General features: G+C 70.6%; 61 protein-coding genes (2 of these 61 cut by a window edge). 25 read left to right on the forward strand and 36 right to left on the reverse strand.

The annotated features are described in order from the left end of the window. The 9 genes from ACTMTJ_RS21145 to ACTMTJ_RS21185 form a co-directional block, all read right to left on the reverse strand. A protein-coding gene (locus ACTMTJ_RS21145; protein ID WP_441219129.1) for a carbohydrate ABC transporter permease crosses the window boundary here: on the reverse strand, positions 1-435 show its beginning. 489 nt of this gene lie to the left of the window's left edge; only the first 435 of its 924 coding nucleotides appear in the window; it begins with the start codon at positions 433-435; its stop codon lies off the left edge, out of view. Positions 436-447: 12 nt separating this feature from the next. Then, on the reverse strand, positions 448-1,443 hold the full coding sequence (locus ACTMTJ_RS21150; RefSeq protein WP_441219130.1) for an ABC transporter permease: 996 nt from the start codon (positions 1,441-1,443) through the stop codon (positions 448-450). Between the two features lie 67 nt (positions 1,444-1,510). Then, on the reverse strand, positions 1,511-3,046 hold the full coding sequence (locus tag ACTMTJ_RS21155; RefSeq protein WP_441219132.1) for an extracellular solute-binding protein: 1,536 nt from the start codon (positions 3,044-3,046) through the stop codon (positions 1,511-1,513). Continuing rightward, entirely contained in the window at positions 3,043-3,702 is a 660-nt protein-coding gene (locus ACTMTJ_RS21160; RefSeq protein ID WP_441219134.1) for a YesL family protein, read from the reverse strand. Before ACTMTJ_RS21160 ends, ACTMTJ_RS21155 begins: the two co-directional genes overlap by 4 nt. Before the next feature lie 211 nt (positions 3,703-3,913). After that, positions 3,914-4,543, reverse strand: coding sequence for a DUF1961 family protein (locus tag ACTMTJ_RS21165; RefSeq protein WP_441219136.1), 630 nt, complete (start codon positions 4,541-4,543; stop codon positions 3,914-3,916). Between the two features lie 13 nt (positions 4,544-4,556). Beyond that, positions 4,557-5,597 carry a LacI family DNA-binding transcriptional regulator gene (locus tag ACTMTJ_RS21170; protein ID WP_441219138.1) on the reverse strand — a complete coding sequence of 347 codons (1,041 nt, stop codon included), beginning with the start codon at positions 5,595-5,597 and terminating at the stop codon, positions 4,557-4,559. A gap of 222 nt (positions 5,598-5,819) precedes the next feature. Beyond that, positions 5,820-7,046, reverse strand: coding sequence for an RNA polymerase sigma factor (locus tag ACTMTJ_RS21175; protein ID WP_441219140.1), 1,227 nt, complete (start codon positions 7,044-7,046; stop codon positions 5,820-5,822). A gap of 2 nt (positions 7,047-7,048) precedes the next feature. Then, entirely contained in the window at positions 7,049-7,402 is a 354-nt protein-coding gene (locus ACTMTJ_RS21180; RefSeq protein ID WP_441219142.1) for a YciI family protein, read from the reverse strand. A 40-nt stretch (positions 7,403-7,442) separates the two neighbouring features. Next, positions 7,443-8,057, reverse strand: a complete 615-nt coding sequence (locus ACTMTJ_RS21185) for a dihydrofolate reductase family protein (protein ID WP_441219144.1) — start codon at positions 8,055-8,057, stop codon at positions 7,443-7,445. A 141-nt stretch (positions 8,058-8,198) separates the two neighbouring features. On the opposite strand from ACTMTJ_RS21185, the gene ACTMTJ_RS21190 reads away from it, so the two are divergent. After that, the gene (locus ACTMTJ_RS21190; protein ID WP_441219146.1) at positions 8,199-9,026 is read left to right on the forward strand and encodes a VOC family protein; all 828 of its coding nucleotides are present in this window, start codon (positions 8,199-8,201) and stop codon (positions 9,024-9,026) included. Positions 9,027-9,134: 108 nt separating this feature from the next. Here ACTMTJ_RS21190 and ACTMTJ_RS21195 read toward each other — a convergent pair whose 3' ends face one another. Continuing rightward, complete coding sequence (locus ACTMTJ_RS21195) at positions 9,135-9,590, reverse strand: hypothetical protein (protein WP_441219148.1); 456 nt, start codon at positions 9,588-9,590, stop codon at positions 9,135-9,137. Positions 9,591-10,150: 560 nt separating this feature from the next. On the opposite strand from ACTMTJ_RS21195, the gene ACTMTJ_RS21200 reads away from it, so the two are divergent. Then, positions 10,151-10,531, forward strand: a complete 381-nt coding sequence (locus ACTMTJ_RS21200) for a hypothetical protein (RefSeq protein WP_441219149.1) — start codon at positions 10,151-10,153, stop codon at positions 10,529-10,531. On the opposite strand, the gene ACTMTJ_RS21205 is transcribed toward ACTMTJ_RS21200, so the two are convergent. Beyond that, positions 10,528-11,184 (reverse strand): GNAT family N-acetyltransferase, encoded by a 657-nt coding sequence (locus tag ACTMTJ_RS21205; protein ID WP_441219151.1) that lies wholly within the window; start codon positions 11,182-11,184, stop codon positions 10,528-10,530. The genes ACTMTJ_RS21200 and ACTMTJ_RS21205 overlap by 4 nt on opposite strands. 220 nt (positions 11,185-11,404) lie before the next feature. Here ACTMTJ_RS21205 and ACTMTJ_RS21210 point away from each other — a divergent pair, with 220 nt between their 5' ends. Next, positions 11,405-11,986: a DUF5317 family protein gene (locus ACTMTJ_RS21210; RefSeq protein ID WP_441219153.1), complete on the forward strand. Its 582-nt coding sequence runs from the start codon at positions 11,405-11,407 to the stop codon at positions 11,984-11,986. A 26-nt stretch (positions 11,987-12,012) separates the two neighbouring features. Beyond that, positions 12,013-12,135, forward strand: a complete 123-nt coding sequence (locus ACTMTJ_RS21215) for a hypothetical protein (RefSeq protein ID WP_441219155.1) — start codon at positions 12,013-12,015, stop codon at positions 12,133-12,135. Positions 12,136-12,192: 57 nt separating this feature from the next. On the opposite strand, the gene ACTMTJ_RS21220 is transcribed toward ACTMTJ_RS21215, so the two are convergent. From ACTMTJ_RS21220 to rarD, 3 genes are all read right to left on the reverse strand, one after another. Next, positions 12,193-12,633, reverse strand: a complete 441-nt coding sequence (locus ACTMTJ_RS21220) for a VOC family protein (protein WP_441219157.1) — start codon at positions 12,631-12,633, stop codon at positions 12,193-12,195. Positions 12,634-12,750: 117 nt separating this feature from the next. Then, complete coding sequence (locus ACTMTJ_RS21225; protein WP_441219159.1) at positions 12,751-13,359, reverse strand: dihydrofolate reductase family protein; 609 nt, start codon at positions 13,357-13,359, stop codon at positions 12,751-12,753. A 48-nt stretch (positions 13,360-13,407) separates the two neighbouring features. Further along, complete coding sequence (gene rarD / locus ACTMTJ_RS21230; protein WP_441219161.1) at positions 13,408-14,373, reverse strand: EamA family transporter RarD; 966 nt, start codon at positions 14,371-14,373, stop codon at positions 13,408-13,410. A 108-nt stretch (positions 14,374-14,481) separates the two neighbouring features. On the opposite strand from rarD, the gene ACTMTJ_RS21235 reads away from it, so the two are divergent. Together ACTMTJ_RS21235 and ACTMTJ_RS21240 are read left to right on the forward strand one after the other, a co-directional pair. Further along, on the forward strand, positions 14,482-15,363 hold the full coding sequence (locus ACTMTJ_RS21235) for a LysR family transcriptional regulator (RefSeq protein ID WP_441219163.1): 882 nt from the start codon (positions 14,482-14,484) through the stop codon (positions 15,361-15,363). Positions 15,364-15,401: 38 nt separating this feature from the next. Next, the gene (locus ACTMTJ_RS21240) at positions 15,402-16,064 is read left to right on the forward strand and encodes an MOSC domain-containing protein (protein WP_441219165.1); all 663 of its coding nucleotides are present in this window, start codon (positions 15,402-15,404) and stop codon (positions 16,062-16,064) included. An 18-nt stretch (positions 16,065-16,082) separates the two neighbouring features. Here ACTMTJ_RS21240 and ACTMTJ_RS21245 read toward each other — a convergent pair whose 3' ends face one another. The 5 genes from ACTMTJ_RS21245 to ACTMTJ_RS21265 form a co-directional block, all read right to left on the reverse strand. After that, positions 16,083-16,961, reverse strand: coding sequence for a helix-turn-helix transcriptional regulator (locus ACTMTJ_RS21245; protein ID WP_441219167.1), 879 nt, complete (start codon positions 16,959-16,961; stop codon positions 16,083-16,085). 39 nt (positions 16,962-17,000) lie between these two features. Continuing rightward, on the reverse strand, positions 17,001-18,023 hold the full coding sequence (locus ACTMTJ_RS21250) for a zinc-dependent alcohol dehydrogenase family protein (protein ID WP_441219169.1): 1,023 nt from the start codon (positions 18,021-18,023) through the stop codon (positions 17,001-17,003). A 104-nt stretch (positions 18,024-18,127) separates the two neighbouring features. Continuing rightward, positions 18,128-21,244, reverse strand: a complete 3,117-nt coding sequence (gene ileS, locus ACTMTJ_RS21255; RefSeq protein WP_441219171.1) for an isoleucine--tRNA ligase — start codon at positions 21,242-21,244, stop codon at positions 18,128-18,130. A gap of 345 nt (positions 21,245-21,589) precedes the next feature. Beyond that, positions 21,590-21,913, reverse strand: coding sequence for a hypothetical protein (locus tag ACTMTJ_RS21260; RefSeq protein WP_441219173.1), 324 nt, complete (start codon positions 21,911-21,913; stop codon positions 21,590-21,592). 415 nt (positions 21,914-22,328) lie between these two features. Beyond that, positions 22,329-23,159, reverse strand: a complete 831-nt coding sequence (locus ACTMTJ_RS21265; protein ID WP_441219175.1) for a hypothetical protein — start codon at positions 23,157-23,159, stop codon at positions 22,329-22,331. Positions 23,160-23,222: 63 nt separating this feature from the next. Between ACTMTJ_RS21265 and ACTMTJ_RS21270 the strand changes: the two genes are divergently transcribed. Then, complete coding sequence (locus ACTMTJ_RS21270) at positions 23,223-23,492, forward strand: hypothetical protein (RefSeq protein WP_441219176.1); 270 nt, start codon at positions 23,223-23,225, stop codon at positions 23,490-23,492. Between the two features lie 234 nt (positions 23,493-23,726). After that, positions 23,727-24,488, forward strand: coding sequence for a DUF5995 family protein (locus ACTMTJ_RS21275; RefSeq protein ID WP_441219178.1), 762 nt, complete (start codon positions 23,727-23,729; stop codon positions 24,486-24,488). Positions 24,489-24,865: 377 nt separating this feature from the next. Here the strand turns inward: ACTMTJ_RS21275 and ACTMTJ_RS21280 are convergent, their stop codons facing one another. The 3 genes from ACTMTJ_RS21280 to ACTMTJ_RS21290 form a co-directional block, all read right to left on the reverse strand. Continuing rightward, the gene (locus tag ACTMTJ_RS21280) at positions 24,866-25,603 is read right to left on the reverse strand and encodes an aminoglycoside N(3)-acetyltransferase (protein ID WP_441219180.1); all 738 of its coding nucleotides are present in this window, start codon (positions 25,601-25,603) and stop codon (positions 24,866-24,868) included. A 101-nt stretch (positions 25,604-25,704) separates the two neighbouring features. After that, the gene (locus tag ACTMTJ_RS21285; protein WP_441219182.1) at positions 25,705-25,992 is read right to left on the reverse strand and encodes a hypothetical protein; all 288 of its coding nucleotides are present in this window, start codon (positions 25,990-25,992) and stop codon (positions 25,705-25,707) included. 81 nt (positions 25,993-26,073) lie between these two features. After that, the gene (locus ACTMTJ_RS21290) at positions 26,074-26,502 is read right to left on the reverse strand and encodes an MmcQ/YjbR family DNA-binding protein (RefSeq protein ID WP_441219184.1); all 429 of its coding nucleotides are present in this window, start codon (positions 26,500-26,502) and stop codon (positions 26,074-26,076) included. A 144-nt stretch (positions 26,503-26,646) separates the two neighbouring features. Here ACTMTJ_RS21290 and ACTMTJ_RS21295 point away from each other — a divergent pair, with 144 nt between their 5' ends. Both ACTMTJ_RS21295 and ACTMTJ_RS21300 read left to right on the forward strand, forming a co-directional pair. Next, on the forward strand, positions 26,647-27,897 hold the full coding sequence (locus tag ACTMTJ_RS21295) for a prolyl oligopeptidase family serine peptidase (RefSeq protein ID WP_441219186.1): 1,251 nt from the start codon (positions 26,647-26,649) through the stop codon (positions 27,895-27,897). Between the two features lie 361 nt (positions 27,898-28,258). After that, entirely contained in the window at positions 28,259-29,470 is a 1,212-nt protein-coding gene (locus tag ACTMTJ_RS21300) for an RCC1 domain-containing protein (RefSeq protein ID WP_441219188.1), read from the forward strand. A gap of 58 nt (positions 29,471-29,528) precedes the next feature. Here the strand turns inward: ACTMTJ_RS21300 and ACTMTJ_RS21305 are convergent, their stop codons facing one another. Beyond that, complete coding sequence (locus ACTMTJ_RS21305; RefSeq protein WP_441219190.1) at positions 29,529-29,963, reverse strand: methyltransferase domain-containing protein; 435 nt, start codon at positions 29,961-29,963, stop codon at positions 29,529-29,531. Positions 29,964-30,054: 91 nt separating this feature from the next. Here ACTMTJ_RS21305 and ACTMTJ_RS21310 point away from each other — a divergent pair, with 91 nt between their 5' ends. Continuing rightward, on the forward strand, positions 30,055-31,152 hold the full coding sequence (locus ACTMTJ_RS21310) for a hypothetical protein (RefSeq protein WP_441219192.1): 1,098 nt from the start codon (positions 30,055-30,057) through the stop codon (positions 31,150-31,152). A gap of 7 nt (positions 31,153-31,159) precedes the next feature. Here the strand turns inward: ACTMTJ_RS21310 and ACTMTJ_RS21315 are convergent, their stop codons facing one another. The 9 genes from ACTMTJ_RS21315 to ACTMTJ_RS21355 are packed head-to-tail and all read right to left on the reverse strand — an operon-like array spanning position 31,160 to position 36,789. After that, entirely contained in the window at positions 31,160-31,819 is a 660-nt protein-coding gene (locus ACTMTJ_RS21315; protein WP_441219194.1) for an MSMEG_1061 family FMN-dependent PPOX-type flavoprotein, read from the reverse strand. Positions 31,820-31,841: 22 nt separating this feature from the next. Then, positions 31,842-32,186: a hypothetical protein gene (locus ACTMTJ_RS21320; RefSeq protein ID WP_441219196.1), complete on the reverse strand. Its 345-nt coding sequence runs from the start codon at positions 32,184-32,186 to the stop codon at positions 31,842-31,844. After that, entirely contained in the window at positions 32,170-33,099 is a 930-nt protein-coding gene (locus ACTMTJ_RS21325) for an alpha/beta hydrolase family protein (protein WP_441219198.1), read from the reverse strand. Before ACTMTJ_RS21325 ends, ACTMTJ_RS21320 begins: the two co-directional genes overlap by 17 nt. 16 nt (positions 33,100-33,115) lie before the next feature. Continuing rightward, the gene (locus ACTMTJ_RS21330) at positions 33,116-34,060 is read right to left on the reverse strand and encodes a phosphotransferase enzyme family protein (RefSeq protein WP_441219200.1); all 945 of its coding nucleotides are present in this window, start codon (positions 34,058-34,060) and stop codon (positions 33,116-33,118) included. A 35-nt stretch (positions 34,061-34,095) separates the two neighbouring features. Then, positions 34,096-34,566, reverse strand: a complete 471-nt coding sequence (locus tag ACTMTJ_RS21335) for a heme-degrading domain-containing protein (RefSeq protein ID WP_441219201.1) — start codon at positions 34,564-34,566, stop codon at positions 34,096-34,098. 55 nt (positions 34,567-34,621) lie between these two features. Continuing rightward, positions 34,622-34,771, reverse strand: a complete 150-nt coding sequence (locus ACTMTJ_RS21340) for a hypothetical protein (protein ID WP_441219203.1) — start codon at positions 34,769-34,771, stop codon at positions 34,622-34,624. Positions 34,772-34,784: 13 nt separating this feature from the next. Further along, the gene (locus ACTMTJ_RS21345) at positions 34,785-35,177 is read right to left on the reverse strand and encodes a VOC family protein (protein ID WP_441219205.1); all 393 of its coding nucleotides are present in this window, start codon (positions 35,175-35,177) and stop codon (positions 34,785-34,787) included. Then, positions 35,162-35,341: a hypothetical protein gene (locus ACTMTJ_RS21350; protein WP_441219207.1), complete on the reverse strand. Its 180-nt coding sequence runs from the start codon at positions 35,339-35,341 to the stop codon at positions 35,162-35,164. Before ACTMTJ_RS21350 ends, ACTMTJ_RS21345 begins: the two co-directional genes overlap by 16 nt. Before the next feature lie 59 nt (positions 35,342-35,400). Beyond that, entirely contained in the window at positions 35,401-36,789 is a 1,389-nt protein-coding gene (locus tag ACTMTJ_RS21355; protein ID WP_441219209.1) for an FAD-binding oxidoreductase, read from the reverse strand. A 223-nt stretch (positions 36,790-37,012) separates the two neighbouring features. Here ACTMTJ_RS21355 and ACTMTJ_RS21360 point away from each other — a divergent pair, with 223 nt between their 5' ends. Then, the gene (locus ACTMTJ_RS21360; protein ID WP_441219211.1) at positions 37,013-37,420 is read left to right on the forward strand and encodes a hypothetical protein; all 408 of its coding nucleotides are present in this window, start codon (positions 37,013-37,015) and stop codon (positions 37,418-37,420) included. Next, the gene (locus ACTMTJ_RS21365) at positions 37,417-37,644 is read left to right on the forward strand and encodes a helix-turn-helix transcriptional regulator (RefSeq protein ID WP_441219212.1); all 228 of its coding nucleotides are present in this window, start codon (positions 37,417-37,419) and stop codon (positions 37,642-37,644) included. The genes ACTMTJ_RS21360 and ACTMTJ_RS21365 overlap by 4 nt, the downstream gene beginning before the upstream one ends. Before the next feature lie 67 nt (positions 37,645-37,711). Here ACTMTJ_RS21365 and ACTMTJ_RS21370 read toward each other — a convergent pair whose 3' ends face one another. Further along, positions 37,712-37,891, reverse strand: a complete 180-nt coding sequence (locus tag ACTMTJ_RS21370; RefSeq protein ID WP_441219214.1) for a hypothetical protein — start codon at positions 37,889-37,891, stop codon at positions 37,712-37,714. Positions 37,892-37,994: 103 nt separating this feature from the next. Here ACTMTJ_RS21370 and ACTMTJ_RS21375 point away from each other — a divergent pair, with 103 nt between their 5' ends. Further along, entirely contained in the window at positions 37,995-38,432 is a 438-nt protein-coding gene (locus tag ACTMTJ_RS21375; RefSeq protein WP_441219216.1) for a CBS domain-containing protein, read from the forward strand. 47 nt (positions 38,433-38,479) lie between these two features. On the opposite strand, the gene ACTMTJ_RS21380 is transcribed toward ACTMTJ_RS21375, so the two are convergent. Next, a complete protein-coding gene (locus ACTMTJ_RS21380; RefSeq protein WP_441219218.1) occupies positions 38,480-39,316 on the reverse strand; it encodes a DUF4097 family beta strand repeat-containing protein in 837 nt (278 codons plus the stop codon). Between the two features lie 155 nt (positions 39,317-39,471). Here ACTMTJ_RS21380 and ACTMTJ_RS21385 point away from each other — a divergent pair, with 155 nt between their 5' ends. Both ACTMTJ_RS21385 and ACTMTJ_RS21390 read left to right on the forward strand, forming a co-directional pair. Beyond that, positions 39,472-40,413 (forward strand): ATP-binding cassette domain-containing protein, encoded by a 942-nt coding sequence (locus ACTMTJ_RS21385; RefSeq protein WP_441219220.1) that lies wholly within the window; start codon positions 39,472-39,474, stop codon positions 40,411-40,413. Further along, entirely contained in the window at positions 40,410-41,153 is a 744-nt protein-coding gene (locus ACTMTJ_RS21390; RefSeq protein WP_441219222.1) for an ABC transporter permease, read from the forward strand. The genes ACTMTJ_RS21385 and ACTMTJ_RS21390 overlap by 4 nt, the downstream gene beginning before the upstream one ends. Here the strand turns inward: ACTMTJ_RS21390 and ACTMTJ_RS21395 are convergent. Further along, positions 41,137-44,277 carry a BTAD domain-containing putative transcriptional regulator gene (locus ACTMTJ_RS21395; RefSeq protein ID WP_441219223.1) on the reverse strand — a complete coding sequence of 1,047 codons (3,141 nt, stop codon included), beginning with the start codon at positions 44,275-44,277 and terminating at the stop codon, positions 41,137-41,139. The two genes, ACTMTJ_RS21390 and ACTMTJ_RS21395, sit on opposite strands and share 17 nt — an antisense overlap. A 221-nt stretch (positions 44,278-44,498) precedes the next feature. Here ACTMTJ_RS21395 and ACTMTJ_RS21400 point away from each other — a divergent pair, with 221 nt between their 5' ends. From ACTMTJ_RS21400 to ACTMTJ_RS21420, 5 genes are read left to right on the forward strand one after another with little or no spacing between them, the layout of a single operon-like run. Further along, positions 44,499-45,740: an ABC transporter substrate-binding protein gene (locus ACTMTJ_RS21400; protein ID WP_441219225.1), complete on the forward strand. Its 1,242-nt coding sequence runs from the start codon at positions 44,499-44,501 to the stop codon at positions 45,738-45,740. Positions 45,741-45,792: 52 nt separating this feature from the next. Further along, positions 45,793-46,668: a branched-chain amino acid ABC transporter permease gene (locus tag ACTMTJ_RS21405; RefSeq protein ID WP_441219227.1), complete on the forward strand. Its 876-nt coding sequence runs from the start codon at positions 45,793-45,795 to the stop codon at positions 46,666-46,668. After that, complete coding sequence (locus ACTMTJ_RS21410) at positions 46,665-47,639, forward strand: ABC transporter permease subunit (protein ID WP_441219229.1); 975 nt, start codon at positions 46,665-46,667, stop codon at positions 47,637-47,639. Before ACTMTJ_RS21405 ends, ACTMTJ_RS21410 begins: the two co-directional genes overlap by 4 nt. Then, positions 47,632-48,465 carry an ABC transporter ATP-binding protein gene (locus tag ACTMTJ_RS21415; protein ID WP_441219231.1) on the forward strand — a complete coding sequence of 278 codons (834 nt, stop codon included), beginning with the start codon at positions 47,632-47,634 and terminating at the stop codon, positions 48,463-48,465. Before ACTMTJ_RS21410 ends, ACTMTJ_RS21415 begins: the two co-directional genes overlap by 8 nt. Next, entirely contained in the window at positions 48,452-49,180 is a 729-nt protein-coding gene (locus ACTMTJ_RS21420) for an ABC transporter ATP-binding protein (protein ID WP_441219233.1), read from the forward strand. Before ACTMTJ_RS21415 ends, ACTMTJ_RS21420 begins: the two co-directional genes overlap by 14 nt. On the opposite strand, the gene ACTMTJ_RS21425 is transcribed toward ACTMTJ_RS21420, so the two are convergent. Further along, the gene (locus tag ACTMTJ_RS21425) at positions 49,168-49,962 is read right to left on the reverse strand and encodes an SDR family NAD(P)-dependent oxidoreductase (RefSeq protein WP_441219235.1); all 795 of its coding nucleotides are present in this window, start codon (positions 49,960-49,962) and stop codon (positions 49,168-49,170) included. The genes ACTMTJ_RS21420 and ACTMTJ_RS21425 overlap by 13 nt on opposite strands. A gap of 42 nt (positions 49,963-50,004) precedes the next feature. On the opposite strand from ACTMTJ_RS21425, the gene ACTMTJ_RS21430 reads away from it, so the two are divergent. The 4 genes in view from ACTMTJ_RS21430 to ACTMTJ_RS21445 are tightly spaced (each overlapping or abutting the next) and all read left to right on the forward strand, a layout consistent with a single transcriptional unit that may run on beyond the window. Continuing rightward, positions 50,005-50,859 (forward strand): LLM class F420-dependent oxidoreductase, encoded by an 855-nt coding sequence (locus tag ACTMTJ_RS21430; RefSeq protein ID WP_441219236.1) that lies wholly within the window; start codon positions 50,005-50,007, stop codon positions 50,857-50,859. Next, complete coding sequence (locus tag ACTMTJ_RS21435) at positions 50,856-51,737, forward strand: SDR family oxidoreductase (protein ID WP_441219238.1); 882 nt, start codon at positions 50,856-50,858, stop codon at positions 51,735-51,737. Before ACTMTJ_RS21430 ends, ACTMTJ_RS21435 begins: the two co-directional genes overlap by 4 nt. Continuing rightward, positions 51,737-52,843: an acyl-CoA dehydrogenase family protein gene (locus ACTMTJ_RS21440; RefSeq protein WP_441219239.1), complete on the forward strand. Its 1,107-nt coding sequence runs from the start codon at positions 51,737-51,739 to the stop codon at positions 52,841-52,843. Before ACTMTJ_RS21435 ends, ACTMTJ_RS21440 begins: the two co-directional genes overlap by 1 nt. Continuing rightward, a protein-coding gene (locus ACTMTJ_RS21445) for an acyl-CoA dehydrogenase family protein (RefSeq protein ID WP_441219241.1) crosses the window boundary here: on the forward strand, positions 52,843-53,635 show its 5' portion. 251 nt of this gene lie beyond the right edge of the window; only the first 793 of its 1,044 coding nucleotides appear in the window; its start codon is at positions 52,843-52,845; its stop codon lies beyond the right edge, outside the window. Before ACTMTJ_RS21440 ends, ACTMTJ_RS21445 begins: the two co-directional genes overlap by 1 nt.

The following is a 53,635-nucleotide window of genomic DNA, read 5'->3' on the forward strand; positions in this document are numbered from 1 at the left end:
GTAGGTCGGGATCATGCCGCCGGTGAAGATCAGCGTAAAGAGGACCAGGTTGATGAAGAAGGTGCGGCCCGGCAGGTTCCGCTTCGACAGCGGGTACGCCATCGTGAGCGTGAGCGCCACCTGGACCACCGTGCCGACGGCGGTCACGCCGATGGTGGTGAGCAGCGCGCGGATGAACACGTCGCCCGAGAACATGAATTCGTACGCGTCGGTGACGAACTTCTCCGGCCACAGGAAGAACGGCCGGGCGTCGATCTCGGATTCGGAGGCGAACGAGCCCGCGAAGACGTAGAGCAGCGGCAGCACGGTGATGGCCGCGAGCGACAGCAGGACGAGGACGTTCAGGACGTCGAAGACCCGGCTGCCGAGCGAGTCGTAGTGCCGCACCGATGAGCGCTTGCCGGTTGCCTTGCGGGCGACCTTGTCGAGTGCCATGTCAGTCGCCTCTCAGTACAGTCCGCGCTCGCCGAGGCGCTTGGCCAGCCAGTTCGAGCCGACGATCAGGAACACACCGACCACGCCCTTGAAGAGGCCGACCGCGGTGGAGTAGCTGAAGGCACCCTGCGTGATGCCGACGTAGTACACGAACGTGTCGAAGACGTCCGCGGTCGAGCGGTTGAGCGAGGTCGTCATCAGCCAGATCTGTTCGAACCCGCTGTCCAGCAGGTTGCCCGAGGTCAGGATGGCCATCACCACGATCGCCGGCCGGATCGCGGGCAGCGTGATGTGCCAGAGCTGGCGCCAGCGTCCGGCGCCGTCGACCCGGGCCGCCTCGTACAGTTGTGTGTCTACACTGGCCAGTGCGGCCAGGTAGATGATCGTCCCCCAGCCGGTCTGCTTCCACAGCAGCTGGAGCACGATGATCGGCCGAAACCAGTCGGCCTGGGCCACGTAGTCCGCCTTCTGGCCGCCGATGATGTCGTGGATGAGGTTGGCGAGCACACCGAAGTCGGCCGAGAACAGCAGGTAGGTCAGCGACGCCACGATCGTCCACGACAGGAAGTGCGGGATGTAGATCAGCGACTGGACCGAGCGCTTTACGATCCGGACGCGCAGCTCGTTCAGCATGAGCGCCACCACGATCGGCGCGGGGAAGACGAAGACCACGGTGAGCAGCGCCAGGATCAGCGTGTTGGCCATCAGGCGGCCGAAGTCCGGGCCGCCGAAGAACGACTCGAAGTGCTTCAGGCCGACCCACGGGCTGTCCGCGTACCCGAGAAACGGCACGTAGTCCTTGAAGGCGATGTGCAGCCCGTACATCGGCCAGTACTTGAAGATCAGGAAGTACACCACGCCGGGCAGCAGCATCAGGTACAGCCACCGGTTGCGCGCGACAAGCGCGAGGCGGCGGCCCGGCGACCTCCGGACCCGTACGCGCGGGGCTCGTGGCCGCGTGGTCTTCGGCGTTTCCGGCGCCACGCCGGGGACCAGATCGGTGGCCACAGCGGCCACCTCCTATCGAAGGCGGGAAGGGGGCCCGGTCTGGTGACCGGGCCCCTTTCGAAAACCGTTACTTGGGAAGCTTGGACACCAGATCGTTGACCTCCTGCGCGACCTGGGTGCCGCCGCTGTCGTACCAGCGCTTGACCTCGGCCCGCAGCTGCTCCTCGGTGATCTCGCCGGACAGGTACTTGATCCGCGCGTCCGGGACGATCAGGTCGAGCGTCTGGCCCTTCTCGATCTGCGTCGGTGCGAGGACGGGCAGCGCCGGGTTGTGCACCGCCGTCTTGAGGTCCTCCTGCATCAGCGTGTCCCGCAGCTCGAACAGCTTCGTCTCCTGCTCGGTGGGGAACTTGGTCGGGAAGAGGCTGCCCCCGACGCTGTACCGGGTGCCGAGCTGGATGAAGGCCTTGTCCACGTCGTTCTGGAGCGTCTTGACCTGGGGGTCGTCCTGGTTGATCAACACGGCCTTGCCGTCTTCGAGGTTGTAGTTACGGCCCTGGATGCCGTGGGTCAGCAGCGCGCCGCCCGTCTTGTCCTGGAGCTTGTCCAGCGCCTTCAGGACGTCATCCAGCTGCTCCTCGGTCCGGATCCGCTGCTTGCTGATGGCGAGGACGTCGAGGTACCCGGTGAACGCGAGGGAGAACTTCTGGCCGTCGGACCGCTTCATGTTGCCCACCATGGCGACCTTGTCCATGTCCTTCGGGTCGGCCTGCCGGAACCGGCCGGCCAGGTCGGTGCCGCGGACGTTGACGTCGATGATGATGCCGCCCTTGCCCTGGATGAACGGGTCGTTCCAGCTGCCCGCGTCCAGCGTGGCGAAGTCCTTGTTGACCAGGCCCTCGTCGACCCACTTCTTCATGAACCGGTTGGCCTGGTAGAACTCCTCGGTGTCGAAGCCGGGCACGAGCTTGCCGCCCCGCTCACCCCAGCCGTTGGGCGCGCCGAACCAGGTCTCCATCGTGTCGTACGGGCTGTTGCTGGCGTAGAAGCCGGGCCACTTCGGGATGATCAGGCCGTACGTGTCCTTCTTGCCGTTGCCGTCCGGGTCCCGCTCGGTGAACGCCTTGGCCATCTGGTACAGGTCGTCGACCGTCTGCGGCTCCGATAGACCAAGTTTCGCCGCCCAGTCCTTGCGGTACACGACGGCCGACCGCAGCAGCGGCCGGGTCCGGTAGATGCCGTAGATCTTGCCGTTGACCGAGGAGTTGAGCGCCCGCCGCTCGTCGGCCGGCTTGAGGTTGGGGTACTTGTCGAGCTTGTCGGTCAGGTCCCAGAAGGCACCGGCCTGGGCGGCCCGGACGAACGTCGGGCTCTTCTCGTTCACCCCCATCACATCGGGGAGGCTGTTGGACGCGAGCGTGACGTTGAGCTTTTCGTTGTAGTCCGCGTTGGGCACCCAGGTGATGTTGAGCTTCTTGCCGATGTGCTGCTCGACGGCCTTTTGCAGCTCGCCGCCCGGATCGGGTGCCGTGCCGAACAGCTTGGTCATCACGTTGATCGTGTCGAGTGAGGAGGCCTTCTCCTCCTCGCCACCGCAGGCGGTGCCGGCCATGGCGGTGCTCAGCGCGAGCGCGGTGGCAACGATCCGGGTCTTTATCGTCATGAGAGTCCTTTCGCTTGTAGACGCGCCTCGTTTTCGGCGAAGAAGCGCAGGCATAGCCAGGTGTCCAGCTGGATCCACCCGCCGATGGCGATCACCAGCACCAGGAACGGGAACGTCGCGGACGCGTACACGACCGCGGTGAAGATGAACAGCAACAGGACGGTCGCGGCCGGACGGGTGAGGGCGAACAGCGAGGCCTTGGGGAAGTAGCCGAGTGTCCGCAGGTCGAAGTGCACGGCCATGGGCAGCAGGTACGCCGCGACCACGACCACGGCGACGATCGCCGCGAAGGTGGCCAGCCGGAACCCCGTGCCCGCCGATCCGAGCGAGGCGAAGTAGAAGTAGTTGACGACCAGAAGGACGGTCGTCCCGGCCAGGGGCAGGACGATCAGAGACCCGCGCCCGAACTCGCGACGGTAGGCGGCGGCGAACGCCGGCCAGGACTGAAATGTTTCACCTCGTGCGCGCCGCCGGGCGAGCGTGTAGGCCGCCAGCGTGGCCGGCCCGATCCCCAGGACCACCCCGCCCGCCAGCGTGAACACCAGCCAGAGCAGGTTGAGCTTGGCCGCCCAGACGACCTCGTCCGTGGCCTCGTAGAGTCTTGTCGCCCAACCGGTCGCGCTCGCCGCGCGTGGTGGGTCGGATGGCGAAAACATGGAAGACGGAGCTCGACGCTGCACGCTGGCCTGCCTTGGGGCGAGCGGGGGTTACGGATCCAAATGTGTGAGCGACCGTAGCCCTGAATCGTCTCAATGTCAACGCCAGGAAAGGCCTTGCCTCAAGGGCTTCAGGGGACTACCTTCCGTTGTAGCCGGGCTTCGTCGCGGTGCGCTGACGCGCGGCGTCGGGCGTTTCGCGGCCAGCCGGTCAGTGCTCGGTCACGCGAAGGTTGGCGTATTCGCCGATCATCGGCGCCATCTGCCGAAAGCCGAGCTTGCCGCCGGAGAGCGGCTGGTCGTCCTGCCATCGAAACGACACGAGATCCGCCACCTCGAAGGTGATCACGCCACTGTGGACGGTGAGGCGCAACGGGTACGGTCCCTGCGCGTCCAGCACCGCGGGCAGCGGGTCGGGCCCCTGCGCGACAAGGTGGAAGCCGTAGCTCTTGCGCAGGTTGCAGGTGTGCAGCCGGCGTTCCGACGGCCACATCCGGCGAAAGTACGACACGTGGTAGGCGTCCAGGTCGCCGTGGTGGTACTGCTCGTACCGCCCGGTGCGCGGCGCCAGATCGAAAAGATCCTCGCCCTGCCGCCCGCGCGCGTGGAAGAAAACGATGCACAGGCCGGGCTCCCGGATCGGCCAGAAGTCCCACTCCACCGTGACGTCGGCGCCGAAGTCCCGCGGACACCACAGCACCACGTTGGCGTCCTGGCCGTCCCCCGGCGGGCGCAGGCTCTCCAGCCTCAGCCGTCCGCGCGGGAACGACACGGCGCCGTCACCCTCCAGCCGGAACGCCGCCAGGTCGTCCGGAGAGCTCAACGGGTTGACGTAGGGCATCGGCGTCGACTCCTCACCGTTGTCGCGTGGTCCCGCGCGCGACGAGCTCGGGCTTGAACAGCATCTGTCGATGTACGTGATCCGGGTTGGTCGCCTCGTCGATGAGCAGCTCGGCCGCGGTGCGCCCGAGCTCCCGCCGAGGCTGGCGCACCGACGTGAGGGGGACCGTCGCGGCGGCCGCGAAATCGATGTCGTCGTAGCCGACGATGGCGAGGTCGTCGGGCACGCGGATCCCGAGCGTGGCGCACGCCTGGAGCAGGCCCAGCGCCAGCAGGTCGTTGGCGCACACCACCGCGGTGGGGCGCACCTTGCGGGACATGCCGGCGATCCGGGCACCCGCACCGCGGCCCTCCGCGACGGACAGCGCGTCGGTCCGTACCACCACGAGGTCCTCGCCCGTGTACCCGGCGGCGGTCAGCGCCCGCCACGCGCCCTCCCGCCGGTCCCGAACCTGTCCGATCCGCTCCGGACCGCCGACGAACGCGATCCGGTCGTGGCCGAGGTCGAGCAGGTGGTCGACCGCGAGATGCCCGCCGAGGACGTTGTCGACCGCCACCGAGCAGTGCATGTCGCCGGCGCGGGTGCGGTCGACGATGACCACGGGTGTGCCGCGCCGGGCGAGGTCGTCCAGCAGGGGATCCTCGGGATCCACGGGCGTCACGAGTACGCCCTGCACCCGCTGGCCCTCCAGCCGGGTCAGGTAGGACCGCTCGCGCTGTCCACGCTGGTCGCTGTTGCACAGGAACACCGACAGGTCGGCCTCCTCGGCCACGTCTTCGACCCCGCGCGCCACGTCGGTGAAGAACGGGTTGCTCGCGTCGAGCATCACGTACGCGAGCACCCGGCTCTTGCCGACGCGGAGCTGGCGGGCCGACTCGTTGCGTACGAAGCCGAGCTCACGCATGGCCTGCTCGACCCTCGCCCGGGTGCCCGCACTCACCCGCTCGGGACGGTTGAGGACGTTGGACACGGTCGCCATCGACACGCCCGCCGTCGCCGCGACGTCCTTGACGCTCGCGGAGCGCGCGGCGCCTCCGGCGGCCGCCAACACCATGCCGTCGCTCCTCGGTCCTGACCGGGTCGTGACCCCGCGCGTGAAACGTAACAGCGCGCGCGAGTATGGCTGCGGACCCGCAACGGAGGCGGCTGACTGGCAGCGCCCGGACCTCCTGTGCCACACCCGCTTCGGCGTGAACATGCGGGCGCAGCGGATCCTACGCGGCGATTGAAACAATTCACAAGAGCGGGCGAACGCTCGCCCGCGGATCGACCGGCATCAGCCCAGCTGGTCGCGGCGGCGAATCAGGGCGGCGGTCTCGGCGGTGTTGCCGGCCAACTCGATGGCTTTGTCGTACGCCGCGCGCGACTGCTGACCGCGGCCCAACCGGCGCAGCAGGTCGGCGCGGGTCGCGTGGAAGGCGTGATAGCCGGCCAACTTTTCCCCGAGCCGGTCGACGGCCGCCAGCGCCACCTCCGGCCCGTCGAGCTCGGCGACCGCGATGGCCCGGTTGAGGGCGACGATCGGCGAGCGGTCGAGGCGGACGAGCTGGTCGTAGAGGGCGACGATCTGCGACCAGTCGGTGTCGCGGATGTCGCGGGCGGAGGTGTGCACGGCGTTGATCGCGGCGAGGATCTGGTAGCGGCCCGGCGCCACCCCGGTCGCCAGGCGCTCGCGTACCAGCCGGTGACCCTCGGCGATCAGCGTCCCGTCCCAGGCCCCGCGGTCCTGCTGGTCGAGGGTGACGAGCTCGCCGCTGGCCGATACCCGGGCGGTGCGGCGGGCCTCGGTGAGCAGCATCAGCGCCAGCAGCCCGGCCACCTCACCGTCGTCCGGCAGGAGGGCGCGGACCAGGCGGGTGAGCCGGATCGCCTCGGCGGTCAGGTCGTGCCGGACCGGATCGGCGTCCGGGCTGGTCGCCAGGTATCCCTCGTTGAAGACCAGGTAGAGCACGGCGAGCACACCGGAGACGCGGGCCGGGAGATCGTCCGCGGAGGGCACCCGGAACGGGATGCGCGCCGCCTTGATCTTGGCTTTCGCGCGGGTGATGCGCTGCCCCATGGCGGTCTCCTGCACCAGGAAGGCGCGGGCGATTTCGGCCACGGTCAAACCGCCGAGCATGCGCAGGGTCAGCGCCACGCGGGTCTCCATCGCCAGCGCCGGGTGGCAGCAGATGAAGATCAGCCGGAGCCGCTCGTCGTCGACCGCGCCGAGAGGCTCGACGGGGTCGTCGTCGTACAGCATCTGAGCCTCCTTCTGCTTGTCGTCGCGCTTGTTTTCGCGCCGGATCCGGTCGATGGCCTTGCGGTTGGCGGTGGTGGTCAGCCAGGCGCCGGGATTGGGCGGCACCCCGTCGGCCGGCCACCGCTCGACGGCGGTCGCGAACGCCTCGGCCGCCGCCTCCTCGGCGATGTCGAGGTCACCGAAACGCCTGGTCAGGGCGGCTACCACCCGCGCCCACTCCGCGTGGTGGGCACGGGTGATCGCCTCCTGGACGTCGATCACGCTCACTCGCCCGGAAACGGCCGCGTCGCGATCCCCAGGAACGGCCGCACTTCGACCCTCCGGTTGCACGCCTTCGACCCTTCGGCCGCGAGCTTGAGCGCCACGTCGAGGTCGGGGGCCTCCATGACCCAGAAGCCGGCGAGGTGCTCCTTCGACTCCACGAAGGGTCCGTCGGTGAACAGCGCCTCCTCGCCCCGGTTGTCGATGACGGTGGCGGTGCTGGGTGAGTTGAGGCCGCCGGCGAACACCCAGTGCCCTTCGGCCATGATCCGTTCGTTGAACGCGTCGATGGCGGCCCTCTCCTCGGGCGTGGCCGAGTTGGTCCTGTCGTCGATTACGGAAACCATGTAGTGCATCTCGAAATCATCTCCTGTGGGGTTTGTGCGCCGGCCGCGGTCAGGCGGTCGCGTATCGCGGGCGGCCGGTGGGCCGGTAGACCTGGAACGTGAGCCCCTTCGAGGTGCTCCGCAGGTCGACAAGGTCGAGCGCCGTGTCCGGGCCATTCTCGGGGAACAGCCGCGTGCCCTGCCCGATGACCATGGGATAGGTGAGCAGGACGATCTCGTCGACCAGGCGGTTGTCGAGCAGCCACCGGATCAGGGCGCCGCTGCCGTGTACCTGGAGCTCCCCGCCGGGCTTGGCTTTCAGGTCGCCGACGGCGGCCGCGAGGTCACCGGAGAGGACGGTCGTGTCCGCCCACCGCGGGTCGGTCAGGGTGGTCGACGTGACGTACTTGGGCTTCGTGTTCAACGCCGTCCAGATCGGGCTGTCGCCCGGATCGTCCCACGTTCCCCAGGATCCGGCGAAGATCTCGTACGTCCGCCGGCCGAACAGGAACGCGTCGGCGCGCTCGTAGACCTGGTTGAGAAACGTCGCGGCCTCGCCGTCGTCCTCGAAGAACGGCAAGGCCCATCCGCCGCGCTCGAACCCGCCGCTGCGGTCCTCGTCCGGCCCGCCGAGCCCCTGGATCACCCCGTCGAGAGAGACGTTCGTGACGGTCGTCAGTTTCATGGTCGATCATCTCCTGTGGTTTGCGGCGCCCCCGCGGGCGGCCTCTCACCCTTGCCACGAACGCCCCCGCCTCGATCCGACACCACCGCCGGAATTTTTCGTCTTGACCCTGACGCGCGACAGGCCCGCAGAATCGACATCGTGGACGACGATCACATGGACGACCAATCCGGGCGGTGGCAGATCGGGCGGTTCGCCGAGCTCGTCGGCCTGAGCATCCCCCAACTGCGCCGCTACGACCGGCTGCGGCTGCTCGAACCCGACGGCCGCGAAGCGCGGTCCGGCTACCGTTACTACACGCGCGGCCAGACCGGCGCCGCCCGGGCGATCGCCTTACTTCGATCGTTGGACATGCCCATCGCCGACATCCGCCAGATCCTGGCCGGCACCGGCGACGCCGAACGGCGCCAGCTGTTTCGCGACCACCGCGCGCGGCTGGAAGCCCGCCTTGACGAAGTCCGCCGCCTACTCGCGGCGGTGGACACCCTCACGCAGGAGGACACCATGCATGCCGACGCGCAGACCGAGATGACCGCCTGGCTGCATCTCATGCCCCGGCTTCCGGTCACCGACATCGACCGCTCGATCGCCTACTACCAGGAGGCACTCGGCTTTCGCCTCGCGTGGCGTACCACCGACGGCACCCTCGCCGCCCTGTCCAGCGGTGACATCGAGATGCTGCTGCTCGTCCCCTGGCGCGGCGACTCGCCCCCGCCCGCGCAGTCCGCCTACGTGTACGTCGAGGATCCGGACGCCCTGTGCGCGGAGTACCAGCAGGCCGGCGCCGACGTCGTCGACCCGGTGGCCTCCCGCCCCTACGGCATGCGGGACTTCGTCGTGCGCGACCCGGACGGGCACCGCTTCACCCTCGGCCGCGGCGAAGAGCGCCTGCGCGAGGTCGCCGGCCACTACGGCCTCACCCCCGAGACGATCGCCGTCGACCCCTGGCTGCCGCGTCCTCGGACCTGAGGATGACGCGGGCGACCTCGCCGATCGACGTCGCGGATCTTGGCCGGCATGAAGGCGGGTGGCCGTTCCGGCGGGAGGGCGATGCGGGGAGCCCTTGGTACACGTCACCTAGGTCGGCATGCCTGCTTCGGCGAGCAGGTCGGCGGCGAACACCTCGTCGCGGATCGCCTGCTCGACCACCAGTTCGGCCAGCTGGTCGGGCGTGAGCCGGCGCGCCGCCTCGGTGTAGAGGGTGCGTTCCGCGTCGTCGGGGTCGGGGTTGGGTGGTGTCGCGGACGCCGAAAGGTGGACGCATTCGGCGACGGCCGCCAACATGACCGCGGCCGCGTGGGCGCACAGGTCCTCGCCCGTGTCGGGGCAGGCGCACCGGCCGGTCAGGGCGCCGTCCACGATCCCGACCCAGGGGCGCAGGCTGCCTACCGGGTCGTGCACCGGTGCCTGGACTCCGCCGCCGACGGGCTCGAGCTCACCGATCCGGTCATCGTCCCGCAGCCGCTGGGCGGCTTGCTCCACGCCGGGTGGGATGGACTCACGAAAGGCCTCGACATCAATGCGAACCGCCACGCGGGCACCCTACCGGCCGCGCTCCGGCAGATTTCCCCCGCCCGTGTCAGCTGGAGACCGTATGCTCCCGCGGGGACCGCTCCCGGCCGGCGGCTCGCGGGGCGAGCCGAAATCCCCGGCCGTCCACTGCCAGGTCCGCGGGACAAGCCCCGAAGGGGTTCTTCGTGGGGCCTATCTCCGCCATCCTGACGCAGTGTCACCAGCTCATGGGTCGAGACTTCGAGATCTCGGAGAGTTGGGGTTGAAAATAGCGCCCTAGCTTTCCGAGATCTGGAATCTCGCGCCGCTCACCTCGCCGCGGCGGTTACCGGCGGCGACGAAAATCCGCAGCTTTCCCAGAGCGCCGATCCGGGAGCAGACATTGTGGACAAACAGTGACCGTCGCGCGGCCCAATAGGGGTGAGCGCGACCAGCGGCGGACGGGTGAGGCCGCGGGAGCGGCGGTCTGGACCACGACGGACGTCGCGGTAGCTCAAATCTTTGTCCTAAAAGGAACTTAGCGCCCGGCCACCTCGACTCCGAAAGGTCTCTAGACGAGGGTCCATCACGGAGGCGCTGACATGTCCGGGCGTCTCCTGCTCGTCTGCCGGCTCCTGGTGCGGGACCTGCGCCGCCGCCGGACCGAGACCGTCCTGCTTCTGACCGCCATCGCCGCCGCCACCGCCACGCTGACCCTCGGCCTGACCCTCGACGAGATCGCCAACCGGCCGTATCAGCAGACCCCGGCCGCCAGCGCGGGCCCGGACGTGATCGTGACACCGCTGACGACGAGCGCGGCGGCCTGGTCTGGGTCGACCGGGGCGACATCGCCACACTGGCGGGCGGGCAGCCGCGTTCGTACACGCTCAACCTCAAGCTCACGGACCCCGGCGGCCAGCGCCGAGTCGCGACGCGGCGCCCGGTCGTGGACACACTCCGGTCCGCACCGACCTGACGGCTAGCCGCTCGCGCCGGCTACGACCTTCGCCTCGGTCAGGTCCGTGGTGTCGGTGGACCGGCCGAGCCACACCACCGGCGCCGGATCGGGCACCTCGATGGGCTTGAAGCCCATGTTGTCGTAGTACTTCAGCCCGCCGGGATTGTGTGCCGACACGCACGCGTGCACGCCGGGCACACCGGCGGCGTTCAGCGCGTCGAGGTAGGTCAACATGAGTTCCCGGCCCAGACCCAACCGGTGGTACTCCGGTGCGAGGTCGATGTGCAGATGGGACGGATAGTCCTCGATCCCTGGCATGACCATGCGCGGGTACGAGTTGAAGTGCAGGCAGTAGACCCACATCTCGTCCCAGGTTTTGGGCGACTCGATCGGCTGCGGGTACTTGCGACCGATCTCCGGAGCCCACTCGTCGCGGAACCAGGTCGCAAACCTCACCGTGTCCGCGCAGCCGACGATGTAGCCGACCGCCCGGCCGCCCTCCTCGACGACAAAGCACAGATCGGGGTCGTGGACCGTGTACGGCACCAGGAAGATGTCGGGCAACAGGTCCGGGAACTCCGTCATCGGGGTGGAGTCCTGCCCCGAGTTCGCGGTACGCACGCAGATACGACGCGTCTCGTCAAGGTCCAAATCGTTGTGCAGGCGAATCGTAGCCATAGCCCCTCATCACTTCGACGGACATCGACGGAAATCCTGCCACGCGCGGCGACGGCTCCGCTCGAGGGGCGCTGGAATACCGCAAGAGGCACGCCTGCCGGATCGGCGTCAGTGAACCGTCAGGATGACGAAAGACGTCCGTGAGCGCGCGTGCCTAACGTAAAGCGTCCGGGATTCGGGTCGGTGCGGTTCATGGGGGGATGGCGTGCCAGGTTGGCGCATGTGGGCGCTCATGCTGCTGCCCATTGTCATTTCCCTGATCGTGCTGGCCATCCGCCGCGGCGGGCTCCGCGCGCTCCAATCGATCCGGCTGCGCGGCCTCTCCCTGATCTGGGGCGCGGCGGCCGTGCAGTTCGTTCGGATCTCGGATCCGGCCTGGGCGTCCGCGGTCCTGCGGCCGGGCGACGGCGTGCTGCCGGTGGTGCTGATCTGGCTGCTCGGCATCGCCTTCGTCGCCGTCAATCTTCGCTCCCCGTCGGAAAACGTCCGGCCCGGTCTGGGCATCTTCGCGCTCGGATTCACCCTCAACACCGCGACCATCGCATTGAACGGCGGCATGCCGCTCTCGGCATGGGCTGCCCGCAAGGCCGGATTTTCCGAGCGGGCGATAGCGGCGTCGAACGAGATATCCGCGGAGACCATGTTCCCGATTTTCGCGGACGTCATTCCCGTCCCCGCGCTGCGGATAGTGCTGAGCCTGGGAGACCTCTTGATGTTCGCCGGAATCTGCTGGCTCATCATCGCGCTGGCGAGGCGCGACGCGCCCGCCCGGTCCACGTCCCAACCGGCGCCGAGTTTGTAAATCACGTTCGATGGAAGGAGGTGTACATGCTGACGAGTCTGTTGTCGGAGCGCCCATTGGCGCGACGGATCTGGTTCGCCGCCGCGTCGATCGCAACCCTGGCGGTCGCCATCTATGTTTTGGCCGCACCACAAACCGAGTCGATGTAAATGTCGCGCGCCTGGCTCAGGCGGTATGCCGGGGCCAGGCGCGTACCTCAGGGGTCGTCAGCTGAGCTGTTCGGCTAGTCCGACGACGATGCCCTCCGGGCCGCGGACGTAGCAGAGCCGGTAGATGTCCTCGTACCGCGCTACCTCGCCGACGAGTTCGGCGCCGTGGGAGCGCAGGCGGGCGACGACGGCGTCGATGTCGTCGACGGCGAACATGACGCGACGAATGCCCAACGTGTTCGCCGGCGCGTCCTTCGGCTCGGGGCGGATCGCCTTCGGCGTGTGGAACATGGCCAGCTCGATCCGGCCGTTGCCGTCCGGGGTCCGCAGCATCGCGACCTCCTGGCGTACGTCGCTGATCCCGATGACCGCCTCCACCCAGGCTCCCTCGATTGGTCCCTTGCCTTCCAGTTCCATGCCGAGCTCGACGAAGAAGGAAATAACCGCGTCGAGGTCTTCGACAACGATGAGGACGTTGTCCATCCGATGGATCGTCATGGTGGGTCTCCTCGGTGTGTACGGCCCGGTGGCGCACGTCTGCTGCTGAGACGGAGCCGCCAGGCCGTTCTCGACGTCTTTTGTTCCGGAAGCTTCGAGCCAGTACGGCTCTTCAGTTCAGGGCAGCACGCGGTAGGTCACGTGCGTGACCAGGCTCGTCGCCCGTGCGCTGACCTGCTCGAGCGTCAGCGGCGGCACGCCGTCGAACAGCCGGGTGCCGGCGCCGAGCGTGAGCGGCGCGATGTGCAGCCGCAGCTCGTCGATCAGCCCGGCGGCGAGGTACTGGTTGATGGTGGTCGCGCCGCCCATGATCGCGACATCGCCGTCGCCGGCCGCCGCGCGGGCCTGTGCCAGGGCCGACTCGATGCCGTCGGTGACGAAGTGGTACGTGGTGCCGCCGTCCATCGGCTGCGGGTCGCGCGCGTGGTGGGTGAGCACGAACACCGGCGCGTGGTACGGCGGCTCGTCGCCCCACCAGCCGTTCCACTGCCGGTCCCACTCGCCGCGCACCGGGCCGAACATGTTGCGGCCCATGATGAACGCCTTGGCGGCCAGCATCTGGTCGATCTCGGCCTGGTTCTCCTCGGCGGCCTCGGTGAACCAGGCGTGCAGCTTGTCGCCCCAGCCGTCGCCGCTGTCGTCGCCGAACGGGCGCTCCTCGGTCTGGTTGAGCCCGGCCGTGTACCCGTCGGCCGACATCGTGATACCGCTGATTACCTTGCCCATTGCTCTGTCCTCCTCGTATGACTTTCGTCGGGTGAATGCCGAACTTGGTCAGTAGCGCGCCGCGACGGTCGCCGGCTGCGGCATCACGCGCGTCCGGCGGGTCCGCTCGCGAGTGACCGGGAGCGATCCCGTGCGGCCCTGAGCCCTGGCGTGGCGGATGCCGTCGATCGTGAACACCGTAAGCGCCAGCCAGATGAGCGCGAAGCCTGCCAGGCGGGCCGGTGGCATGGGCTCGCGGAAGATCAGCACACCACAGCCCAGTTGCAGGGTCGGCGTGATGTACTGGAGCATCCCCATCCCGGTCAGCGGGATCCGGTTCGTCGCGCCGGCGAAGAACAGCAGCGGGATCGCGGTGACCAGGCCGGCCGCCACCAGCAGGGCGGTGTGGCCGGGCGAGATCGCCGCGAACGTCGCCTCCGACCGCCACACGAGCCAGCCCAGGTGCCCCAGCGCCGGCAGGGCCAGCACGGCGGCCTCCACGAAGAGCCCCTGCGCCGCGGGCAGACCCAGCCGCTTCTTGAGCAGCCCGTACGTGGCGAAGGTCAGGGCCAGCGTCAACGCGATGTACGGGATCCGCCCGTAGTTGACGGTGAGCACGACGACCGCCACGCCGCCGATCCCGACCGCGGTCCACTGGGCGGCCCGTAGCCGCTCGTTGAGGACGCCGACGCCCAGCAGCACGACGACCAGCGGGTTGATGAAGTAGCCCAACGCCGTCTCCACCACGCGGTCGGTGTTGACGCCGTAGATGTAGGTACCCCAGTTGACCGCGAGGATGCCGGCGGCCGCCGCGACGCCGCCCAGCGTGGCGGGACGGCGGACGAGCTGCCACAGCGGGCGCCAGCCCCGCACCGCGATCAACACCACGGCGAGGACCGCCACGGACCAGACGACCCGGTGCGCCAGCACCTCGACCGGACCCGTGGGACGCAGAAGCTTGATGTAGAGGGGCATGAAGCCCCACAGCGAGTACGCGCCGATGCCGTACAGGTAGCCGAGGCGCTGCTGGCTCATGGCATCTCCTAGAGGTTCCGGGCCAAGTTCGGTAGAACTCAGCATGGATCAGATGCCGTATGACGTCTAATGCCAATTCTGAGTAGTACACATTGCTATCCTTAATGAATGCTGAACCTGGTTCACCTCAAGGTCCTGGCCGCGGTGGCCCGACACGGGTCGGTGACCGAAGCGGCAAAGGAGCTGCACTACTCCCAGCCGTCGGTGAGTCACCACCTGGCCCGCCTCGAAGAGGCCACCGGTGTCAACCTCGTCCAGCGGATCGGCCGCGGGATCCGGTTGACACCAGAAGGGCGGCTGCTGGCCCATCGAGCCGCCGAGATCGTGGGACGGGTCGACGCGGCGACCAACGAGCTGGCCGCACAGGTCGGTCTCCAGTCGGGACGGGTCCGGCTGGCCGCCAACGCCTCGGCGCTGAGCACGATCGTGCCCAAGACGGTCGCCGCGCTGGCTGAGGCGTACCCGGGGATCGAGCTGAGCCTGGTCGACCGCCACCCGGTCGAGGCGCTGCAAATGCTGCGGCACGGCGAGATCGACGTCGCCCTCGTCTTCCGCCACGCCGACACCCCGGCCGAAGACGAGGGATTCCGCCTCGTCCACATCGGCGACGACCCGATCTACCTCATCAGCCGGCGCCCCGACGACAGCCTGACCAACCATCGCCACTCCGCCTGGATCGGCGGTTGCGAGCGGTGCCAGGCGGAGCTCGTCACCGTATGCCGTCGGGAAGACTTCACCCCACGCATCGCCTCACTCAGCGACGACATGGTCGTCGTGCAGTCGCTGGTCGCCGCCGGCATGGGCGTCGCCACGCTGCCCGGCCTCGCACTCCAAGCGCATCGCCGGCCCGACATCCACGCCACCAAACTCGCCGGCTTCCAGCGCCGGATCTACGCCGCCACCTACGGCGACCCACCCGACCCGCCGGCCGTCGCCGCGGTGCTGGCCGCACTCACCGAAGCCGCCACGCCGCCGGCGGATGGGAAATAGCGTGGCTCGCGGTGGCCCGGGCGGCTAGGTTGCCGGGCGTGAGCAGGATTCTTTCGGTCAACCTGGCGGTGCCAGAGCCCAACCCGGCCAAGGGCGTGGGCATCACGGGCATCAACAAGCAGCCGGTCGACCACCTGGTCACCGTGCGCGCGCCAGGCCCCAAGACGACCGGGTTGCACAGCGGCCTGGTCGGCGACCAGATCTTCGACATCGCGCACCATGGCGGCGACGACCAGGCCGTGTACGCGTACGCGCGGGAAGACTACGACTGGTGGCAGGCGCGGCTCAGCCGCCGGCTGGCCAACGGGCTCTTCGGCGAAAACCTGACGACCGAGGATCTCGACGTCAACGGCGCGGTCATCGGTGAGCGGTGGCGCATCGGGCCGCGGCTGGTCCTACAGCCGACCTTCGGTCGCATCCCGTGCGCCACGTTCCAGCACAAGATGGGCGAGCCGCGCTGGGTGAAGACCTTCACCCGGGCGAACCGTCCGGGTGCGTACCTGCGCGTGCTGGAGCCGGGCGAGGTGTGGGCCGGTGATCCGGTGACCGTGGAGGACCGCCCGGCGCACGGGGTGACGATCGCGACGGCCTTCCGGGCGTACATGACCGAGCCGGAGCTGCTGCCCGAGCTGGTCGAGATCGACGGGCTGCCCGACGATCTGCGCGACACCCTCGCGGAGCGGTTGCCCCAGCGGCGGTAGCGCGCGCCCGGACGCCTTTCACTCCCGGCGCACCGGGTCGGCGCGGACGGACGTGTGCTCGTCGGCCGCGAAGGCCTGGGTGGCGGCCCAGCCGGCGAGGAGGGCCATCTTGTCGGCTGACGGGCTGCCTTCCTGGACGGTGTACGTGCAGATCATCAAGCCCGGCTCGCCGGGCATGTCGAACGCGTCGAAGGTGACATCGATCTCGCCGACCTCGGGATGGCGGTAGACCTTCTGCCCGTGGCGGTGCTCGTGTACGTGATGGTCGGCCCAGTCTTCGCGGAACTGCGGGCTGAGGGTGGACAGTTCCCCGACGAGCGCGGTGATGTCGCTGTTGAGCGGGTCTCGGCCGGCTTGCAGGCGCAGCATCGCGGCGTTCATCCGCCTGGCCAGCGGCCAGTCGACGAAATACTCCTTGGCGCGCGGGTCGAGGAAGATGAACCGGCACATGTTCGGCTTTTCGGCCTCGAACGGCGGCGAAAACAGGGCACGGCCCATGAGGTTCGAGGCGACGAGGTCCTGCCGCGGATTGAACACCACGGCGGGCACCGCCAGATTGTCCAGGACCCGCTGCACCGAGGGGCGCACCGTCCGGGCGGCCGGCGCCGGCTTGCTGGGTGCGGGGCGGGCCAGGTCGAACAGGTACTCGCGTTCGACGTCGTCGAGTCGCAACGCCCGAGCGATCGCGTTGAGCACGCTTTCCGAGGCGCCGCGGATGTTGCCGCGTTCCAGGCGGGTGTAGTAGTCGAGGCTGACGCCGGCGAGCATGGCGACCTCTTCGCGGCGCAGCCCCGGGACCCGCCGTTCCCCGCCGTAGTCGGGGAGGCCGGCCTGCTCGGGCGTCACGTGCGCGCGGCGGGAGATCAGGAACTCCCGCACGTCGTCTTTGTGGCTCACAGCTTCACCTCGCCGCCTCGACGATAGATCCATCCGGCGTCAGAGCGTGAGCAGCACCTTGACGGCGCGCCGCTCGTCCATGGCCTTGTACCCTTCCGCGGCCTGCTCCAGCGGCAGGGTCAGGTCGAAGACCTTGCCCGGGTCGATCTCGCGGTCCCAGATCAGCTGGATCAGCTCGGGCAGGAACCGGCGCACCGGGGCCGGGCCGCCGTGCACGTGGACGCCCGAGAAGAACACCGCGGGGCCGGGAATCGAGACCTCGTAGTTGACGCCGACGATGCCGATGTGCCCGGCCGGCCGGGTGGCGCCGATCGCCTGCATGGTCGACTCCTGGGTGCCGACCGCCTCGATCACCGAATGCGCCCCGAGCCCGCCGGTGAGTTCCTTGATCTTCGCCACGCCCGCGTCGCCACGCTCGGTGACGATGTCCGTCGCGCCGTACTCCAGGGCCCGTTTCTGCCGCTGGGGGTGGCGCGACATCGCGATGATCCGCTCCGCGCCCAGCTGCTTGGCGGCCAGGACGCCCATCAGGCCGACCGCGCCGTCGCCGACGACCGCGACCGTCTTGCCCGGCCCGACCTCGGCGGCCACGGCGCCGAACCAGCCGGTGCCCAGCACGTCCGAGGCGGCCAGCAACGACGGGATCAGCTCCGGGTCCGGCTGTCCCGGCGTGGCGACCAGGGCGCCGTCCGCGTACGGGATCCGGGCCTTCTCGGCCTGGGTGCCGATCGTCTGCGACACGAACTGGCGGTTCGGGCACTGCGACGGGTACCCGGCGCGGCAGATCTCGCAGGTGCCGTCGCCGATGGCGAACGAGCCGACGACGAAGTCGCCAACTTCGAGGGTCCGCACCCGCGCGCCGACCTCCTCGACCACGCCCACGTACTCGTGGCCCATGACCTGATGGTCAGCCGGCTCGATCCCGCGGTACGGCCACAGGTCAGACCCGCAGATGCAGGTCGCGGTCAACCGGATGATCGCGTCGGTCGGCTCGACGATCTTCGGGTCGTCGCGCTCCTCCACCCGCACGTCACCGGCGGTGTACATCACCACTCCACGCATGAACCTATCGAACCTCGGTGGCCGGTCCCACTGGGAGGGTTTGTCAGGACCCCCCACCCCCCACCCGGCGGGCGTAACGGCCGTCACCGCGCTATCCGCGCGCTTCACGCCTTCCGGAGCCAGAACGTCAGCCCGATGGCCTCGTCCGTGAAGGTTTCGGAGCCGGTCCAGGCCGGCTTGCCGGCCGCGTAGTCCGTGGCCAGGACCTCCTCGGCGATCAGGTCGCGGTGCTCGGTCAGGGCGAGGGCGGTCTCCTCGTCCCCGGCCACGAACCGCAGCTGGACGCGGTCGGCGACGTCCAGCCCGCTGGCCTTGCGCGCCTGCTGGATCTGCCGGATGGCCTCCCGGGCCAGGCCGGCCCGGCGCAGCTGGGGCGTCAGACGCAGGTCGAGCGCCACGGTCGCGCCGGCGTCGGAGGCGACGGCCCACCCTTCCCGCGGCGTCTCGGTGAGGATGACCTCGTCCGGGCCGAGCGTGACGAGTTCGCCGTCGACCTGGACGGTCGCCACTCCCGCCGCGCGCACGGCCTTCTTGAGCGCGGCGGCGTCGGCCGCCGCGATCGCACGGGCGACCTGTTGCACGCCCTTGCCGAACCGCTTGCCGAGCGCCCGGAAGTTGGCCTTCGCCGTAGTGTCCACAAAGGAGTCGGAGGCGGGGTCGACGGTGCCGACGTTCAGCTCGGCGGCGATCTCCGCGAGCAGGTCCGGGGGCAGCTCGGCCAGGCCGGTCGCCGAGACAAGTGCGCGGGCCAGCGGCTGGCGCACCTTCATGGCCGACTCGGCCCGCGCCGCCCGGCCGAGCTCGACAAGCCGGCGGACGAGCGCCATCTGGTCGGCCAGCTCGGCGTCGACCAGGGACGCGTCGACCTCGGGAAACGCCGCAAGGTGTACCGACCGCGCCGCTCGCGGGTCGACGGACACGACGAGGTCTTGCCAGACGCGTTCGGTGACGAAGGGGGTGATCGGCGCCATCAGCAAGGTCACGGTGCGAAGCGCCTCGTGCAAGGTGGCCAGTGCGGCCGGATCGCCGCGCCAGAACCGCCGCCGGCTGCGCCGCACGTACCAGTTGGACAGGTCGTCGACGAACCCGGCGAGCAGCTTGCCGGTCTCGTGCGTGTCGAACGCCGCCAGCGCCGCGTCCACCTTACGCACCAGTTGGTTCAGCTCGGACAGCAGCCAGCGGTCGAGCACCGGCCGGTCGGCCGGCGGCGGGTCCGCGTCCGACGGCGACCAGCCGGCGGTACGGCCGTAGAGCGCCTGGAACGCGACGGTGTTCCAGTACGTCAGCAGGGTCTTGCGAACGACTTCCTGAAGCGCGGTGTGCCCGACCCGGCGCGCGGACCACGGCGAGCCGACGGCCGCCATGAACCAGCGCACCGCGTCCGCGCCGTAGGTGTCCATCAGCGAGATGGGTTCGATGATGTTGCCGAGGTGCTTGGACATCTTCCGGCCGTCTTCGGCCAGGATGTGGCCCAGGCAGACGACGTTTTCGTACGCGGAGCGGTCGAAGACCAGCGTGCCGACGGCCATCAGGGTGTAGAACCAGCCGCGCGTCTGGTCGATCGCCTCGGAGATGAACTGCGCGGGAAATCGCCGCTCGAACAGCTGCTTGTTCTTGTACGGGTAGCCGAACTGGGCGAACGGCATCGAGCCCGAGTCATACCAGGCGTCGATGACCTCGGGCACCCGGGTGGCGGTCAGCGCGCACGAGGGGCAGGTGAACGTGACGCCGTCGACGAAGGGCCGGTGCGGATCGAGCGCCGACAGGTCTTCGCCCGCCAGCCCACCCAGTTCGGCCAGTGAGCCGACACAGGTCAGGTGGCCGTCGGCGCAGCGCCAGATCGGCAGGGGAGTGCCCCAGTAGCGGTTGCGGGACAGCGCCCAGTCGACGTTGTTGGCCAGCCAGTCGCCGTACCGGCCGTGCTTGAGCGTCGCCGGCTGCCAGTTCGTGCGCTCGTTTTCCCGCAGCAGGGCGTCACGGACGGCCGTGGTCTTGACGTACCAGGACGGCTGCGCGTAGTAGATCAGCGCGGTGTGGCAGCGCCAGCAGTGCGGGTACTGGTGTTCGTACGGTGTGTGGCGCAGCAGCAGACCGGCCCGGCGCAGCTCCTCGACCAGCGGCTCGTTCGCCGCGCGGAAGAACAGACCGCCGACCAGTGGCACGTCCGGGGCGAAGGTGCCGTCCCGGCGCACCGGGTTGACCATCGGCAGCCCGTACGCCCGGCAGACGGCCAGGTCGTCCGCGCCGAACGCCGGCGACAGGTGGACCAGGCCGGTGCCGCTGTCCGTGGTGACGTAGGACGCCAGGACGACCAGATGCGCGTCGGGCACCGCCACAAGATCGAGCGGCGGACGGTAGGTCCAGCGTTCCAGCTCCTTTCCGGTGAACGATTCGCCCGTCGCCGTCCAGCCCTCGCCCAACACCGAAGCCAGCAACGGTGCCGCGACCACCACCTGCTCGGCACCGTCCGTCGCCACCACGTACGTGACCGCGGGGTTGACCGCGACGGCCGTGTTCGACACCAGCGTCCACGGCGTCGTCGTCCAGACCAGCAGCGACGCGCGCCCGGCCAGCGGGCCCGAGGTGAGCGGAAACCGGACGTAGACCGCCGGGTCGACGTCCGTCTCGTAGCCCTGTGCCAGCTCGTGGTCGGACAGCGTCGTCTGATCCCGCGGACACCACGGCGCGACGCGGAAGTCTTCGACCAGCAGGCCCTTGTCGAAGATCTGCTTGAGCGACCACCAGACCGACTCGATGTACTCCGGATCCATGGTCCGGTACGCGTCGTCCATGTCGACCCAGTAGCCCATGCGCTCGGTCAGCTCGGCGAACGCGTCGGCGTGCCGGGTCACCGACTCCCGGCACCTGGCGTTGAACTCCGCGATGCCGTACGCCTCGATGTCCTGCCGGCCGCCGAACCCGAGCTCCTTCTCGACCGCGAGCTCGACCGGCAGGCCGTGGCAGTCCCAGCCGGCCTTGCGGGCGACGTGGCGACCCTTCATCGTCTGGTAGCGCGGGAAGACGTCTTTGAACACCCGCGCCTCGATGTGGTGAGCGCCGGGCATCCCGTTCGCGGTCGGCGGCCCCTCGTAGAACACCCACTCCGGTCGCCCCCGCGACTGCTCCAGGGTCCGCGCGAAGATGCTGTTTGCCCGCCAGAACCGCAGCACCTCGTGATCGAGCGCGGGCAGGTCGGCCTGAGCCGGCACTGAGCGATACACGCATACCTCCGTCGGACACCGAAACAGCTGCCAACGGAGGGACGAGGCGAAAGCCCCGCGGTACCACCCTCCTTGACCGTGACGCGCCGTCACGGCCCACTCGAAGTGGTGCGGTCGGTTCTACTCGGCCGGGACGGCCTTTCTTCCGACGGCTCCGGGGTGATATTTCCCCGCCGAGCACACCCCCGGCTCTCACCACCCCGGGTCGCTCCTGGCTGCGTGCGACGGCTACTCGTCCCCATCCAAGCCTTGCGCCAGAATCGTACCGGCTGGCGGCTCTCACGGCAGCGCATTTTCCGCGAGCATGGCAGCGCACTTTCGCGAGCGTCTGAAGTGGACAGAGGCTCAGCCCGCTCCCGGGGGCGCGGGTGACTCCCAGCCTGGCGGGGGTGCGCTCGTCGGCCGCACCACCCGCCACGTCCCGTTGCTCTTCTCGGCCGCGTAGACGGCACCCAGGGCGCCGCTGGCCTCCTGGGGCGTCCGGTAGCGGTGAGACACCTTCCGGCGCTGTCCCGTCGCCTCTTTCACAATCAGTTCGTACGGCTCGGGGTGACCGTCGGAGTAGTCGAGACGGACCGACAGCAACGCACCTGGGTTGCCGTGATCGTCAGGATCCGCGCCTGGCCTGTGCAGGGTGGCACCCTCGACCATCCTGGGTAGCTTGACCACGGGCCGATCGTACGCCTGTTCGAAGAGGCCGTGTCAAGATCGAAATCGCGCTTCAGTGGGGGCGCCGCCCGTCGTTACATTACTTCGAGGCAGATTTCCCCCGTCCGCGTCAGCGGCGGGCCGTATGCTCCCGCGGGCGCCGCTCCCGGCCGGCGGCTCGCCAGGGCGAGCCGAAATCTCCGGCCGTCCACTGCCAGGTCCGCGGGACAAGCCCCGCGGGGGTCTTCGCGGCCCTCCGCCGCCATCCTGACGCGGCGTAACCAGCCCGGCCGCCGCGGCCCGGAGTGGGCTAGCCCTCGACGACCGGGATCCTTCGGCCGTAGTACCAGAGCCGGTTGCCTTTCACGACACTGTCACGGTGGTGAAAGGTCCATTGTGTACACAGTGCCTCAGATGCGGCGTGCGTAACGTACCGTCACCTGTGGTCGCGGGGACGCGAGTCGAGGAAGACGCGGATCGCGCGGCCGAGGCGCCGGCCGGTGGTCAGGGGTGGGGCGGCGGCGATGGCCGCTTCCAAGCGCTCCGCGTCGGCGGTCAGCTCGCCGCCGAACTCGCGCAGTGTCGCCCGGTGCATGCGGTACCAGAGCCACAGCTGCGCCGGGCCCAGCAACGGCGTCACCACGATGATCGCCAGGCCCAGACCCAGCCCGGCGCGGCGGTGGGCGACGGCGACGACCACCAGCCAGACCAGAAAGCCGGCGCTGTACCCGGTCGCGGTGGCCAACAGCGCCAGCAGCCAGCGGTTGCGCCCGGCGAGCCACCGCCGGAACCGCAGCCCGTGCCCGTGCCGCTGGAGCCGGTCACCGGTCGCGGCGAGCCGGTGGGCGACGCGCCTGCCGGCGACACGAGCGCTGTCCGATGTCGCCGCCCAGTCGACCGCGCTCAGCCGTGCGAGCAGCCGCCGCCGGTACCCCATGGGTGTGCTCCGCGGCGCGGCCGGCCGGAGCGCGACAAGGCCGGCCCACGCGGCGATGGTGATCGCCACCCCGACGACGAGCACCGCCACCCAGCCGAGGTCGGTGTCACCGGTGGCGAGGTTGACCCCGATGCCGGCGATCGAACCGGTGAGGATCGAGGTGACCGGCATCAGGATGACGTTGCGGAAATGCGCGGGCGGCAACCGTTGCATGTCGCGGTCGAGCCGCAGCAGCGGCCGGCGCAGCGGTGCCAGCACGGCGAGCGTCACGAACCCGGGCAGCACCATGACGAAGGCCAGCGTCTCCACGTACACCGCGAGGTCTCTCATCGACCCACATCATGCCTCCGCGCGGCGTTTGGTGGCCCGTGCCGGGTGGGTAACCGATCCGGCATGTCGGAGCCGCACGTCTCACTCGACCAGGCCGACCTCGGCCCGGTGCCGGAAAAGCTGCGGGGCCCGCTGGAGGAGCAGCTGAGCTCCGCCCTGCGACACGCGACGGAAGTCGTGTCCGGCGACTACCGCGATGAAAGCGTCGACGAGGTCGCCGCCAGGCTGGTCGAACAGACCCGCGCGGGCCTGCACCCGGACATCGCCGAGGCCTTCCAGCCGGACCTGGCGCGCGTCCGCCAGGTCGCCGAGTCCATTGTGCGCGGTCGGTGACGCCGGCGCCGCTGGCGGGTTTGGCCGTTACGGCCATCGACAGTGGAGCACACATCGATAGAGTGGTAGGCGCACCGTCCATACAGGATCACGTTGGGGAGATCATCGTGCGCATGCGAGTCGTGACCGTCGCCGCCCTCTTGACCGCCACCGGAGCAGCCGTCGTCCTCGGCCTGGCCCAGGCCGGGGCCGCCCTGGCGGGCTACACCTGGTCCAACTAGCCGGCGAAGACCCGTGGCGGCGGAAAACATCGACGGCGTCGTCGACGCGCTCGCCGCGATCGTGCGCGCGGCATACGCCGCCGGTGACCGCGTGGGCTACTTCGCCTCGCTGTACCGCCAGGTGACGGTCGAGGTTCGCACGGCCATCCACAACGGAGAGTTCGACGACGGCGCGCGGATGGATCGGTTCGACACCATCTTCGGCAACCGGTACTTCGCCGCGTACGACGCCTGGCAGCGCGACCGGAGCGGGCCGCGCTGCTGGCGCGAGGCGTTCGGCCTGGTCGACCGCGGAGACACCATCATCGTGCAACACCTGCTGCTCGGTGTGAGCGCCCACATCAACCTGGATCTCGCCATCGCCGCCGCGGAGACGTCACCGGGCCAGGAGATCCACGGTCTGCACCGCGACTTCCAGCTGATAAACGACATCCTCGCCCGGGTGGCGCTCGCGGTACAGGAGGCGGTCGGCGCGGTCTCGCCATACCTGTGGCTCCTGGACCGCTTCGGCGGCCGCACCGACGAGCAGATCCTCGACTTCAGCATCCGGCAAGCCCGGCGGGAGGCCTGGCAAAACGCGGTCCTCCTCGCCGGGCAGACCGGCGCACAACGCGCGGAGACGGTCGACCGCCTCGACGTACGGGCCGCGGTGCTCGCGAGGCTGATCGCCCGTCCGAGCGGCCTGCTACGCCCGGCGATGGAAATCATCGCGGCCACCGAGAGCGACGACGTGCCAGCCGTGATCACACACCTCGACCACGCCGCGGAGCGGTGACCGGGGTCGAGGTCGCCGCGGCTCCTCCTGCGGTTACTCGCGGTGACCGCGCCTCTGTCTGATCTGGTGCCCGTCGCCCTCGGCAATGGACATCGTGGACAAAGGACCGTGCGTCCCTGGGTGAGCGTGGCCAGCGGCGGACCGGGTGAGTCCGCGACAGCAGTGGCATGGACCGCGACGGCGTCGAGCTTTCGAGACCGCGGCGACCTTGCCGCCGAAAAGGTATCTAGATCCACTTGGGGTGTCTCTTGCCGGCCGCAAGAGACGCGACAAATGGTTCATCGGCGGCCGCGAAGGTGCCCTGAGGGTGTGCGCGGGTCGCATGGCTATGCGCTGCTCGGCATTCCTGCGAAGACACCGCGACCGCGAAAGGTCTCCTAGCTGAGGGGCGGCGTTCGATGGGCCGCGAGCCACCCCGTGGCGAAGTCGACGAGTGCGCGCTGGCGCATCAGCCGGCACTCGGCCGCGCCCACCCGGCCGGTAAGCGCGCCGCCGGTCGTCTCGAACGCGGCGCCCGCCTGGTGGAAGTCGCTCTCGTCGATGGCGACGTCCTGCCAGCGGACCCAGGTCTGCCCGTCAGGCGCGCGCACCGCGGCACCCTCCCACCGCCGCGGTGGGTTCGGCTGCCGGTACTCGGCCAGGTGCAGTGAGGTGTTGGTGTGGTGTCCCGCGCCCAGCAGCAGCACGTCGCCGTCCAGCCGGTAGACCGCGCCTAGCGGGGAGTGCTCGCCGAGCATGTCGTCGACCTGGTGGCCGCCCACGACGGCTTCGGCGGACGGGCCGACGGCCGCGAACGACACCTGGGGATGGTCGCTGCGGCGCGCGCCGGGCCACGTGCGCACCGTCTCCGCGACCAGGCCCATCCACCGGCTCGGCGTCACCGCCGGGTCGAACGCGGGCATGTGCGCGCGGATCACCGGCCACCACGACTCGGGCACCGGCGGGTGCTGCCAGCCGGCCGGGTCGCTGTTGTCCGGGGTGTGCGTGGGCACCACCAGGGTGCCGTCCGGGCCGAGCGCGTCGAGCAGCGCCTGGACCACCGCGACCGGACCGCCGCAGACCCAGCCGAGGGCCTTCAGCGACGAGTGCACCAGCAGCACCGACCCGCGCCGCACGCCGAGCAGGCTCAGGTCGTCGGCGAGCGAGGCGCGCGTGTGCGGCAGGTCGGTAGCGATCAGCCGACCTTACCGGGCGACGCGCCACCGGCAGCGGCCCGCTACAGGCCTTTCGCACGCTCGTGGTCGGCGGCCACACGGACGTCGCGAAAGTCGATGACGGCCGCGCGAGCGACGCTGATCAGCGCGGCGGGATCGCCCCGGGCGAGCAGCAGCACGTCATCGAGCACCCGGGCGGGTATCTCCAGCTCGCGTGGGCCGTAGCAGTCGTGCCAGGCCATGTCCGTGAGGTGTAGCAGATCCAGCGCGGCCTCGACCTCCCGAGGAGCGAACGACGCCTCGACGAGAGGTTTGCGCTCCTGACGGCGTTGTGCACTCCCGACCGCCATGAGACCCCCTCGACCGTGCCCGCCAGCGGGATCCCCAATGTAAGCCCACGCCCCAGGGTGCAGGACCGGGCCGCCGGACCGTCACCCGGGTAGGGCGCCGCCGGGTGGCCGGTCGACCTGTGCGGCCAGCTTTTTCGGCGCGAGGACGCGGTAGCTCTCGGTGAGAAGCTCGCCGACCTCGGTCCAGTCGACGTCTCTGTCGAGCACCATGCCGACCACGTCGGCGCCCCAGCCCGGCTTGAAGAACGGGTAGCCACCGGTGACGAGGCCGTCGATCTCGTCGCCGGGGGACCGGAACGTCAACACGCACGTCGGGCCGTCGATCGCGGCGGCCCGCGCGTAGGCCATCTGGTGGTCGGGGTCGGCGGTGAGCACGTGGGCGAACGTGCGCTTGCGGACGCGCCAGCGGATGCCCACCCACGCCGGCTCCTCGTAGGTCTCCGGCAGCCCGAGGCAGATCGGCCGGAGCCGGTCGAGGACTTCGGGAGGAACGTCTGCGGGGCCGGTCACGCGCCGGACGCTATCCGGTGGGTCCGACAATCCTCCGCGGTCCCGGACCGTACCGAGCTCGTCATAGATGATCATCAGCGTGGTATTTCGCTTCGCGGCCGCCGCCGATAGCGTGAGATCGAGGCGAGGAGTCGACATATGGCCATGTCTGTCAGTCGTCGTGCCCTGCTGGCCGCCACCGCCGGTGCCGGCGCCGGCCTGACCGTGCCCGGGGTCGCCGCCCACGCGAGCGACCGCCGGACCACCCGGGTGAGTTTCGTCCTCGACGCCGAAGTGCTCGACGGCGGCGAGCAGGTCACCTCGGTCACCCTCCACACCGCTCGGCTCGGCCGGATCGACCCGGCCAGCCTGACGACCGGCACCTTCAGCGTGCACGCCAAGGCCACCAGCCCGATCCCGATCGCCCCCGGAGACCAGATCTTCAGCGAGTACGACCTGGACCGCGCGGTCACCGCGATCCGGCTCGACCGGCGCGGAAACATCGTCCTCGACCTCAGCCACGGCGAGGGCCAGCTCGGCGGCGGCACCCTCGGATACATCCTGAGCAAGGGCCGCAACGTGCGGCTCGACCTCGTCTACACGATCACGCAGCACGCCCCGATCGCGCTGCGCGGCGGCCGCCCGGTCACCATCACCCGCTTCGACCAGGGCCGGCTGGTCAACCCCGAGGTCGACGCGTTCAGCTACCACCGCTCCGGCTCGGGCATGAAGTACCGGCTGTACACGCCCACCGCGCGCGGCCGGCGTCCGCTGGTCGTCTGGCTGCACGGCGGCGGCGAGGGCGCGTCCCTGCCGGACGGCTACTACGACAACGAGACCACGCTGCGGGCCAACCGCGGCGCGCTCGGCTTCGCCACGCGGGAGGCGCAACGGGTCTTCTCGGGCGCCTACGTCGTCGCCCCGCAGAGCACCTCGTACTGGCTCGAGGACGGTCCCCGCTTCGCCCCGCTGATCCGCGAGATCGTTCGCGATCTCGTCCGCCGGCACAGCGTCGACCCCGAGCGTGTCTACGTCGCCGGATGCAGCAACGGCGGCTACATGAGCATGAAGATGACGACCGTCTATCCTGACCTCTTCGCCGCGTCCGTGCCGATCTGCGGCGTCGTCACGTCCCTCCAGCCCGGCGGGCCGACCATGATCACCGACGCCGAGCTGCGCGGGATCAGCACCCCGACCTGGCTGGTCACCTCCCGCGACGACACGACGGTGCCGCCCGAGCCCAACACCGTGCACGCGCACGAGCTCATCCCCGGCGCCCTCATGAGCCTGTACGACAACGTCATCTGGGACGGTCACCAGTTTCCGGGCCACTGGTCGTGGATCTACGTCGCCCGCAACGACCCGAGCATCGGCCGGACCCACATCTGGCAGTGGATGGCCGCGCAACGACGCTGATCGGATCGCCCCGATCCTATTGAGGCATATTTGCCCGCGTCCGCGTCACCTGCGGACCGTTTGCTCCCGCGGGCACCGCTCCGGTCGGCGGCTCGCAGAGCGAGCCGAAGTCCCCGACCTCCGCTGCCGGGTCCGCGGCGCAAGACCAAACCGCGTGACCAACGGCGGACGGGTGCGGCCGCGGGAGCAGCGGTCTGGACCACGACGGACATCGCGGTAGCTCAAATCACCAAAATGGCATTGTCTCTAGTCAATGTTGAAGATCGATGCTATGAATTGGTGGGCCGCGCGGGCAAGCAATCAGGGCAATGTCATCATCACCCTTTCTGCATTGTCGTACTTTTTTGGGGAGAAATACTACATGAGTGAAGATCAGGACGGTTGGCCGCGGGCTCGATGGCGGCGTTCGGCGAAAACGGTCATCGCCGCGGCGGCGATGACCGCCGTGGCCGCCGTGCTCGCCATCGGAGTCACGGGGGGCATGGCTGCCGCCAGCGAGCGTGCCTCGCTCGCCGCCCCCGCGGTTTCCAGCGTCGCCGCCGGCTACGAACACACGTGTGCGATCCCCACCGACGGGACGCTCTGGTGCTGGGGCGGCAACTTCACCGGCGCGCTCGGCGACGGCACCACCGAGGGCCGGACCACCCCGGTCCGTATCGGCGACGCCACCACCTGGGCCAGGATCGACGCCGGCACCAGCGACACGTGCGCGATCCGGACGGATGGCACGCTGTGGTGCTGGGGCGGCAACCACCGGGGTCAGCTCGGTGACGGCACCACCACCAACCGGAGCGCCCCGGTGCGCGTCGGCACCGCCACCACGTGGGCCAGCGTCAGCGCCGGCGACAGCCACACCTGCGCCACCCGGACCGACGGCACGCTGTGGTGCTGGGGCAGCAACCGCAGCGCGCAGCTGGGTGTCGGCGCATCCGTCTACACCGCCACCACGCCGGTGCAGGTCGGCACGGCGACGACCTGGGCGAGCGTCGCGACCGGCTTCGCGCACACCTGCGCCACCCGCACCGACGGCACGCTGTGGTGCTGGGGCGACAGCTCGTCCGGACAGCTCGGTGTCGGCGTTCTGAGCTACCGGGAAACTCCGACGCAGGTCGGCACGGTCACCACGTGGGCCCGGGTCACGGCCGGATACACCTTCACCTGCGCGACGCGCGCCGACGGCACCATGTGGTGCTGGGGCGACAACGGGTACGGGCAGCTGGGTGTCAGCGGCACCCACCAGACCACGCCGGTCCAGGTCGGCAACACCACCACCTGGAGCAGGATCGACGCGGGCTTCACCGCGGCGTGCGCGTCCCGCACCGACGGCAGCCTGTGGTGCTGGGGCAACAACATGACCGGACAGCTCGGCGACGGCACCACGACCAACCGGTCCACCCCCACCCGGGTCGGCACCGCCACCACCTGGACCGGCGGCCTCGCGCTCAGCTATCACAGCTGCGCGGTCCACACCGACGGCGGCCTGTGGTGCTGGGGCAACAACATGTCCAGCCAACTGGGCGACGGCACCACCACCCAACGGACGACCCCGGCACAGGTGATCCTTCCGGGCTGACCGCGCTATGCCGTCGGCCTGCGCCGCGTCGCGGCGCAGGCCGACGGCATGGTCGTGTTCAGGATCGCGGGATGGGCAGCTCACGAAGCGGATCCCCGCCGTCGACGAAGAGGCGGGCGTGCGGGGTGGTCGCCTCGGCGACGCGTCGCAGCACGTGCCGGCCGGCCTGAGGATGGCGCCCGTCGAGGGCACCCACCCGAACAGCGAATACGAGGTCGAACGGCTCTTCGCCGGCTTGCAACGCGAACTCTTCGGCCGCGACCTGCCGCAGGCTCATCCGTCCGGACCGGATCTCGTCTGTCGAGGCGCCTTCGGCTTGGGCGATGGCGGCGGCGGACCTGTCGATGGCGAGGATGTGGCCGGTGGTAAGCCGGGCGGCGACCGCTCGTGCCGCCGCCCCCGGACCGCAGCCGATTTCGAGCACCCGAAAGTGCGGCTGGATCGGCAGCGCGTCCACGACGGCGGCGAGGCGGCGTGACAGTTGTGCCGGCACAGGTTGGATCGTAGCGTCGCCGGATAGCCATGTATCTCGAAGGCCGTCTATATTGAGGTTCTCGTGGTCTATCTGGCTGGGGAGGATCGCGATGGCCGTTGCCGCAAGGCTGCGCGAGCATTGGTGGCCAGCCTCTTCGACGATCCAGAGCCGGCCGCTGGCGTCGCGCCGGGATGACGTCGTCACCCTGCTGGCCGGCATCTGGTTTGTCATCGGGCTGTTTGTCGACGCGTGGGCCCACTCCAACCGGCCGCAGCTGGAGACGTTCTTCACGCCGTGGCACGCCGTCTTCTACTCTGGCTTCGTCGCCACCGCCGGCTGGGTCTGCTGGCTGGTGTGGCGCAACATCCTGACCGGCCGTCGCGGCATCGACGCCGTCCCGGTCGGCTACGGGCTGACCATATTGGCGCTGGGCGTGTTCCTGCTCTCGGCGCTGGCGGACCTGATCTGGCACAGCGTCTTCGGTATCGAACAGAGCCTCGCCGCGGTCTTCAGCCCGAGCCACCTCGGGCTCGGCGCGTCGATGCTGCTGATCCTCACCAGCCCGCTGCGGTCGGCCTGGGCCAACCCGACGATGCCGGCCGCGCCGCCGCTGTCCCGTTTCCTGCCCGCCGCGCTCAGCGCCGGCGCGGCCGCCGGCCTCTTCGGGCTGTATCTCACGTTCGCCAACGCCGCGGGCTGGTCGGCCGAGTCGATCGTCCAGGCGTTCTCGACCATCCGCGAGGGCGACGGCACGACCCGGACCCGGGCCGCCACCTTGGCCGGCGACATCGCCCTCACCAACGCCATGCTGCTGGCGCCGATGCTCCTGCTGGCCCGCAGATGGCCGATACCGCCAGGGACCGCGACCGCGGTGTACGGCGTCTTCGGATTTCTGAGCTGCTCGGTGGACGCCTTCGAATACCCCTCGACGTTCGCCGCGATCGTGCTGGCCGGGATAGCGGTGGACGCGCTGGTCTGGTGGCTCCGGCCGAGCCCGGGCCGCCGTGGCCGGTACTGGACCTTCGCCGCCCTGGCCGCACTGGTGACCTGGAGCATCTACCTCGCGGCCGCCTCGATCGCCGCGGGCGGGCTGCCCGACGTGGTCGAGTACTGGACGGGCATGCCGGTCATCGCGGCACTGCACGGGCTGCTGCTCGGCGTCCTCTTCCTACCCGACACCAGGCACCAACCCGCCGCCGCACACTAGTGGCGCGTTACTCGTACCGGTACTTCAGCGCGTCCGCCTCCGTCTGCTCGATGTCGGCGATCGTCAGCTCCGGCATCCGCAGCTGGGCCAGTGTCACCTCGGCCGAGGTCGGCTGGGCGTGCGCCGGCAGCCACTGATCCGGCTTCCAGACCGCGCCGCGCAGGAACGCCTTGGGACAGTGCGGGTAGACCTCCTCGATCCCCAGCACCAGCGCGCTGGCCGGCGGCTTGCCCACGGCGGTCAGCCGCGACAGCAGATCTGGGCGGGTGGAGACGCAGGCCCGCCCGTTTACCCTCAGCGTCGTGGTGCGCCCCGGGATGACGAACAGCAGCGCGGCCCGTCCGGTGGCGACGACGTTTTGGAGGCTGTCCAGACGCTTGTTGCCGGTCGCGTCCGGTATCGCCACCGTCCGTGAGTCCAGGACGCTGACGAAGCCGGCGGGGCCGCCGCGCGGGGAGATGTCACAGCCGCCCTCGGCGTCCACGCTGGCGACAAGCACCAGCGACGCGCAGCCGATCAACCGCCGGGTCTGTTCGGTGAGCTCGGTCATCTGCTTGCGCACCGCCCTGTCGCCGGGCAGCTCGTAGACCCGGCGCAACGCCTCCAGGTCGCGCACGGCGTCGAGGCGCAGCGAGTCGAAGGCGCTGGCGGCGAGGGCTTCTTTCATTCACCGACTCTACCTTTTGCCGTCAGTTCTCCGGGGTGCGCAGCACGGTGTCGAGCCGGCCGTCCCGGTCGCGGTCGATGTAGGTGACGTCCGGCACCCCGTCACCGTCGAGGTCGAGCTGCACCACGTCGGCGATGCCGTCGCCATCGAAGTCGGTGACCACCTCCACCGAGCCGTCCGGGTGCCGGCTCACAATCGAGCGAGCCTGGGTGTCCACCTCGCGTGGCGGCGCGGAGGCGGCCGCCCGCGCCGGCCGTGGGCCGGGCTCGCTGTCGTACACCGGCTCCACGCCGGCGCCGGCCGGCTCGATCTCCTCTTCCGAGGGGTAGACGGCGCCGCGCAAGGCCGGATCACGGTAGCTGCTCATCGGGGTACGGTTCCCCGATGGCGCCGGCGGTAACCGTGATTCGTTCCTCCAGCCAGGCGAGCAGCGCGCTGGTGTATTCGGGGCTGATGGATTCGGGCGTGTCGGCGCCGGCGAGCGTCGGTGCGTGCGTACAGCCGGCGAGCTCACGGATGGTCAGGTCACGGGTGCCGGCGGCGCGCCGCCATATGTCGATGCTTTGCTCGGCCGGGGTCCATTCGTCCTTCTCGCCGTAGAACAGCAGCGTCGGGCAGCGCACCTGTGCGATGAACGGCTCGGGGTCATAGTCCATGTCGTCCCAGGTGCCAGGGTGGTCGCGGAGGTCGCGGGGGACGTAGGCCAGTGGAAACCAGGGCCGGTCGGCATAGCGGTCGACGACCGTTTGAGCGCTCCGGCGGTCGATGAGCCCGCGGACCACGCTCTCGAGGGCTTGGCGTAGCGCGGCCAGCTCGGCGAGGTCGGCGTCACCGTAACCGTTCAGCAGCAACTGTTGGGCGGTCCCGTACCGCATCTGGAGCGCTGGGCTCACCCCGCAGGTGCCGATCAGGATGAGGAATGCGATCAGCTCCGGCTGGCGGGCCGCCACCGCGGTCGCCGGCCAGGTGCCCTGGCTCCAGCCCCACAGACCCACAGGGACACCGCCGATCTCGCGGCGCAACCGTGCGACCGCCGCCAGGGCGTCGTCCGCCTGGACGGCAAACGGCACGTCGCCGTGCGCGCGCGGGCGGCGGTCGAAGCGCAGCACTGCCACGCCAGCCCGGGAAAGCACGCGTCCCAGATGCTCGTACAGCAAAGACGAACGCTGCGGTGTGGCTGAGCCGTGGAGGACGACCACGCCGGCGCGCGCGGGACCGTTGGGCGGTGTGTCCAATGTGGCGGGCAGCGAGACATCCTCAGCGTCGACATAAAGCTCCACACGGCCAGTATGGGCGTCATCCGGACCGTGGTGGTATCGCGCCGGTCTTGCGGGCGATCAGTGGAGAATGCTTGCCGGCGTGGGCGAGTTGCCATCGCAGGTTCAGCGGTTCGCTCGGGTTGGCTGTCGGGCCGTAGTGGGCGGCCAGCGCGTCTTTGACTCCCAGAAACAGCCACGCCCAGTAGGTCGGTCGCACGAGGTGCCACTCAAGGTCTGACAGCGGGCGCACCTCGTCGTAACCTCGTAGCACGTCGTCCTGGTACCCGCGCCAGGACAGCGCGAAGTCGGCGACCTGGAAGGTGTGGTGGGTGGCTTCGAAGTCGAGCAGGCCGGTCAGCCGTCCGTCGTCGAAGAGCAGGTTCCACGGCGTGAAGTCACCGTGGATGACGCTGCGCGGCGCGTCCGGGTCGGGGTGGTCGGTGAACCACAACGCCGCGGCCTCCTGACAGCGCCGCAGCGTACGTCCCTGGTCCGGGTTCGCCTCCTCGTGCCGCCGAAGCCAGCGCTCCAGCTCGGGGTCTGTGACGACGTCCGCGGGTGCGTGAAACCCGCCTCGCTGATCGTCGATGCCCGTGGCCGCCGCGGCCGAGTGGAGCCGCGCCAACAGCCGGCCGCGGGCTCGCCGTTCGGCGGGCTTGTCCTTCTCGGCGGGGCGCGCGGGTCGGCCGGGTAGCCGGTGGAGCAGCACCCACGCTCCGTTCGGGCCGATCAGCGGTTCCTCGACCGGTTCGGGGGTAGGCCAGCCCTGGGCCCGCAGCGCCGCCGCGACCCGCAACGGGTACCGCCAGTCAGGAAAGGTCGCATCGTCGAAGTACTTCACGATTACCGCGGTACCTTTTCGCGTGGCCTCCCAGGTGCCGTTCAACCGGTTCGCGAGTACCGGGCCGGGCGTCAGCCGCCAACGCGCGCACACTTCGGGATCGATCACCGAGGTTGCTTTCGGCCGCGCCGTATCGGTCACGCGTCCGCCTCCCTGGCGGCCCTGTCGCCCAGTCTTTACGAGGCGGTGTTTTCCTTGGCGTCCAGGAAGAGGCCGATGGCCTCGACGACGAGGCGGTGGTCGTCGAGTTGCGGTAGGCCCGAGACGGTGACGGTGCCGACCGGGCCGGTGCCCTTGAGGATGATCGGGAAGCAGCCGCCGTGCGCGGCGTACAAAGCCGCATCGAGGTGGGGTTCCTCGTCGAAGGTCTTGCCGCGGTCGCGGTAGGACTGGCCGACGAGGTAGGAGCTGTGGCCGAACCGGCGCACGACGCGGATCTTGCGTTCGATCCAGTCGTCGTTGTCGGCGGAGGTGCCGGCGAGCGCGTAGTGGAAGAGTTGGTGGTCGCCGCGGCGGATGTCGACGGTGATCGCGTGGCCGCGCTCTCTGGCGAGCCTGACCAGCAGGTTTCCCAGGTCCCAGGCGTCGTCATGGTCAAAGCGGTCGAACTGGAGGCGTTCTTCCTGCTCCTGAAGCTCCGGCGTCACGGCGTACCGCTCCCTTCCTCGATCCTCGCGAACGATCTAAGCAGAGGCCAACGTCCTAAGCAGAGGTCCTCGTCGAGGTCCACCGGCCGTGCAGCCGCAGCTCGCCGAGGACCGCGCCGACCAGGGCGGCGGTCAGGACGAACTCCTTCACTTGGCCGTGCACCAGCAGGTACAGCCGCTCGGCGACCGTAGGCCCGTCGTTCAACACGGCCCCTCGGTCATGGCGTTGGCACCGGCTCCACACGCCGGCGCAGCAGGCAGAACTCGTTGCCCTCGGGATCCGCGAGCACGTGCCAGCTTTCGTTTCCGGTCTGGCCGACGTCGGCCCGCCGGGCGCCCGCCGCGAGCAGCCGCTCGAGCTCCGCGTCCTGGTCGCGGTCGGTCGGGTTGACGTCGATGTGCAGGCGCAGCTTGCCTGTCTTGGGCTCGTCGGTCGGGCTGAGCACGATGGTCGGCTGCGGGCCGCCGAAGCCGGCGTCGGCCGGGCCGATCTCGATGGCGCCGTCGTCCGCGCGCTCCAGCTCGACATAGCCGAGAACCTCGCACCAGAAGCGGGCGAGCAGCTCGGGATCGTGTACGTCCAGCACGAGCTCGGTTATCCGGCAAGCCATCCCCACACCATAGCGACGCGGTGCTCACCGCCCGCCCCCTCGCGTCGCATGCGGCGGGCGCCGACCGCCAGCAACCCGGCCGACGGCAGGAAGACGACGGCTCCCAGGATCGGTGCCTCCAGTGCGCTGTTCGGCACGCGCAACGTGTCCTCGCCCTCGTCCACCGGCGGACCTCGCCTTCGTGTCCACCGAAGACTAGACAGCGAACCCTTTCAGTGGCCTTTCACGCGTCGGCCGGCGAGATGTTGTGGTTGAGGTGGAAGAGGTTTTCCGGGTCGTACCGGCGCTTGAGCTCGCGCAGGCGGGCGAGCTTCGCGGGGCCGTAGGCGCGGCGCACGCCCTGCGCGCCTTCGTCGGTGAGCGCGTTGACGTAGGCGCCGCTGGCGAAGGGCTCGACGGCGGCGCCGTACCGCCGGGCCGCCGCGATCCGGCGCTCGTCTTCGGTGGGGTCGGTCCACGCGGCGCTCGCCACGAACTCCACGAACACGTCGCGGTGGCTGAAGGCCGTGTCGTCCGAGCCCAGCTCGGCGATCGCGCCGCCGTACGCCTGGAGGCTCGCCGCGGGCAGCAGCGCGACGTCGTCGTCGGCGCCGGCCGGCACACCTCGGCCGACGAAGGCGTCGATCGCGTCGTCGCTCAGCGCCCGCAGGTAGTGACCCTTCCAGTACCTGCGCTGGTAGTGCCCCTCCTGGGTGTCGTCCATGGTCTGGAGGTCGAGGTAGCTCATCGGCCGGACGCGTTCGACGGCCGGCGGTGCGGCCGCGCGCACCGCGGCGAGCTGGTCGCGCCCGTCGTCGGGGTCGCCGATCCAGACCAGCCCGACGCTCACCAGCGAACGGTGGTGCAGCGCCGGCGGAAGGAACGGCCACGCTCCCGCGGTGCCGACCCACGCGGTGAAGGTCGCCTCGCGCGGCGCGTGCGGGATCAGGTCTCGCCACAGCCGCAGCGCGGGCACCGCGTCCTGCGGGTGGTAGTAGAGGTCGAGGACCAGCGCCTCGGTGCCGGTGTGGTGCAGGCGAAACTCGAACTCGGTGACCACGCCGAAGTTGCCCCCGCCGCCGCGCAGCCCCCAGAACAGGTCGGGGTTGACCGACTCGGTGGCGCTCAGCCGCTCACCGTCCGCGGTCACCAGGTCGAACCGGGTCACGTTGTCGCAGGTGAGGCCGTGCATGCGGGCGAGCCAGCCCATGCCGCCGCCGAGGGTCAACCCGCCGACGCCGGTGTGCGAGACGTTGCCCGCCGGGGTGGCCAACCCGTACGGCTGGGTGGCGCGGTCCAGGGCGCCGAGCAGCGCGCCGCCCTGCACCCAGGCCCGCCGCTGGTCGGGATCGACCCGCACCGCGGCCATCGGGGTCAGGTCGAGCATCAGCCCACCGTCCGGCACGGACATGCCCGCGACGCTGTGCCCGCCGCACCGCACGCCGATCTCGAGCCCTTCCGCGTCGGCGAACCGGATGGCCGCGGCGACGGCCGAGGGGTCCGCGCACCGGACGATCATCGCCGGCCGGCGATCCACCATCGAGTTCCACACGGTGCGCGCGTCGTCGTAGCCGCGATCCTCGGGCAGCAGCACGTGACCGTTCACCTCGCGGCGCAGCTGTGCGAGAGCCATCCAGACCACCTCCCGCCGGGTCCACCTTTCGAGGGCCCGAGCCAACCACAGGCCTGCTTCATTCTGCCTTCAGCGCCGCCGCCCCGGTGCCCGCGGCGATCCAGTGAGCAACCGCCACGTCCGTGGTCTACCGCGGGCGTGTCGACGAGGGCTGATGGAAGGTGTGCCTTCCGTAAAGTCAAGGACGCTTGACTATGTGGAAGGGACACTTTACCTTCGTCTCATGGCGAAAGAAGCACAGCAGGCTCAAGTGGCACGCGCGGCTCGCCGCGTCGTCCTCATCGACGGCATTCCGGTGGTCACGCTGGGCTGCGTGGCGCTGGCGCTGGGCAGCAGTCCCGACCAGAGCGCCACTCAGAAGGCGTGGTGGATCGCCGCTACCGGCATGTTCGCGCTTGCCGTGGCCTGGGTCCTGCTGCGCGCGTTCCGACGTGCGGACGAATACCTTCGCAAGGTCCAGCTGGAGAGCATGGCCATCGCGTTCGCGGTCGTCCTCGTGGCGCTGCAAGTGGGCACTGTGCTCGATTCCGCCGGCGTCGTCCAGCTCCATCAGCTCACGCAGCCGATACTCATCGGCGGGCTGGCCATCTGGCAGGTGACCGCAGACCTGCGCACCCGCTTCAACCGATGAAGAACCGCCTACGCGAGCTGCGAGCCGCCCGCCGGTGGAGCCAGGCCGACCTGGCCGACCGGTGCAAGGTCTCCCGGCAGGCCATCAACGCCATCGAGACTGAGCGGTACGACCCCAGCTTACCCCTGGCATTCACCATCGCCGATGTCTTCGGCCAGACCATCGAGGAGATCTTCCTGCCCGACCGGGCGGACCCGACGGACGACACACGGACGTCGCGGTAGCTCACATCTTCAGGATTGGGTTTTCGGAGACAGCGCAGGTGCCGGCGTCACCGCGGGCCAGCGGTCCCTAGCCCCATTCCCGGGGGACCATGGGCTCCTGGGGCTCCTCGCGCGAGCGGTCGGCCTCCTCGGTCTCTACCAGGTCTTCCGGGCGCACCCGGGCGGGCAGGCTGCCGAACCGCACGTGCCGCAGGAAGGCCAGCTCGTCGTCGGTGAAGGGCTCGGCGCGATCGTGGTCTTCACTCATCGCCCCTCCTTTCCTGGAGCTCGATTGTCCTACCCGGCGGCGGAATGGGCCTAGGCTGGAACGGCACGGCCATGTCCTGGATAGTGTGCCCCGGAGGGTCCAGATGCGGATCAGCGACGTACTGCGGATCAAGGGCGGCAGGGTGGTGACGATCCGTCCCGACAGTGACGTGCGGCAGTTGGTGGCACTGCTCGGCGAGCAGCGGATCGGCGCCGTCGTGGTGTCGGTCGACGGCCGGTCGGTCGACGGCATCGTCAGCGAGCGAGACGTCGTCCGGGCGCTGGCCGAGCGGGGTGCCGCGGTGCTGGACCAGCCGGTCACCGCCATCCACACCGCGACGGTACACGTCGTCGTGCCGGACGCGTCCGTCGAGGAGCTGATGCGGCTCATGACCGACCGCCGGATCCGCCATGTGCCGGTCGTCGTCGACGGTGTTCTGAGCGGGATCGTCAGCATCGGCGACGTGGTCAAAAACCGCATCGACGAGTTGGAAAGTGAGCGGGCCGCGCTGACGAGCTACATCTCCGGCAGCACCCGCTGAGCGGGCCGATGTGGGCGCCGTGGTGGGCGCCCACATCGGGTGGTGACTCAGGCGGTCGCGGGGTGGATGACGACGTCGTCGAGCCGCGTGTGTGCGTAGATCCGGACCTTGTCGTCGTGGTCGCCGGCGCTGTCGTGCGTGGGCAGCGAGTTGCGCACGACGCCCTTGGTGCTCTTGGCGTCCACCACGGCGGCGGTGCCTTCGCTGACGCCGACGACGATGCCTCCGGACGCGTTCGTCAGGTCAGCCTGGCCGCGTGTCATCCGGCCGATCCGGATGGGGCAGTTGCCGGCCTTGGCGGTGACGCTGCCCTCGGCGCGGTCGATGTCGAAGCTGCCGCTGGAGCCGCCGAGGTCGACGTCGGACCGGGCGTGGCCGATCCACACCTTTCCGGTCGAGCCCTCGTACCTGACGGTGCCCTCGACCTCCCCGATCCGCACGCCGGCCGCGCCGCCCTCGATCTCGGCGGTCCCGGCGATGTGTCCGATGGCGACCCCGCCGGCGGCGAGGTTGGCGCGCAGCGCGGCGACGTGGTCGAGCTGGACCTGCCCGGAGGCCATGTTCAGCTCGCACTCGCCGAGCCGGCCGTCGGCGTGTACGTCCGTCCACGCCGTGTGCAGGACCAGGCGGGAACCGGCCGGCAGTTCGACCGTGATGGCGACCGAGCCGTCCTTGTCGCCGGACTTGGTGGTCTTGACCGACAGTTCGCCGGCGGTGAACTCGACCTTGGTGCGCTCGGCCACCTTCACGTCCGACTTGTTCGCGCTGTCGATGGGCTCGACCAGCACGACGGTGTCCAGCCGGTCGCTCGCCGCGATCCGCACCTCGGCGCCCGCGGTGGTCAAGGTGGCCGTGATCGGTTCCGGCGTGGCGAAGGTAGGCATCGCGAATCTCCCTTTGTGGTGTGCGTGTTCGTCGATGGGGCTACGGTCGCCAACCGTCCTGACACCGGACCGTCACGGCGCTGACGTGGCGCCCGCTCGGGGCCTGTCAGGGGCGTGACAGGGCGGTGTCAGCCCGGCGCATGACAGTTGCCGGCATGACAGAGCTAGCGATCACGGCCTCCGGGCTACGGAAGGCCTACAAAGACAAAGTCGTGCTCGACGGCATCGACCTGAACGTGCGTGCGGGGACGATCTTCTCCCTGCTCGGTCCGAACGGCGCCGGCAAGACCACGACCGTGAACGTGCTGACCACATTGTTGAAGGCCGATGGCGGGACGGTCCGGGTCGCCGGCCACGACGTCGCGACCGAGGCGAAGGCGGTGCGGGCCGCGATCGGGGTCACCGGTCAGTTCGCGGCGGTGGACGAGCTGCTGACCGGGCAGGAAAACCTCCAGCTGATGGTCGACCTGAACGGGATCGCCACGAACGACGGCAAGCGGATCGTCGCGGAGCTGCTGGAGCGGTTCGAGCTGACCGAGTCGGCGCGCAAGTCCGCGTCGACCTACTCCGGGGGTATGCGCCGCAAGCTCGACCTGGCGATGACGCTCGTCGGCAACCCGCGGATCATCTTCCTGGACGAGCCGACCACGGGTCTGGACCCGCGCAGCCGCCGCACGATGTGGTCGATCATCCGTGACCTGGTCGCCGACGGCGCGACCATCTTCCTGACCACGCAGTACCTCGAAGAAGCCGACCAGCTCGCCGACCAGGTCGCGGTGCTCGACCAGGGCCGCCTGGTCGCCGAGGGCACGCCGGACGAGCTCAAGCGGCGGATCCCCGGCACCCACGTCCGGCTCCAGTTCACCACCGTCGCGGAGCTCGACACGGCCGCGCGGATCATCCCCGAGGGCACGCGCGACGACGAGGCACTGACCCTGCGGGTGCCAAGCGACGGCGGGACGAAGTCGGTGCGGGCCCTGCTGGACCGCCTCGGCGAGTACGCGCTGGACGCCGAAGGCTTCACCCTGCACACGCCCGACCTCGACGACGTCTTCCTCGCCCTGACGGGCCACACCACGGAGGTAACCGCGAAATGAAATCCCCCTCGATCGTGATGCTGCGCCGCAACTTCAAGCACATCGCCCGGAACCCGACCACGGTGTTCAACGCGGTCCTGATGCCGGTCGTGGTCATGTTGATGTTCGTGTACGTGTTCGGTGACGCGTTCAGCGTCGGTGTCGACTACGTCGACTACGCCACGCCCGGCCTGCTCCTGCTGGCCGTCTGCTACGGGCTGGGCTCCGTGGCGGTGTCGGTGAACTCCGACGCGACCAAGGGCATCATCAACCGGTTCAAGGTGATGGACGTGCCGCGCAGCGCGGTGCTCACCGGGCACGTGATCGCCAGCGTGCTGACCAACCTGCTCGCCGTCGCGGCGATCATCGGTGTCGCCTTCGCGCTGGGCTTCAGCCCGTCGGCGAGCCTGATGGAGTGGCTCGGCGTGATCGGCCTGGTGGTGCTGCTCAGTTTCGCGGCCGGCTGGCTCACGATCGCCATGGGTCTGGCGGCGAAGTCACCGGAGACCGCGGGTCTGGCCTCGCTGCCGCTGGTCATGCTCCCGTTCTTCAGCAGCGCGATCTCACCCACCGACAAGATGGGGCCGGGTGTCCGCGAGTTCGCGGAGTACCAGCCCTTCACGCCGATCATCGAGAGCCTGCGCGGGCTGCTCAACGGCGCGCCGGCCGCCGGTGACGTGATCCCCGCGCTCGCCTGGTGCGTCGGGATCGGGATCGTCGGCTACCTGTGGGCGTCCGCCACGTTCAAGAAGCGAGCGTGACCGCGACAAGCTCGGCCCAACTCGCCCCCGCACCCTCCCGCGCCGCCTCGGTGAACCCCACATCACCGAGGCGGCGCCGCGCGGCCTGCTCGATCCGGCCCACATCCGGCTGGGAACGATCCGGCAGGCCGCGCACGCCCGCGCTCGCCGCGAGCAGCCGGGCGGCCTGCTCGTACTGTTTGCGGCGCAGCGCCAGGTCCGCGATCCCGACGAGTGCCCGGGCGATCGCGAGCGGGTGCCCCGAATCGGACGCCGCCTGGATGGCCGCCGCGCGGTGTGCGCGGGCCGTGTCGAGGTCCTCGGCGAGGTAGCCGAGCAGGTCTTCCGCCATCGCGCGGATGTTGGGCCGCTGGGCGGCGTTGCCCAGCATGGCCGTCGCGGCGTCGAGCTGCCGGTGCGCCTGCTCGGCGTCGCCGCGCCAGCGGGCCAGCTCCGCCTTCGACAGGGCCAGCTCGGTCAAGGCCTCCGGCCACGCGACACGTTCGGCGTACCGCTGCGCCTCCGCCATCGCGGTCGCGCTCGACTCCTCGTCGCCGGACAGCCAGTACAGCTGGGCCTGTCGCGAGCGCATCCGCACGACGTCCTCGATGGCACCGACCTCGGTGACGACCGCGATCGCCTGCTCGTAGTGGTCGCACGCGCCGGCGAACTCGCCGCGCACGGCGATGAGGTCCGCCAGCTCGGTCAGCGCGAACGAGATCCCCCATCGCTCGCCGAGAGCGCGGAACTCGTCGAGCGCCGTCTCCAGGTACTCGCCGGCATCCGGCTCGCCGCGGCCGAGCTGGATCCGCATCTTGCCGAGCTGGAGGCGGGCGAGGGCGCGTACCCAAGGGTCGTCGTCGGTGAGCAGCGGCTCCCACGCGGACTCGAACGCGTCCGGGGTTCGCAGCATGCCTTCCAGCGCGGCCACCAGCGACACCGCCGGGTGGCGGCGCTGGACACGCTGGTTGATCCGGTACACCTCCTGGATCCACTCCGCCGCCTGGCGCTCGTCACTGGCCCGCCCGGCGGTCAGGAACCCGGTGACGTACGCGTACACCACGGCCCGGGTCTCGTCGGGCACCTCGCCGGGCAGGGCGGCGGCCGCCATGAACAGCTCGTTGCCCTCCACCTTGTGCCCGCCGAGCCACCAGTACCAGCCGGCGCCGGCGGCGAGCCGCATCGCCCCCTCCGCCTCGCCGGCGGAGAGCGCACCGCGCATCGCGGCGGCGATGTTGTCGTGTTCGCTCTCGAGGGCGGCGAGCCACTCCAGCTGCTCCGCGCGGCGCAGGTGCGGCTCCGCGGTTTCGGCGAACTCGGTGAAATAGGCGAGATGCGCGCGGCGCGCCACGTCGGTTTCGCCCGCCTCCGCGAGCCGCTGGACGGCGTACTCCTTGATGGTGCCGAGCATCCGGTAGCGCGGCGCACCCGCGCCGTCGGCGACCACCAGCGACTTTTCGGTCAGCGCGGTCAGCAGTTCCAGAACTTCCCACGCCTCGACCGGGTCGCCGGCGCAGACCCGCTCGGCCGCCTCCAGGCTCGCGCCACCGGAGAACACCGAGAGCCTGCGCAGGACCGTCCGTTCGGCGTCGGTGAGCAGCTCCCAGCTCCAGTCGACCACCGCGCGCAGCGTCCGGTGCCGGGGCAGCGCGGTGCGGCTGCCGCCGGTCAGCAGGCGGAACCGGTCGTCGAGCCGGTTGGCGAGCTGGTCGAGGGACATGGTGCGCAACCGGGCGGCGGCGAGCTCGATCGCCAGCGGCATCCCGTCCAGCGCGCGGCAGACGCGCGCGATGGTCTCCAACGTGTGCGCGTCGGTGGCGAGGTCGTTGCGTACCGCGCCGGCCCGGTCCCGCAGCAGCCGGACCGCCGGAGAGGACTCGATCTTGCCGGGGTCGGCGCCTTCCGCGGGCAGGACCAGCGGCGCGACCGGCCACAGGGCCTCGCCGGTGATGCCGAGCGGCTCCCTGCTCGTGGCGAGGATGCGCAGCCGCTGGCACTCGCCGAGTACCCGATGGGCGAACGCCGCCGCGGAGTCGATCACGTGCTCGCAGTTGTCCAGGATCAGCAACATCGTCCGCTCGCGGAGCGCGGCGATGACCCGGTCGGTCGGCTCCGCGTCGGGCGCCTCGCCGAGCAGCGCGTCCCGCAGGCTGAGCGCGGCGAGCGTCGCCTGTGCCACGTCGCCGTCGGCGCCGATGGCCGCCAGCTCCACCAGCCAGGCACCGTCCGGCAGGTCGTCGAGCAGCGTGCGCGCGGTTTCGGTGGCCAGTCTTGTCTTTCCCGTGCCGCCCGGCCCGACCAGCGTGGTGAGCCGATGTTTGGCGACGAGGTCGCGGACCGCGGCGACGTCGGCCTCCTTGCCGACGTAGCTGGTCAACTCGGCGCGCAGGTTGGTCTTCCGGGTCACCTCCCGCCGTCCCAGCTCGCCGCGCAGCAGCGCGACGTGCAACGCGGACAGCTCCGGTGACGGGTCGATGCCCAGCTCGTCGGCCAGGGTCTCCCTCGTGCGCTGGTACACGAGCACCGCGTCGGTGTCGCGGCCGGTCGCGACGAGGGCGCGCATCAACGCGGCGACCAGCCGTTCCCGTACCGGATGCGCGGCCACCAGGTCGGTCAGCTCGGTGACCAGCTCCGCGCCGTGGCCGAGGCTGATCTCCGCGTCGTACCGGTCTTCCATGGCGGTGAGGCGCAGGCCTTCGAGCCGGGTGACCGCCGCGTCGAACGCCGCACTCTCCTGCATGCCGACGTCCTGCATGGCCGCGCCGCGCCACAGACCGAGTGCCTCGCGCAGCCGGGGCAGTCGCCGCGGATCCTGGTCGTCGCGGGCCTGGGCGACCAGGCGTTCGAACCGCACGGCGTCGACGGCGTCGGGTGCCACGGTCAGCCGGTAGCCGTCGGTGTGCCCCTCGACCGAACCTTCCGGCAACGCCTTGCGCAGCCGGGAAACCAAGCGCTGCAAGGCGTTCGCCGCGTCGGTGGGTGGCTGCTCACCCCAGATCCAGTCGACGAGCGTCGCCTTCGGGACCACCCGACCTGGTTCGAGTGCGAGGGCGACCAACAGCCCGCGCAGCCGGGCGCCCGGCACGTCGGCTGAGGCGCCGTCGTCCGTACGAACCTCGAACGGCCCAAGTATCCCGATCTGCACGGGCTGATTTTGTCACGGGTGATCCGCGGGCCTGAGATCGCTGACCGTGACGTCGCGGGCGCCATCGTTACGTCCTGGTTACGACGCGACCTTGACAGCGCACCACGTCGACCGCAAGATTAACAACCAAGCGCTTGCTAGGTTAGTCAGAATATTACTGAACGCAACGAACCATACTAAAAACCCCAAACGACCGATGCTGTGAGGCAAAGGGGTAGGACGTGGCTGTATCAAGAGCAACGACGGCATCCCGGGCGGCCCGCCTGGTCGGTGTCCTGGCCGTCTCCGCCTTGGTCGCCGCCGGGTGCGGCGGCGGGGACGGCGAGACCGAAGCACCCGACAACGGCACCGCGACCGGCGCGCCCATCATCATCGGGATGGACGAGGACAGCACCGGCCCTGGTGCCTCGTACAGCACGATCGCGGGCAAGACCATCCGGCTCGCGGTCCAGGACATCAACGACAAGGGCGGCGTCATGGGCCGGCCGATCCAGCTCGTGGTGGAAAACGACGAGAGCGACCCCACCAAGGTCCCGGCCACGCTCCAGAAGCTGAGCAGCAAGGGCGCCAAGGCGCTGTTCCTCCAGAGCGGCAGCGCGGCGATCATCCAAGCCAAGTCGACGCTCACCCAGCTCGGCCTGCCGGCGATCGCGCCGACCGGCGTCACCTCCACGCTGGTCGACCCGCCCAACAACGAGCTGATCTACATGCTGGCCAACACGACCGCGGACTGGGCGAAGGTCTACTGCGGCGCGTTCCAGGCCAAAGGCATCGCCAAGATCGGCATCCTCGCCGACGACACCACGACGATCGCCGCGCTCAACAAGGCGCTGCTCGGCGCGATGTCCTGCGTGCAGGTCGGTGCCACCGAGAAGGGCGCGGCCAACGCCTCCGACCTGTCCGCACAGGTCGCCCGGCTCAAGAACGCCAACGTCGACGCGATCCTGGTGACCAGCGTGGGCGGCGCCTTCGAGGTGCTGGCGCAGAACACGCTCGCCGCTCAGCTCAAGGACAAGCCGCGGTTCTCGCTGGCCTCGATCGGCAACCAGCCGTCGTCGTGGAAGCTGGCCAACGCCGGCGCGCTCGAGGGCCTGATCTTCATGGGCTCGATCAACCAGGAGAACCCGCGCACCAAGGCGCTCACCGACCTGCTCAAGCAGAAGAACGGCGACGACTACGAGATCACCGCGTACGACGCGCAGGCGTGGGACTCGGTGCAGCTGCTCAAGCTCGCCATCGAGAAGGCCGGTGGACCGGACGACCCGGCCAAGCTCAACCAGGCGATCCAGGGCATCAGCGGATACCAGGCGGCGTTCGGCCAGGCGAGCTTCACGCTCTCGTTCTCGGCCACCAAGCACCTGGGCGCCGACGGGCTGTGCGGGCTGTCCCTGATCGAATTCGGCGCGGACAACAAGCCCAAGGGGCCGTGGGCCGCCTACCAGCCGCCCTGCGCCCCGGCCTGACTGCCGGCTCCGGGGCGGGCCACAACCGCCCCGGAGCCGCCGAGGAGTCGTGATGACGGAACTACAGCTCTGGCTCTCCGCGCTGGAGATGGGCTGCTTCTTCGGGATGCTCGCGCTGGCGTACTACCTCGTGCTGGTAGGCGCCGGCTTCTTCAACTTCGCGATCGGGCCGTACGCGATGATGGGTGGGCTGTGCACCTCCTGGCTCGTCATCGAGTACGACATGGGGGTCTGGCCGGCGGCGGCGATCGCGGTGGGCGCCACCGTCGTGCTGGCCGCGCTGACCGAGCTCGTGGTGGTCCGCCCGGTGCAGCGGCGCAGCGGTGGCGGTGAGCTGCCCGCGCTGGTCGCCGTCGCCGCCGTGCTGTTCGCGATCCAGCAGTTCGCCGGGTACCTGTTCGGCCACCCGACGCTGCCCGGGCAGAGCCTGGCCACCTTCGACCCGGTGACGGTCGGCCCGGCCACGCTCCAGCCCAGCGCGCTGCTGCTGATGGTGGCGACGGTGGTGGCGTTTGTCGCGACCGCGCTGTGGATCCGGTACACCCGGACCGGCCGGCTGCTGCGCGCGGTGGGTGACAGCACGCACGCCGCACGGCTGCTCGGCCTGCCGGTCAACCGCATCCGGCTGGTCGCGTTCCTGCTCGCCGGGGTACTGGCGGCGGTGACCGGGCTGCTGTTCGCGCCGAAGGCGGGCGTGAACTCGCTGTCCGGGCTGAGCTGGTCGGTCTCCGGCTTCCTCGCGGTGGTCGTCGGCGGCACCGGCTCGGTGTGGGCGCCGCTCGTCGGCGGGCTGCTGCTCGGCGCCGTCGAGGTGTTCGTCCCGTACTACTTCGGCGGACACTCCCATGTGTACGGTCTGCTGCTGGTCGCGTTGCTGTTCTTCGCTTTGCGGCCGCAGGGCTTGTTCGTACGGACGGTACGAGCATGACCTTTCGTTTACGCACCCCCGGTCTCGGCGGTCTCGCCATCGGCGCGGTACTGTCCGCGCTGGTGCTGGTCTGGGTCGGCTCCGACGGGTACCGCCAGACCCTCGTCACCGCGGCCGCCACCTACGCCCTCGTCGCGCTGGGCATGTACGTGCCGTACCTGATGGCCGGCTCCCTGTCGATGGCGTACGGCGCCTACGCGGGCATCGGTGGGTACGCGGTCGGCCTGCTCTCCACCAAGACGGATCTGCCGCTCGTCCTGGCCTGGCTGCTCGGCCCCGCGGCGGCGGCTCTTGTCGCGGTGCTGCTCGGCCTGGTCACCCGCCGGCTGTCCGGCTTCTTCCTGGCCGCGGTGACGCTGCTGTTCGGGATGGCGTTCACCGCGTTCCTGGTCGACGCGGAGAGCGTCTCCGGCGGCTCGGGTGGGCTGGGCAACCTGCGCGAGCTGGACATCCTCGGCTGGACGCCCTCGCACTACCAGGTCGTGGTCGGCTCGGTCGTGGTGGTGTGCGCGATCGCGTTCCTGCTCGACCGGGCCCGGCTGTCCGCATGGGGCGTCATCGTGCGGACCATGCGGGACGCGCCCCGCGCGGTGGAGGCGTCCGGAGTGCGGGTGCCGGTGATGAACCTCGTGGCGCTGGCCCTCGGCGCGGCGATCGCGGCGGTCGGCGGCGGCCTGTTCACGTATGCGGCGGGCAGCGTCACACCGGACACGTTCACACTGAACATCGTGTTCCTGGCGATCTTCATGCCGCTGATCGGCGGGGGCGGGACGCCGTGGGGCGCGGTCGCGGGCGCGGCGATCGCGGTGGAGCTGACGCTCAACTTCCCGGCCATCGAGACCAGCGGCACGCTGGTGCTGGCGCTCGGCGTCCTGGTCATCCTGCTCGTCGCGCCGCGCGGCGTCATCGGGTACGCGGACCAGCTGCGCCGCCGCGGGTTCGCACTGGCCCGGAGGGGGCGTGATGGCTGAGGACTCGCTGCTGCGGGGGCGCGGCCTGACCAAGCGGTACGGCGGCGTCACCGCGCTGGACGACGTGTCCTTCCACGTCGACGCCGGGGAGATCCTCGGCCTCGTCGGTCCGAACGGCGCGGGCAAGACCACACTGGTGGACCTGATCTCCGGCGCGCAGGCGGCGACCGCGGGCGAGCTGGTGCTGCGCGGCGCCCGGCTCTCCGGACCGGCGTCCCGGCGCGCCCGCGCCGGCCTCGGCCGGACGTTCCAGTACCCGCAGCTGGCGCTGGAGCTGTCGGTCCGGGAGAACCTGCTGCTCGGCCGGGCCGCCCGCCGCCACGCCACCGTGTGGCGGATGGCCGCCGGCGCGGTACTCGGCGCGCTGCGCCCGGATCCGCCGGCCGACCGGGCGGCGGTCGAGGCGCTCGCCGCCGAGCTGGGCATCGAGGGCCTGGACCGGCTGGCCGGCGACCTGACCCTCGGCGAGCAGCGGCTCGTCGAGGTCGGCCGGGCGCTCGGCCAGGACCCGGTCGTGATGCTGCTGGACGAGCCGTTCGCCGGGTCGGACGCGCAGGGCGTGCTCGGCATCGCCGAGGTGATCCGCACCGTGCAGCGGCGCGGTCACGCGGTGATCCTGGTCGACCACAACGTCGACCTGGTGGCCGGACTCGTCGACCGCATCATGCTGCTCGACCGCGGCCGCGTGGTGTTCGACGGCGACCCGGGCGAATGCCTGTCCAGCCCGGAGATGCAGACCGTCTACTTCGGATCGGTGCCGGACGCGGACGAGCTGGGTGAGGAGACAGGCCAGATCGGGGAGGAGGTGCAGGATGTCCGGTCGTGAGCTGAGGGTGGAAGGGCTGACCGTCCGCTATGGACACGCCAGCGCCCTCGCCGGCGTATCGCTCACGGTGCCCGCCGGCAAGGTGACCGCGCTCGTCGGCCCGAACGGTGCCGGCAAGAGCAGCCTGCTGGTGGCCGCCTACGGCTCGGTGCCGTCGACCGGCCGGATCCTGCTGGACGGGCAGGACGTGAGCCGGCTGCGCCCGGCCGCACGGGCCCGCGCCGGCATGGCGATCGTGCCGCAGGGCCGGCAGCTCTTCCCGCGGCTGAACGTCGTGGACAACCTCCAGGTGATGGCCGAACTGCTGCGGCTGCCCCGGTCGGCGGTGGACGAAGCGCTCGACCGGTTCCCGATCCTGCGTACCCGCCGGCGCAGCCTGGTCGGTGTGCTCTCCGGCGGCGAGCAGCAGATGCTGGTGGTGTCCCGGGCGCTCATGGGCTCGCCGCGGGTGCTGCTGCTCGACGAGATGACGACCGGCCTCGCGCCGCTGATCGTGCAGGAGCTGGCCCGTACCGTCGCCGCGCTCGCCAAGCAGGGCGTGGCCGTGCTGATCGCCGAGCCCGCGCTGGGCGCCACACGATCCATAGTGGACCGCGGCTACGTACTGGTGCGCGGTGAGGTGGTCGCGGAGCGGGAGGACGGCGGCCGGGCCCTGGAGGACGCCTACCGCGCGGCGATGGGCGCGGAGCGGCGCGCCGTCGGTCAGGCGGTGTAGCCGCCGTCCACGGCCAGGTGCTGGCCGGTGACGAAGCGGGCCCGGTCGCTGGCCAGGAAGCAGACCGCCTCGGCCACGTCCCGGGCGGTGCCAAACGTGCGCAGCGGGATGTTCGCGCGGGCCACGTCGAGGGCCCGCTCGTCCAGGTCGCCGGAGGCGATCAGCCGCTGCGCCATGCCGTCGGTCAGCATGCCCGGACCGACGCAGTTGGCCCGCACGCCGTACCGGCCCTCCTCCACGGCCACGCCCCGCACCAGGGCCTCCACCGCGCCCTTCGGCGCCGCGGAGAGGCCGTCCCGTACCGGGAACCGGCGGGTGGCGGCCGTGGTGACCGCGACAAGACTGCCCTTCGACCGGCGCAGGTGCGGCAGCGCGGCGTGCAGCAGGTGGAAGAAGCCGAGCACGTCCTGCTCCAGCTGGTCGCGGAACTGGTCCGGCCCGACGCGGCTGAGGTGCAGCATGGGTACGTGGGGACCGGCGGCGTAGATCACCGTATGCAGGCCGCCGAGCGCCTCGCCGGCCCGCGCGAGCAGCGCGCCGCAGGCGGCCGCGTCGGTCAGGTCCAGCTGGTACGCCGCGCCGCCCACCTCTTCGGCGAGGCGCCGCGCGGCGGTCTCGTTGCCGCGGTAGGTGAGCGCGACGGCGCTGCCCCGGGCGGCGAGCAGCCGGCTCACCTCCGCGCCGATGCCACCGGTGCCGCCGACCACGAGGGCCCCGCCGGCCCGGTGGGAAAAGTCGTCCGTGGCGGCCCCGCCGGGCCGGCCGGAAAAGTCGTCACTCACCCGGCTAGGCTACCAAGCAAGCGTTTGGTAGCCTACCGGCTCATGGGGTTGAAGCTGGGCGTCATGCCGGTCCTGGAAGGGCGGGCCGGCGCCGACCCGGCCGCCGTGGCCGGCTTCGTCCGGGCGGTGGAGGAGGCGGGCGCCGAGTCCGTCTGGGCCGTCGAGCACGTGGTCGTGCCGGACCGGTACGACTCGGCCTACCCGTACGACCCGAGCGGCCGGATGAGCCTGCTGCCCGGCACCGACGTGCCCGACCCGTTGCACTGGCTCACGTTCGCCGCCGCGCACACCAGCCGGGTGCTGCTCGGCACGGCGATGCTGATCCTGCCCGAGCACCATCCCGTCCACCTGGCGAAGCGGCTGTCCACACTCGACGCCCTGAGCGGCGGCCGGTTGCTCGCCGGCGTCGGCGTCGGCTGGCTGCGCGAGGAGTACGAGGCGCTCGGCGTGCCGTACGAGCGGCGCGGCGCGCGGGCCGACGAATACCTGGCCGCCCTCCGGACACTGTGGACCGAATCGCCGGCCAGCTTCGCCGGCGAGTACGTGCGCTTCGACGCCGTGCACTGCGAGCCGAAGCCGGTCCGCCCCGGCGGCGTGCCGATCGTCGTGGGTGGACACAGCCCCGCCGCGGTACGTCGGGCCGCCCGTTACGGCGACGGCTTCTACCCGCTCGGGGTGGACCTGGCCGGCATGGCGGACCTGCTGCGCCGGCTGGCCGAGGAGTGCCGGGCCGCCGGCCGGGATCCGGCCGAGGTCGAGGTGACCGCGCGGGCGCCGTCCCGCCGCGGGGGAGTGGAGGCGCTGGCCGAGCTCGGCGTGACCCGGGTGGTGATGCGGGCGCCGATCGCGGACGCGTCCACAGTAGACAGGTACCGGCGGGAGGTGCTGGGACAGTGACGGAGCGGATCTGCGCGGGCCGGGCGGTCGTGGTGACCGGCGCCGGGCAAGGGCTCGGCCGGGCACACGCGCTGGCGTTCGCGGCGGCCGGTGCGAGCGTCGTGGTCAACGACGTCGGCGCGGCCGCGGCCACCGTGGCCGCCGAGATCCAGGCGGCCGGCGGCACGGCCGTCGCCAGCGTGGGCGACGTCGCCGACTGGGGCTACGCCGAGCGGCTCGTCGGCACGGCGGTGGAGGCGTTCGGCCGGCTGGACACGCTGGTCAACAACGCCGGCCTGGTGCGGGACCGGATGCTCGTCAACCTCACCGAGGCGGAGTGGGACGAGGTGCTGCGGGTCGACCTCAAGGGACACTTCGCGCCGCTGCGGCACGCCGCCGCGTACTGGCGGGACGAGGCCAAGGCCGGCCGCCCGGTCGCCGCTCGCGTGGTCAACACAAGCTCCGGCGCCGGCTTGCTCGGCAGCGCCGGCCAGGCCAACTACGCCGCCGCCAAGGCCGGTGTCACCGCGCTCACCCAGGTCGCCGCCGCCGAGCTGGGCCGCTACGGGATCACCGTGAACGCGATCGCGCCGTCCGCCCGGACCGCGATGACCGCCGCCGTCTTCGCCGACGCGATGCGCACACCGGTCAGCGGGTTCGACGCGATGGCACCGGAAAACGTCTCGCCGCTGGTCGTGTGGCTGGGCAGCGACGACGCCGGCGACGTGTCCGGCCGGATCTTCGAGGTCGCCGGCGGCGCGGTGAGTGTGTGGGACGGCTGGCGGCACGGCGAGGCCGTCGACGCGGGCGCCCGCTGGGAGCCGGCCGCGCTCGGCCCGGCCGTCCGTGACCTGCTGGCCAAGGCCCCGCCACCCGAGCCGGTGTACGGAGCGCGCTGATGTCCCACGACCGCTTTCGGGGCGAGGTGCGCGACTGGCTCGCCGCCCATCTGACCGGCCGGTACGCCGACCTGGCCGGCACCGGCGGGCCCGGCCGCGAACACGAGAACGTGCCGCTGCGGATGGAGTGGGAACGCGAGCTCGGCGCGGCCGGGTGGATCGGCCTGGGGTGGCCCGAGCCCTACGGTGCCGGCGCCGACGTGGCCCGCCAGGTCGCCTTCTTCGAGGAGTACGCCCACGCCGGCGGGCCGGGACGGTTGAGCCACATCGGCGAGTACCTGCTGGCCCCCACGCTCATCGCCTACGGCACCGCCGAGCAGCGCGAGCGTTTCCTGCCGCCGATCGCCGCCGCCACCGAGCTGTGGTGCCAGGGCTACTCCGAGCCCGGCGCCGGCTCCGACCTGGCCGCGGTGCGGACCCGCGCGGTCCGCGACGGCGACGGATGGCGGATCACCGGGCAGAAGGTCTGGACGTCGCTGGCGCACATCGCCGACTGGTGCTTCGTGCTGGCCCGCACCGACCCGGCCGCACCGAAGCACCACGGCCTGTCGTACCTGCTGGTGCCGATGGACCAGCCCGGCGTCACGGTCCGCCCGATCACCCAGATCACCGGCACCTCCGAGTTCAACGAGGTCTACTTCGACGGCGCCTACACCGAGGCGGCCAACATCGTCGGCGCGCCCGGCGACGGCTGGCGGGTCGCGACCGGCACGCTCGCCTTCGAACGCGGGGTCGCGACGCTCGGCCAGCAGGTCGGCTTCGCCCGCGAGCTGGACGCGGTGCTCGCCGCCGCCCGCGCCAGCGGCTTATACGACGACCCGGTGCACCGCGACCGGCTCGTCGACGCCTGGATCGGGCTCCAGGTGCTGCGCCACCACGCGCTGCGGACGCTCGACGCGCCCTCGGCCGCCGATCCGTCGGTGGCGAAGCTGCTCTGGGCGCCCTGGCACCAACGCCTCGGCGAGCTGGCCTTGGCGGCCGGCGGCCCGGACGCCCAGCAGCTCTTCCTCTTCACCCGCGCGGACACCATCTACGGCGGCTCGAACGAGATCCAGCGCAACATCATCGCCGACCACCTGCTCGGCCGCGTCTCGCGGAGGCCTTGATGGACTTCGCCTTCACCCCGGAACAGGCCGCGCTCCGCGAGGCGGTCCGCGACCTGCTGCGCCGCGACGCGACGTCCGACCGGGTACGCGCCGCCGACGGCTTCGACGCTCCACTGTGGACCAGGTTGGCCACTGAGCTCGGCGTGACGGCGCTGCTGGTGCCCGAGGAGCACGGCGGCGCCGGCGCGAGCCCGGTGGAGGCCGGCGTGGTCGTCGAGGAGGCCGGCCGCGCACTCGCCCCGGTGCCGGCCCTGTCCACAGTGGTCGCGTCCGCCGTAGCCGACCCCCGCACGGCCGCACTGATCGCCAAGGGCGCCGCCGCCACGGTGGCGATCGCCGAACCGGCCGCCGGCTGGACCTTGGACGCACTTTCCTGCACCGCCACGCCGGACGGCGACGGCTACCGGCTGGACGGCGTCAAGGAACACGTCCTGGACGGCGAGGCCGCCGACGTGCTGTTGGTGGCCGCCCGCCACGACGGCGAGCCGGCCCTGTTCGCGGTGGACGCCCGCGACTGCCGCCGCACACCGCAGGACACCCTCGACCTGACCCGGCGGCAGGCGCGCGTGGCCCTGGAAGCCACCCCCGCCACGCGCGTCGCCGCGCCGGCCGCCCAGGCGTTGGACATGTTGTGGGCCGCGCTCGCCGTCGAGTCCATCGGCGTGGCGCGCGCCAGCCTCGACCTGACGGTCGAACACCTGCGCGTGCGCGAGCAGTTCGGCGCCCCGCTGGCCACCTTCCAGGCGCTGCGACACCGGGTCGCGGACATGTTCGTCGCGCTGGAGGCGGCCA

Source organism: Phytohabitans sp. LJ34 (genome assembly GCF_052068095.1).
In the GTDB taxonomy this organism is placed as follows: domain Bacteria; phylum Actinomycetota; class Actinomycetes; order Mycobacteriales; family Micromonosporaceae; genus Phytohabitans.

Coding starts and splice junctions, on each gene's coding strand:
- ACTMTJ_RS21310 (WP_441219192.1), top strand. CDS start 30,055: ATGGCCGTTGCCGCAAGGCTGCGCGAGCATTGGTGGCCAGCCTCTTCG.
- ACTMTJ_RS21345 (WP_441219205.1), bottom strand. CDS start 35,177: ATGGCTTGCCGGATAACCGAGCTCGTGCTGGACGTACACGATCCCGAG.
- rarD (WP_441219161.1), bottom strand. CDS start 14,373: ATGAGCCAGCAGCGCCTCGGCTACCTGTACGGCATCGGCGCGTACTCG.
- ACTMTJ_RS21170 (WP_441219138.1), bottom strand. CDS start 5,597: ATGGTGTTGGCGGCCGCCGGAGGCGCCGCGCGCTCCGCGAGCGTCAAG.
- ACTMTJ_RS21300 (WP_441219188.1), top strand. CDS start 28,259: ATGAGTGAAGATCAGGACGGTTGGCCGCGGGCTCGATGGCGGCGTTCG.
- ACTMTJ_RS21315 (WP_441219194.1), bottom strand. CDS start 31,819: ATGAAAGAAGCCCTCGCCGCCAGCGCCTTCGACTCGCTGCGCCTCGAC.
- ACTMTJ_RS21420 (WP_441219233.1), top strand. CDS start 48,452: ATGTCCGGTCGTGAGCTGAGGGTGGAAGGGCTGACCGTCCGCTATGGA.
- ACTMTJ_RS21160 (WP_441219134.1), bottom strand. CDS start 3,702: ATGTTTTCGCCATCCGACCCACCACGCGCGGCGAGCGCGACCGGTTGG.
- ACTMTJ_RS21215 (WP_441219155.1), top strand. CDS start 12,013: ATGCTGACGAGTCTGTTGTCGGAGCGCCCATTGGCGCGACGGATCTGG.
- ACTMTJ_RS21270 (WP_441219176.1), top strand. CDS start 23,223: ATGTCGGAGCCGCACGTCTCACTCGACCAGGCCGACCTCGGCCCGGTG.
- ACTMTJ_RS21155 (WP_441219132.1), bottom strand. CDS start 3,046: ATGACGATAAAGACCCGGATCGTTGCCACCGCGCTCGCGCTGAGCACC.
- ACTMTJ_RS21375 (WP_441219216.1), top strand. CDS start 37,995: ATGCGGATCAGCGACGTACTGCGGATCAAGGGCGGCAGGGTGGTGACG.
- ACTMTJ_RS21440 (WP_441219239.1), top strand. CDS start 51,737: ATGTCCCACGACCGCTTTCGGGGCGAGGTGCGCGACTGGCTCGCCGCC.
- ACTMTJ_RS21235 (WP_441219163.1), top strand. CDS start 14,482: ATGCTGAACCTGGTTCACCTCAAGGTCCTGGCCGCGGTGGCCCGACAC.
- ACTMTJ_RS21385 (WP_441219220.1), top strand. CDS start 39,472: ATGACAGAGCTAGCGATCACGGCCTCCGGGCTACGGAAGGCCTACAAA.
- ACTMTJ_RS21355 (WP_441219209.1), bottom strand. CDS start 36,789: ATGGCTCTCGCACAGCTGCGCCGCGAGGTGAACGGTCACGTGCTGCTG.
- ACTMTJ_RS21295 (WP_441219186.1), top strand. CDS start 26,647: ATGTCTGTCAGTCGTCGTGCCCTGCTGGCCGCCACCGCCGGTGCCGGC.
- ACTMTJ_RS21265 (WP_441219175.1), bottom strand. CDS start 23,159: ATGAGAGACCTCGCGGTGTACGTGGAGACGCTGGCCTTCGTCATGGTG.
- ACTMTJ_RS21185 (WP_441219144.1), bottom strand. CDS start 8,057: ATGAAACTGACGACCGTCACGAACGTCTCTCTCGACGGGGTGATCCAG.
- ACTMTJ_RS21415 (WP_441219231.1), top strand. CDS start 47,632: ATGGCTGAGGACTCGCTGCTGCGGGGGCGCGGCCTGACCAAGCGGTAC.
- ACTMTJ_RS21430 (WP_441219236.1), top strand. CDS start 50,005: ATGGGGTTGAAGCTGGGCGTCATGCCGGTCCTGGAAGGGCGGGCCGGC.
- ACTMTJ_RS21210 (WP_441219153.1), top strand. CDS start 11,405: ATGTGGGCGCTCATGCTGCTGCCCATTGTCATTTCCCTGATCGTGCTG.
- ACTMTJ_RS21360 (WP_441219211.1), top strand. CDS start 37,013: ATGGCGAAAGAAGCACAGCAGGCTCAAGTGGCACGCGCGGCTCGCCGC.
- ACTMTJ_RS21220 (WP_441219157.1), bottom strand. CDS start 12,633: ATGACGATCCATCGGATGGACAACGTCCTCATCGTTGTCGAAGACCTC.
- ACTMTJ_RS21410 (WP_441219229.1), top strand. CDS start 46,665: ATGACCTTTCGTTTACGCACCCCCGGTCTCGGCGGTCTCGCCATCGGC.
- ACTMTJ_RS21250 (WP_441219169.1), bottom strand. CDS start 18,023: ATGCGTGGAGTGGTGATGTACACCGCCGGTGACGTGCGGGTGGAGGAG.
- ACTMTJ_RS21405 (WP_441219227.1), top strand. CDS start 45,793: ATGACGGAACTACAGCTCTGGCTCTCCGCGCTGGAGATGGGCTGCTTC.
- ACTMTJ_RS21165 (WP_441219136.1), bottom strand. CDS start 4,543: ATGCCCTACGTCAACCCGTTGAGCTCTCCGGACGACCTGGCGGCGTTC.
- ACTMTJ_RS21380 (WP_441219218.1), bottom strand. CDS start 39,316: ATGCCTACCTTCGCCACGCCGGAACCGATCACGGCCACCTTGACCACC.
- ACTMTJ_RS21180 (WP_441219142.1), bottom strand. CDS start 7,402: ATGCACTACATGGTTTCCGTAATCGACGACAGGACCAACTCGGCCACG.
- ACTMTJ_RS21370 (WP_441219214.1), bottom strand. CDS start 37,891: ATGAGTGAAGACCACGATCGCGCCGAGCCCTTCACCGACGACGAGCTG.
- ACTMTJ_RS21205 (WP_441219151.1), bottom strand. CDS start 11,184: ATGGCTACGATTCGCCTGCACAACGATTTGGACCTTGACGAGACGCGT.
- ACTMTJ_RS21320 (WP_441219196.1), bottom strand. CDS start 32,186: ATGAGCAGCTACCGTGATCCGGCCTTGCGCGGCGCCGTCTACCCCTCG.
- ACTMTJ_RS21390 (WP_441219222.1), top strand. CDS start 40,410: ATGAAATCCCCCTCGATCGTGATGCTGCGCCGCAACTTCAAGCACATC.
- ACTMTJ_RS21200 (WP_441219149.1), top strand. CDS start 10,151: ATGTCCGGGCGTCTCCTGCTCGTCTGCCGGCTCCTGGTGCGGGACCTG.
- ACTMTJ_RS21285 (WP_441219182.1), bottom strand. CDS start 25,992: ATGGCGGTCGGGAGTGCACAACGCCGTCAGGAGCGCAAACCTCTCGTC.
- ACTMTJ_RS21225 (WP_441219159.1), bottom strand. CDS start 13,359: ATGGGCAAGGTAATCAGCGGTATCACGATGTCGGCCGACGGGTACACG.
- ACTMTJ_RS21365 (WP_441219212.1), top strand. CDS start 37,417: ATGAAGAACCGCCTACGCGAGCTGCGAGCCGCCCGCCGGTGGAGCCAG.